This window comes from Mesorhizobium sp. WSM3626, assembly GCF_000513935.1.
Taxonomy (GTDB): Bacteria; Pseudomonadota; Alphaproteobacteria; order Rhizobiales; family Rhizobiaceae; genus Mesorhizobium; species Mesorhizobium salmacidum.
On sequence record NZ_AZUY01000008.1, the window covers coordinates 1 to 57344 of the forward strand.

At 60.3% G+C, this 57344-nt stretch carries 53 protein-coding genes and 1 tRNA gene (1 of these 54 running past the window's edge); 24 read left to right on the forward strand and 30 right to left on the reverse strand.

Annotated features, from left to right (window positions below; translation table 11 throughout):
- Positions 1 to 141: 141 nt before the first annotated feature.
- Positions 142 to 609 carry an Hsp20 family protein gene (locus tag M653_RS0108265; protein WP_027142918.1) on the reverse strand — a complete coding sequence of 156 codons (468 nt, stop codon included), beginning with the start codon at positions 607 to 609 and terminating at the stop codon, positions 142 to 144.
- 480 nt (positions 610 to 1089) lie between these two features.
- On the opposite strand from M653_RS0108265, the gene M653_RS0108270 reads away from it, so the two are divergent.
- A complete protein-coding gene (locus M653_RS0108270) occupies positions 1090 to 2067 on the forward strand; it encodes an alpha/beta hydrolase (protein ID WP_027142919.1) in 978 nt (325 codons plus the stop codon).
- Between the two features lie 94 nt (positions 2068 to 2161).
- Here M653_RS0108270 and hisN read toward each other — a convergent pair whose 3' ends face one another.
- Positions 2162 to 2935, reverse strand: a complete 774-nt coding sequence (hisN, locus tag M653_RS0108275; protein WP_027142920.1) for a histidinol-phosphatase — start codon at positions 2933 to 2935, stop codon at positions 2162 to 2164.
- A 406-nt stretch (positions 2936 to 3341) separates the two neighbouring features.
- Positions 3342 to 4283, reverse strand: coding sequence for an N-formylglutamate amidohydrolase (locus M653_RS0108280; RefSeq protein WP_027142921.1), 942 nt, complete (start codon positions 4281 to 4283; stop codon positions 3342 to 3344).
- Between the two features lie 162 nt (positions 4284 to 4445).
- Between M653_RS0108280 and M653_RS0108285 the strand changes: the two genes are divergently transcribed.
- Both M653_RS0108285 and M653_RS0108290 read left to right on the forward strand, forming a co-directional pair.
- Positions 4446 to 4808 carry a response regulator gene (locus M653_RS0108285; protein ID WP_006199474.1) on the forward strand — a complete coding sequence of 121 codons (363 nt, stop codon included), beginning with the start codon at positions 4446 to 4448 and terminating at the stop codon, positions 4806 to 4808.
- 116 nt (positions 4809 to 4924) lie between these two features.
- A tRNA-Val gene (locus M653_RS0108290) sits at positions 4925 to 4999 on the forward strand.
- Here M653_RS0108290 and M653_RS1000000135400 read toward each other — a convergent pair.
- Both M653_RS1000000135400 and M653_RS1000000137230 read right to left on the reverse strand, forming a co-directional pair.
- A complete protein-coding gene (locus M653_RS1000000135400) occupies positions 4978 to 6150 on the reverse strand; it encodes a site-specific integrase (RefSeq protein ID WP_027142922.1) in 1173 nt (390 codons plus the stop codon). The two genes, M653_RS0108290 and M653_RS1000000135400, sit on opposite strands and share 22 nt — an antisense overlap.
- Before the next feature lie 205 nt (positions 6151 to 6355).
- Positions 6356 to 6505 (reverse strand): Arc family DNA-binding protein, encoded by a 150-nt coding sequence (locus M653_RS1000000137230; protein WP_198028747.1) that lies wholly within the window; start codon positions 6503 to 6505, stop codon positions 6356 to 6358.
- Between the two features lie 112 nt (positions 6506 to 6617).
- Here M653_RS1000000137230 and M653_RS1000000135410 point away from each other — a divergent pair, with 112 nt between their 5' ends.
- Both M653_RS1000000135410 and M653_RS0108305 read left to right on the forward strand, forming a co-directional pair.
- Entirely contained in the window at positions 6618 to 6887 is a 270-nt protein-coding gene (locus tag M653_RS1000000135410; protein ID WP_245262086.1) for an Arc family DNA-binding protein, read from the forward strand.
- A gap of 46 nt (positions 6888 to 6933) precedes the next feature.
- Positions 6934 to 7383: a hypothetical protein gene (locus M653_RS0108305; RefSeq protein ID WP_027142923.1), complete on the forward strand. Its 450-nt coding sequence runs from the start codon at positions 6934 to 6936 to the stop codon at positions 7381 to 7383.
- Positions 7384 to 7463: 80 nt separating this feature from the next.
- Here the strand turns inward: M653_RS0108305 and M653_RS0108310 are convergent, their stop codons facing one another.
- Together M653_RS0108310 and M653_RS0108315 are read right to left on the reverse strand one after the other, a co-directional pair.
- Complete coding sequence (locus M653_RS0108310; RefSeq protein WP_051442621.1) at positions 7464 to 8306, reverse strand: hypothetical protein; 843 nt, start codon at positions 8304 to 8306, stop codon at positions 7464 to 7466.
- Positions 8307 to 8503: 197 nt separating this feature from the next.
- A complete protein-coding gene (locus M653_RS0108315) occupies positions 8504 to 9031 on the reverse strand; it encodes a hypothetical protein (protein WP_027142925.1) in 528 nt (175 codons plus the stop codon).
- A 156-nt stretch (positions 9032 to 9187) separates the two neighbouring features.
- On the opposite strand from M653_RS0108315, the gene M653_RS0108320 reads away from it, so the two are divergent.
- Positions 9188 to 9526 (forward strand): helix-turn-helix domain-containing protein, encoded by a 339-nt coding sequence (locus M653_RS0108320; protein ID WP_032935125.1) that lies wholly within the window; start codon positions 9188 to 9190, stop codon positions 9524 to 9526.
- A gap of 55 nt (positions 9527 to 9581) precedes the next feature.
- Here M653_RS0108320 and M653_RS0108325 read toward each other — a convergent pair whose 3' ends face one another.
- Genes M653_RS0108325 through M653_RS0108335 form a run of 3 tightly spaced genes read right to left on the reverse strand, consistent with a single transcriptional unit; the run spans position 9582 to position 14626 of the window.
- Positions 9582 to 10064 carry a hypothetical protein gene (locus M653_RS0108325; protein WP_156938161.1) on the reverse strand — a complete coding sequence of 161 codons (483 nt, stop codon included), beginning with the start codon at positions 10062 to 10064 and terminating at the stop codon, positions 9582 to 9584.
- Positions 10042 to 10947 carry an HNH endonuclease gene (locus M653_RS0108330; protein WP_245262079.1) on the reverse strand — a complete coding sequence of 302 codons (906 nt, stop codon included), beginning with the start codon at positions 10945 to 10947 and terminating at the stop codon, positions 10042 to 10044. Before M653_RS0108330 ends, M653_RS0108325 begins: the two co-directional genes overlap by 23 nt.
- A gap of 46 nt (positions 10948 to 10993) precedes the next feature.
- Positions 10994 to 14626, reverse strand: a complete 3633-nt coding sequence (locus tag M653_RS0108335; RefSeq protein WP_027142929.1) for a DNA methyltransferase — start codon at positions 14624 to 14626, stop codon at positions 10994 to 10996.
- Between the two features lie 162 nt (positions 14627 to 14788).
- On the opposite strand from M653_RS0108335, the gene M653_RS01000000132215 reads away from it, so the two are divergent.
- Positions 14789 to 16522 carry a DUF262 domain-containing protein gene (locus M653_RS01000000132215; protein ID WP_084636543.1) on the forward strand — a complete coding sequence of 578 codons (1734 nt, stop codon included), beginning with the start codon at positions 14789 to 14791 and terminating at the stop codon, positions 16520 to 16522.
- Positions 16523 to 16635: 113 nt separating this feature from the next.
- Here M653_RS01000000132215 and M653_RS0108345 read toward each other — a convergent pair whose 3' ends face one another.
- Entirely contained in the window at positions 16636 to 18069 is a 1434-nt protein-coding gene (locus tag M653_RS0108345; protein WP_027142930.1) for a hypothetical protein, read from the reverse strand.
- 481 nt (positions 18070 to 18550) lie between these two features.
- On the opposite strand from M653_RS0108345, the gene M653_RS01000000132220 reads away from it, so the two are divergent.
- Entirely contained in the window at positions 18551 to 19225 is a 675-nt protein-coding gene (locus M653_RS01000000132220) for a DUF2726 domain-containing protein (protein WP_051442626.1), read from the forward strand.
- A 325-nt stretch (positions 19226 to 19550) separates the two neighbouring features.
- Complete coding sequence (locus M653_RS0108355; protein ID WP_027142931.1) at positions 19551 to 20435, forward strand: hypothetical protein; 885 nt, start codon at positions 19551 to 19553, stop codon at positions 20433 to 20435.
- Positions 20436 to 20499: 64 nt separating this feature from the next.
- Here M653_RS0108355 and M653_RS1000000136620 read toward each other — a convergent pair whose 3' ends face one another.
- Together M653_RS1000000136620 and M653_RS1000000134920 are read right to left on the reverse strand one after the other, a co-directional pair.
- A complete protein-coding gene (locus M653_RS1000000136620) occupies positions 20500 to 21180 on the reverse strand; it encodes a hypothetical protein (RefSeq protein ID WP_156938162.1) in 681 nt (226 codons plus the stop codon).
- A gap of 22 nt (positions 21181 to 21202) precedes the next feature.
- Positions 21203 to 21976: a DUF6884 domain-containing protein gene (locus tag M653_RS1000000134920; RefSeq protein WP_156938163.1), complete on the reverse strand. Its 774-nt coding sequence runs from the start codon at positions 21974 to 21976 to the stop codon at positions 21203 to 21205.
- 424 nt (positions 21977 to 22400) lie between these two features.
- On the opposite strand from M653_RS1000000134920, the gene M653_RS0108365 reads away from it, so the two are divergent.
- Complete coding sequence (locus M653_RS0108365; protein ID WP_027142932.1) at positions 22401 to 22916, forward strand: hypothetical protein; 516 nt, start codon at positions 22401 to 22403, stop codon at positions 22914 to 22916.
- Positions 22917 to 22938: 22 nt separating this feature from the next.
- Here the strand turns inward: M653_RS0108365 and M653_RS0108370 are convergent, their stop codons facing one another.
- From M653_RS0108370 to M653_RS0108395, 7 genes are all read right to left on the reverse strand, one after another.
- Positions 22939 to 23892, reverse strand: coding sequence for a site-specific integrase (locus tag M653_RS0108370; protein ID WP_027142933.1), 954 nt, complete (start codon positions 23890 to 23892; stop codon positions 22939 to 22941).
- Complete coding sequence (locus M653_RS0108375) at positions 23879 to 24958, reverse strand: hypothetical protein (protein ID WP_156938164.1); 1080 nt, start codon at positions 24956 to 24958, stop codon at positions 23879 to 23881. Before M653_RS0108375 ends, M653_RS0108370 begins: the two co-directional genes overlap by 14 nt.
- Before the next feature lie 149 nt (positions 24959 to 25107).
- Positions 25108 to 25473 carry a DUF4440 domain-containing protein gene (locus M653_RS0108380; RefSeq protein WP_027142935.1) on the reverse strand — a complete coding sequence of 122 codons (366 nt, stop codon included), beginning with the start codon at positions 25471 to 25473 and terminating at the stop codon, positions 25108 to 25110.
- Between the two features lie 15 nt (positions 25474 to 25488).
- On the reverse strand, positions 25489 to 26517 hold the full coding sequence (locus M653_RS1000000134925) for a hypothetical protein (RefSeq protein ID WP_156938165.1): 1029 nt from the start codon (positions 26515 to 26517) through the stop codon (positions 25489 to 25491).
- A gap of 68 nt (positions 26518 to 26585) precedes the next feature.
- The gene (locus tag M653_RS1000000134930) at positions 26586 to 27224 is read right to left on the reverse strand and encodes an adenylate/guanylate cyclase domain-containing protein (protein ID WP_156938166.1); all 639 of its coding nucleotides are present in this window, start codon (positions 27222 to 27224) and stop codon (positions 26586 to 26588) included.
- A 517-nt stretch (positions 27225 to 27741) separates the two neighbouring features.
- Positions 27742 to 28830 carry a hypothetical protein gene (locus M653_RS0108390; RefSeq protein WP_156938167.1) on the reverse strand — a complete coding sequence of 363 codons (1089 nt, stop codon included), beginning with the start codon at positions 28828 to 28830 and terminating at the stop codon, positions 27742 to 27744.
- A gap of 472 nt (positions 28831 to 29302) precedes the next feature.
- Positions 29303 to 30457, reverse strand: a complete 1155-nt coding sequence (locus tag M653_RS0108395; protein WP_027142937.1) for a dihydrodipicolinate synthase family protein — start codon at positions 30455 to 30457, stop codon at positions 29303 to 29305.
- A gap of 242 nt (positions 30458 to 30699) precedes the next feature.
- Between M653_RS0108395 and M653_RS0108400 the strand changes: the two genes are divergently transcribed.
- The 14 genes from M653_RS0108400 to M653_RS0108465 all read left to right on the forward strand — a co-directional run bounded on the left by M653_RS0108400 (position 30700) and on the right by M653_RS0108465 (position 46729).
- Entirely contained in the window at positions 30700 to 31758 is a 1059-nt protein-coding gene (locus M653_RS0108400) for a LacI family DNA-binding transcriptional regulator (protein ID WP_027142938.1), read from the forward strand.
- Entirely contained in the window at positions 31755 to 32771 is a 1017-nt protein-coding gene (locus M653_RS0108405) for a Gfo/Idh/MocA family oxidoreductase (protein ID WP_027142939.1), read from the forward strand. The genes M653_RS0108400 and M653_RS0108405 overlap by 4 nt, the downstream gene beginning before the upstream one ends.
- On the forward strand, positions 32768 to 34369 hold the full coding sequence (locus tag M653_RS0108410) for an acyl CoA:acetate/3-ketoacid CoA transferase (RefSeq protein ID WP_027142940.1): 1602 nt from the start codon (positions 32768 to 32770) through the stop codon (positions 34367 to 34369). The genes M653_RS0108405 and M653_RS0108410 overlap by 4 nt, the downstream gene beginning before the upstream one ends.
- A complete protein-coding gene (locus tag M653_RS0108415; protein ID WP_027142941.1) occupies positions 34362 to 35138 on the forward strand; it encodes an enoyl-CoA hydratase/isomerase family protein in 777 nt (258 codons plus the stop codon). Before M653_RS0108410 ends, M653_RS0108415 begins: the two co-directional genes overlap by 8 nt.
- Before the next feature lie 17 nt (positions 35139 to 35155).
- On the forward strand, positions 35156 to 36667 hold the full coding sequence (locus M653_RS0108420; protein WP_032935127.1) for an aldehyde dehydrogenase family protein: 1512 nt from the start codon (positions 35156 to 35158) through the stop codon (positions 36665 to 36667).
- A 58-nt stretch (positions 36668 to 36725) separates the two neighbouring features.
- A complete protein-coding gene (locus M653_RS0108425; protein ID WP_027142943.1) occupies positions 36726 to 37979 on the forward strand; it encodes an ABC transporter substrate-binding protein in 1254 nt (417 codons plus the stop codon).
- A gap of 83 nt (positions 37980 to 38062) precedes the next feature.
- Positions 38063 to 39019, forward strand: coding sequence for a sugar ABC transporter permease (locus tag M653_RS0108430; RefSeq protein WP_027142944.1), 957 nt, complete (start codon positions 38063 to 38065; stop codon positions 39017 to 39019).
- Positions 39016 to 39960, forward strand: a complete 945-nt coding sequence (locus tag M653_RS0108435; RefSeq protein WP_027142945.1) for a carbohydrate ABC transporter permease — start codon at positions 39016 to 39018, stop codon at positions 39958 to 39960. The genes M653_RS0108430 and M653_RS0108435 overlap by 4 nt, the downstream gene beginning before the upstream one ends.
- Before the next feature lie 4 nt (positions 39961 to 39964).
- Positions 39965 to 41080, forward strand: a complete 1116-nt coding sequence (locus M653_RS0108440) for an ABC transporter ATP-binding protein (protein ID WP_027142946.1) — start codon at positions 39965 to 39967, stop codon at positions 41078 to 41080.
- A 107-nt stretch (positions 41081 to 41187) separates the two neighbouring features.
- A complete protein-coding gene (locus M653_RS0108445) occupies positions 41188 to 42693 on the forward strand; it encodes a GMC family oxidoreductase (RefSeq protein WP_027142947.1) in 1506 nt (501 codons plus the stop codon).
- Positions 42690 to 43451 carry a 3-ketoacyl-ACP reductase gene (locus M653_RS0108450; RefSeq protein ID WP_027142948.1) on the forward strand — a complete coding sequence of 254 codons (762 nt, stop codon included), beginning with the start codon at positions 42690 to 42692 and terminating at the stop codon, positions 43449 to 43451. Before M653_RS0108445 ends, M653_RS0108450 begins: the two co-directional genes overlap by 4 nt.
- A 12-nt stretch (positions 43452 to 43463) precedes the next feature.
- Positions 43464 to 45092, forward strand: a complete 1629-nt coding sequence (locus tag M653_RS0108455; RefSeq protein ID WP_027142949.1) for a choline dehydrogenase — start codon at positions 43464 to 43466, stop codon at positions 45090 to 45092.
- Between the two features lie 11 nt (positions 45093 to 45103).
- Positions 45104 to 45421, forward strand: a complete 318-nt coding sequence (locus M653_RS0108460; protein ID WP_027142950.1) for a Dabb family protein — start codon at positions 45104 to 45106, stop codon at positions 45419 to 45421.
- Between the two features lie 90 nt (positions 45422 to 45511).
- Entirely contained in the window at positions 45512 to 46729 is a 1218-nt protein-coding gene (locus M653_RS0108465) for an MFS transporter (protein WP_027142951.1), read from the forward strand.
- A gap of 4 nt (positions 46730 to 46733) precedes the next feature.
- Here M653_RS0108465 and M653_RS0108470 read toward each other — a convergent pair whose 3' ends face one another.
- From M653_RS0108470 to M653_RS0108515, 10 genes are all read right to left on the reverse strand, one after another.
- A complete protein-coding gene (locus M653_RS0108470) occupies positions 46734 to 47579 on the reverse strand; it encodes an EamA family transporter (protein WP_027142952.1) in 846 nt (281 codons plus the stop codon).
- Positions 47580 to 47586: 7 nt separating this feature from the next.
- Positions 47587 to 48495, reverse strand: coding sequence for an endonuclease/exonuclease/phosphatase family protein (locus M653_RS01000000132235; protein WP_032935129.1), 909 nt, complete (start codon positions 48493 to 48495; stop codon positions 47587 to 47589).
- Between the two features lie 116 nt (positions 48496 to 48611).
- Positions 48612 to 50165 carry a sodium:proton antiporter gene (locus tag M653_RS0108480; RefSeq protein ID WP_027142953.1) on the reverse strand — a complete coding sequence of 518 codons (1554 nt, stop codon included), beginning with the start codon at positions 50163 to 50165 and terminating at the stop codon, positions 48612 to 48614.
- Between the two features lie 156 nt (positions 50166 to 50321).
- On the reverse strand, positions 50322 to 51386 hold the full coding sequence (locus M653_RS0108485) for an ABC transporter ATP-binding protein (protein ID WP_027142954.1): 1065 nt from the start codon (positions 51384 to 51386) through the stop codon (positions 50322 to 50324).
- 15 nt (positions 51387 to 51401) lie between these two features.
- Entirely contained in the window at positions 51402 to 52193 is a 792-nt protein-coding gene (locus M653_RS0108490) for an ABC transporter permease (RefSeq protein WP_027142955.1), read from the reverse strand.
- Positions 52190 to 53104: an ABC transporter permease subunit gene (locus M653_RS0108495; RefSeq protein WP_027142956.1), complete on the reverse strand. Its 915-nt coding sequence runs from the start codon at positions 53102 to 53104 to the stop codon at positions 52190 to 52192. The genes M653_RS0108490 and M653_RS0108495 overlap by 4 nt, the downstream gene beginning before the upstream one ends.
- A gap of 62 nt (positions 53105 to 53166) precedes the next feature.
- Complete coding sequence (locus M653_RS0108500; RefSeq protein WP_027142957.1) at positions 53167 to 54273, reverse strand: ABC transporter substrate-binding protein; 1107 nt, start codon at positions 54271 to 54273, stop codon at positions 53167 to 53169.
- 244 nt (positions 54274 to 54517) lie between these two features.
- On the reverse strand, positions 54518 to 55690 hold the full coding sequence (locus M653_RS0108505) for an iron-containing alcohol dehydrogenase (protein WP_027142958.1): 1173 nt from the start codon (positions 55688 to 55690) through the stop codon (positions 54518 to 54520).
- Positions 55691 to 55707: 17 nt separating this feature from the next.
- A complete protein-coding gene (locus M653_RS0108510; RefSeq protein ID WP_027142959.1) occupies positions 55708 to 57096 on the reverse strand; it encodes an aldehyde dehydrogenase family protein in 1389 nt (462 codons plus the stop codon).
- Between the two features lie 83 nt (positions 57097 to 57179).
- On the reverse strand, positions 57180 to 57344 hold the 3' portion of the coding sequence (locus M653_RS0108515; RefSeq protein ID WP_027142960.1) for a glutamine synthetase family protein. It continues 1206 nt past the right edge of the window; 165 of the gene's 1371 nt are visible here — the last part of the coding sequence; the start codon falls outside the window, past its right edge — the gene reads right to left on this strand; it ends in the stop codon at positions 57180 to 57182.

The following is a 57344-nucleotide window of genomic DNA, read 5'->3' on the forward strand; positions in this document are numbered from 1 at the left end:
CGTCAAATTATCCTGACACCAAAATCGCAAATCCATTCAGTCCCATAAAACAAAACCCCGCCGAAATTCGACGGGGGTTTGTCAGCAGTCTGAGCGGCGCCTTTCGGCGCCGCTTTCCGTCTCGGGAGGGAGACTGAACCTTTAGGCTGCCGTCTTGGCCTCGATCTGCTTGGCCTTGGCCGGAGCTGAGGTGATCGCGATCTTGCGCGGCTTCAGCTCTTCGGGAATGTTGCGCTTGAGGTCGACGAAGAGCAGACCGTTCTTCAGCGCGGCGCCTACGACTTCAACGTGATCGGCAAGCTGGAAGCGGCGCTCGAAAGCCCTGGAGGCAATGCCGCGATAGAGCAGCTCGGAGCCTTCGCCGGTGCCCTCGTCCTTGCGCTCACCCTTCACGGTCAGCACGTTGCGGTGGGCCTCGATGGAGATCTCGTCATCCGAGAAGCCGGCAACCGCCATCGAGATGCGGTAGGAATCCTCGCCGGTGCGCTCGATGTTGTAGGGCGGATAGGTCTGCGCGCCATCGGGCTGCGCGAGCGAATCGAGCATGGTGAAGAGACGGTCGAAGCCGACGGTCGAACGATAAAGCGGGGAAAAATCAACGTGACGCATGAGGTGTTCTCCTGTTGAGCAACATGGTTTGCGTATGGCCGGTGCGAAACCCGTAAGCGGCGTTTCGGCTGGACCAGCGGCCCCGACATTGGCGGCCGCAACCCACATCTGGGGAGCGTTCGAAAGCATTTCAAGTTTCGTTTGACGGCAAAAAGAGTGAGGCCGCCGGCCTTTGATGAACGGCAGATGAACCGGCGCTTCGGCGCCCGTTCAGACAGCCGCCGCTAAAGTGGCTTTCAAGATCAAGGATTGGCGGCGCCGGACTTGCAGAGGTGCCGCATCGAGGCCGAACCGGGTGTTAACGTCCCTTCCTCCCGGATCGACAGGGGCCGGAAGCGCGCTCAAAGCCGCTTCCGGCCTTCCCCGTTGCAGGCCTCCGTAACCCGGATTTGCTTTGCTTTTGATGTGTGGGCGTCTATCACCTTGACGAGGCTGGCCGTGAAGGGCTGGCGCGCCAAGACGCCGAGCACAAAGCGCCGAATGACGGATCTTTTCCACGACACACCCCTTTTTCACGAAGTTGAAGGCAATCCGCGACCGGAAAACGCCACGGGCGGCTTTTTCACCACGCGCGACGGCAAGAAGATCCGGTATGGCCTGTTCGCGGCGGTGGCGCGTCCAGTGCGGGGCACCGTGGTGCTGCTCGGCGGCCGCAACGAGTACATCGAGAAATATTTCGAGACCATCCGCGACCTTGCCGCGCGGGGCTTCGGTGTCGCCACCCTCGACTGGCGCGGCCAGGGCGATTCCGACCGGCTGATCCGCGATCGCCAGCGCGGCTATGTCAGGTCGTTCCGCGACTATACGGCCGATCTGGAGCAGTTCTTCGAGGAGATCGTGCTGCCGGACTGCCGTGGACCCTATTACATCCTGGCCCATTCCGCCGGGGCGGTAATCACGCTGCTTGCCGCGCCGTCGATGGTGAACCGCGTGCGGCGCATGGTGCTGATCGCGCCATTCCTGACGTTGCCCGACCTGCCGGTCTCGATAGGGACGGTGCGCCGGGTCTGTTCGATTTTCTGCGCCCTGGGGCTCGGCAGGCTCTATGCCGCCTGGGGTCCACGCCCGAGACAGACGCTGCCCTTCGAGGTCAACAAGGTGACATCGGATCCGCAACGCTATCGCCGCAACACGCGCATCTATGAAGAATATCCGCAACTGGCACTTGGCGGCCCGACTGTCCGCTGGCTGCAGGCGGCGGCGAAGGCGTCGGAAGCCATAAGCGACCCCGACTTCATGGCCCGCATTCAGGTGCCTCTGCTGATCATCGCCGCCGGCGCCGACCAGGTCGTCTCGACCAAGGCGGTGGAAGCATATGCGAGAAATCTGAGACTCGGTTCGCTGTTGATGATCGACGGCGCCAAACACGAAATCCTGCAGGAAGCCGACTTCTACCGCGAACAATTCCTCGCCGCCTTCGACGCCTTCGTCCCCGGCTCGGATGATCCGACGGCCTGACCTCTCCCAGACGCAGGCGGCATTCCAGCAGGTCTACGGGCGCACCCCTGCGGAATTCCAGCGCTCGATAAGGCTGCACTGACCAGGGGCGATATCAGCCGCGCAGGGCGGCCATGGCGGCGGCATGAAGCTCCGGTGTCGCCGCCGCCAGAACATCGCCGCCATTCTCCGCCGGCCCGCCGTCGAAAGTGGTGACGACACCGCCGGCTTTCTCGATGATCGGGATCAGCGCCACGATGTCATAGGGCTTCAATCCAGGATCGGCGACGATGTCGACGCTTCCCGAGGCGATCATGGCGAAGGCATAGCAATCGGCGCCATAACGGGCGAGCTGGATTTGCCGCTCGAACGCGTCGTAGCGATTGCGCGCCTCGCCCTTGAACAGCGCCGGCGTTGTGGTGAACAACGTCGCCTCGGCCAGCTTCGTCGTCTTGCGGGTCGACAGTTTTCGCGGACCTCCCGGTCCCTCATAGTGCGAGCCGGAGCCATTGGCGTAGAACAGCTCGCCGGTGAAGGGCTGCGCCATCATGCCGGCGACCGCGTCACCATCGATCGTCAGCCCGACCAATGTCCCCCATACCGGCAGGCCGGAGATGAAGGCGCGCGTGCCGTCGATCGGATCGATCACCCAGACATGCCGGCTGGAAATGTTCTCGCTGCCATGCTCTTCGCCCAGGATACCGTGATCGGGATACTCGGCCGATATCAGCGCCCGGATGGCGCGCTCGGCCTCGCGGTCGGCCTCGGTGACCGGGTCGAAACTGCCCTTCTCCTTATTGGCGACCGCACCTTGGGCGCGAAAGCGCGGCAAGGTCTCCGCGGCCGCCGCTTGCGCGATGCGGCGCATGAAGTCGACGCTGATGTCCAACTGATTCTCCCGCATTACGGCATGCCCGGACTGTCGTTTGCCGCCACTTTCGTGCCAAAACAAGGGTGTTCGAGGATTATTCGCCAGCGACATCTGTTGCCCAAATGTCACGTTCCCGCCAACGAAACGCAATTTCCACATCACTCTGAATTAAAAAAGCCTAAACGTCGCTTGACATTTGTGCGCTGCACAATACCCTCAATCTCGGACAGGTTTTCCTGTCCATGCCCTCCTTGGGCGTTTCCTCCCTAGACTTCGACCGTATCGTGCAAACGATGCGGTCTTTTTTTCACCGCCGCTCCCGGAGCGTGCCGCCCAAAAACTGCAAAGGGTCCAAACACTGCAAAGGGTCCAAATACTGCAAAGTGTGTTGGGGCAGTGGCACGCATGAGACAAGGCGTGATCTTCACTCCGCGGCCAGCGGCAGGTCGATGAAATGATGGTTTGGCATTGCCATCAGGTCGGCTGAAAATCGCGTCAGATCGTCGGCCAGCGCGTCGAAGCCGGCGGCTTTCTCGAATGTCCGCTCATTCATGTAGAGCCCGCGATTGACCTCGATCTGCAGCGCATGCAGATGACGCGCCGGGCGGCCATAGTGTTCCGTGATGAAACCGCCGGCGTAAGGCTTGTTGTGAGCGACGGTATAGCCCATCGCGGTCAGCAGGCCGATCGCGGTTTCGGTCAGGGCCGCGGTGGCCGAGATGCCGAAACGGTCGCCGATGATGAAATCCGGCCGCAGCCCGTTGTCACCGACGCGTATGCTCGCCGGCATCGAGTGGCAGTCGATCAGCACGGCAAAGCCGAAACGGGCGTGGGTCCTGGTCAAAAGCCGCTTCAGCGTTTCGTGATAGGGCTTGTAGACGGCCTCGATGCGGGCAACCGCCTCGGCGAGCGGCAAGCGGCCCGCATAGATGTCGAGCCCCTCGCCCACCAGCTTCGGCACGGTGCCGAGCCCGCCGGCCACGCGCGCGGAGCGGATGTTGCAGAAGGACGGCACCGGCTCGGCGAACATGCGCGGGTCGAGTTCCCAGGGCTCACGGTTGACGTCGAGATAGGCACGCGGGAAGTTCGCCGCCAGCATCGGCGCGCCCAGCGCCACGGCGCCGCCGAACAGCTCGTCGACATAGCAATCCTCCGAGCGGCGGATGGCGTTGCGGTCGAGCCTTGCCATGGCAAGGAAGCGTTCGGGATAGTAGCGGCCGCTATGCGGTGAATTGAAGAGGAAGGGGACGCGCTGCTCGGCGCCCGAACGGATTTCGAAGGGTGGAAAGACCGAAAAATCCTCGGCTGCCGTCTTCAATTTGAACGAACCCGAAAACACCAGTGCATCATGGCATGAAACTGCCACCTTGCTGGCCGCATGTCCAGCATTTCGGCGGTCGTGCCGCTGGGCAAATGTGGGTCAAGCGCGTCCGCGTTCACTTGATGTTTACTCTCACCTCCTCATATACAGGATGGTTAACGGGCCTGCCCCACGGCAGTCTCGGGCGGGTGATTCGGACGGGATATCATGGCACGCATTCTTCTGGCGGAAGACGACGACGATATGCGTCGGTTCCTCGTCAAGGCGCTGGAGCGCGCCGGCTATCAGGTCAGCGATTTCGATAACGGCGCCAGCGCCTATGAGCGGCTGCGCGAGGAACCGTTTTCGCTGCTTCTGACCGACATTGTCATGCCGGAGATGGACGGCATCGAGCTGGCGCGTCGCGCGACCGAGATCGATCCGGACCTCAAGGTGATGTTCATCACCGGTTTTGCCGCCGTCGCGTTGAACCCGGATTCCAAGGCGCCGAAAGACGCCAAGGTGCTGTCCAAGCCCTTCCACCTGCGCGATCTCGTCAACGAGGTCGAGAAGATGCTGCAGGCGGCCTGAGCCGCCTCCCGCAAGCCGCCGGTCGTCAATCCACAGCCGCGGCGAGACGACATGGATTTCCTCTTTTCCCGCTATTGACGCGCCGGACCAAAAATGGTGTATGCGCGGCTTCGGATGGGCGTGTAGCTCAGCGGGAGAGCACTGCATTGACATTGCAGGGGTCACAGGTTCAATCCCTGTCACGCCCACCATCCAATCCCTTCACAACCTTGGCAAAGACGCCTTCTTTGGGCTCCTCCGTTTTTTGGGGCTGACACGCAGCTGACACGCGAAGCATTTCCGGCACTGGCAATGAAACGCCCAAATCTTTGAAATAGTTGTCTATCGCTTCCCTGCCCTTGGACAGATAGTCCGGCGAATATTCCGCGTAAGTTTCGGTGACCCCCGGTCGGCGGTGGCCAAGAAGTCCCTCTACTTCCCATGCGGGTACTGACCGCTTCCGAAGCTCTACCGCCATGGTATGGCGCAGGCTGTAAGGGCTGATCTCATCTGGCAAACCAGCCGCCCTAATCACAGTCTTGAAACCCTTTTTGATGCTATCAATCGGCGCGCCGTGCCAGTTGACGAACTTGGTCACGTCGCGTCGCTGTACGAACGGCAAAAGCGTATCTGTGATTGGCACGATTGGCCGATACTTCTTGGTCTGTTTTCTGCCCTTCGGGTTCAAATGGATATGGCGGTCATCAAGCCGAACCTGAGCGGGGGCAAGGTCAAGGATGGCTTCCGGCCTCGCCAGAGTGTTTAGGGCTATGATCGTGTAGGCGTAAAGGTGCGGCCAGCGCTGAATGGTTGCAAGAAACAACCGCATTTCCTCCTTGTCCAAGCGCCGATACTGCTTGGCATCGGACCTGTCCCGTTCATCTATGATGAATGGCACGGATGTGATCTCCCCGTGCTTCCACGCCATGCGAATGGCGGCACGTCCTACGGCCATGACCCGGCTCACGTAGCTGTTGCTGAAACCCTTAATTTTCAGCCACGCCATAAATTCCTTCTGGCGTGGAACGGTGAGGTCGGCAACTGTCGCATCGCCCCAAAACTCGGTCCACCGGCCAAGGCCGTAGTTCGCTGCTTCGTGTGAAGGCAGGTTCTTTGCGTGACAGTTCCAATAGCGAACTAAAATCGTCGCCAGTGCGATGTCTGCCGGGGCTTGGTTCTTGATGACTACGTTCTTGGTGACAAACTCGGCTAACCGGAATTTGGCTTCTTGAAGGTCTTCTGCGCCAAGGCTAATGCGCTTTGTTTGTCGGGCGTGACTGTCGTACCAAGTGGCTTTCCAGATTGGAGAGTTTTTGTGCCGGGATAGGTAGTAGTCCCCGATTTGAAATCGATCTTCGGACATGGTCTTGAACTCCTACTAGAGACATAGGACTGGAGGTTTTCCACCGTGTATTGGAAACGGTTGCCGACTTTGGCGAACCCTATCTCCCCGCGTTTCCTGATGCGCTGGAGTGTGGGGACAGAGACGCCCAGCCATCGGGCCGCATCTCCCTCTGACATACGGTCAGAAGCGAGCTTGGCGCGTTTGTTGATGAAATTGAGCACCATTAAGCGGCCTTCGGGTGTTTGGCACTCAGTGCTGTTTTCAGGATTTGAAGAACTTCGCCATTGATCGTCCGATCATTGCGGTTCGCACGATCCGTCAGCTTTTGTTTCAGTTCAGCAGGAACACGGATTTTCATATCCTTGATGTCCATACCGCTCCCTCCGATTGGGTTATCATTACCCCATAATGGGTACAGTAACCAAGGATTGAAGTCAAACCCGTGGCGGGGTAAGCAATGCCCCATGACAACGAACCCACCGGACATGAAGGTTCGCCTATCGGCTGAACTTCGGCGCAAGGTCGAAGAAGCGGCACGGCTGAACAACCGGACGCTAAACGCGGAAATCGTCTCGCGATTGGAATGGGGTTTTGCCACTGGGGGAATGAGCCTTCACCGCCCTCAGACATCGAGCAACGATGAAAGTCTGAGGGACGAAGTTGTAGAGCTAAAATCCCAGCTTCGCGCTCTTCGGAAAGATGTCGCTGAAATTGGCAGGCGTACGCAGCATATGCTGCCGAGAGTTAAGAAGTGAAATTGATTTCACGCTATGCTAGGCCGATAGGAAATAGGGGGAAAAAATGCAGGCAGGACCATTGGACGCTGGCAAGCAGGCCGAATTGGTTGGCAAGCCTTTGCTGGCCATCGCTATCGTCGTCATCTACGGCGTCTATCGCGTGGCGCAAGAAGGCGTGCTGCCTTTCGTATGGCCGAATGGAACCATTTTGGTTGTCGGCGGCACCCTGTCCGCCGTCTGTGTTTTTGTCTATGCCCGCACCATCGAAAGCGGAGCACAGCCCAGCGCTAGGAAAGCTGTCGCCGCGTTCAGCGGCCTCATCCCCTACGCATATTCCCTCTACGTCATCGGCTATGTGGGCATATGGTCGTTGATCCAGTTATTCACGGTCGCATTCACGATCTTTGGTTTGCTGCTCGGGCTTTTCGGTGTGTTGCTCGGATACCGCATCCTGAAGACCTTTTATGACATCACCGAAGTCGGAAACGCTCAGCTTGCTAGAAGCGGATCATAGACCGATAACTCTGTCGAGGTCGCCCGCGCTTAGACCGACAATCGGCTCACGGAAAGAGGAACGGGCGCAGCGTCAACGTCTCAGGCATTTTCGCCCTTTTGCTCATTGCTCCATGCGATCAGTTCTGCGGTGACGTGTACTGGACGATGGCGATAGAGTTCCGCCAGCTTCGACATGCGATCAAGAGTTGGTTGATCAGCCCTCGGCTCCAGCCTGAAATACTCTTTGAATTTTGAACAGGCGGAGTTGAATGCGTCGAGCGTGTCTTGCGCTAGGTTCCCATTCTTAGAAATCTCAAAAGCATCAACAATACGAAACTCCGTTTCGTTAAGTTGCCGAATTCGCTTGCCGTGCCCATCCGCGTCACTGATCGGGCTTCCGAATTCCTTGCTGATCATCTGTCGAACTTTTGCCCTTTCGTCCCACAATATCTTGGTGAGACGGTCGGTCGGAAGCTCGCAAAGGTCGAACAGAAAATAGTCGTCCATGGACTTCTTCAATGCGGAAAAGTCTATCTTCTGACCGAGCTGATCGTGCTGCTCTGCCAATTCGTCATACAGTGCCCAATGAGATTGCCACTTTGGCTTGCCACCCCAACGGCCTTCTGTGACCTTGCTCATGATAATCTCACGAGTGTAGATCGACACGACGTTCTTCAGCCGTTCAATCAAGTCGGCTGCTTCCTGCTGCTTGTCCTCCCATAGCTCGGCTTCAAATCCCAAACCCTTGAACCGCTTGAAACGGGCAACGTTCGCGTAAATAAAGCTGAGGAAGCCAAGCCCGAAGACAACAGCCGCTTCGGTTACCTTTTCGGCAAAAATCAAATAAAAACAGGTGCTAAGAAAGGCCAATCCGACAACGACGAATAACACCCGTTCCCAGTTGACCAAGAACCACTTTCCAAAACTCTTGGTGATTTCCATTGATGAGACCTCTCCGCGGCTGCATTGGATTTAGCTACGCTGGGAGAATTTCACAAATCATCTGAGAGACCCGGTCCACTTGATCGCTGTGAGAGCACGCTGAACACGCTCGGGCCAACGCTGCTCATGCGCTGAAGATGTTGGGCCAAAGACCTCCGGAACGCTCGCCTTCTGAATATTTTGCGTTTGCCCGATTATCAAAGGTCGCCGTTGATCGCAGCAGCATTTGCTTTTCTCATCGCGGGGTCTTCCGCGGTGGAAAAGTAGACAAGGCTCTGGCGCACTGTGCCCGCATATCGATGGAGCGTCACCGACGCTTCGTCATCTCCCCAATAGCTCTGTATTTGGTCAAACTGCGCACCACTGCCATTCTGGATAACAGACCGGTGGACCGTTGGGGCACCGAATTTTGCACTTAGCGCTTGTTCGACGTTGGCGTAGTCGTCGGAATTGAATTGAAGCAGGATACGAACGACGCGGCCAGTTTTTCCGATGACTAGGTTCATTGCGGCTGGAGCCTGTGCGATGGTCACGCCTCCGTTGCAAACCTGCACACCATTAGCGCCTGCTCCACAATCAGCTCCGAGCTTCCGTTTAATAAATTCAGGGGTTGCGACTTCCCCAAGGACCACACCCTTGAAGTCAAACCGGTTATCTTCCCCGGCGTGAGCGACGGAAACGGTCACGACCGTTGCGAAGGCGAATGCAAACATGACCTGTTTCATCGCGATAATCTCCCCATGTACGACTGCCGAAACGCCACAAAATAGTAGCCGACCTGCGGGTTTCCGCAAATAGGTTGCAAGTCTCATGAAAATCAAGGGTTCGTGCCCCTAAAGCGAATGCCGTCCCGCCTCTACACCTGATGTGTGGAGAAGCGAATGGAAGACCTGCGACGGCGTTTCGGTCGATTGGTGATGACACACCGCAAGCGCGCGGGCTACACCCAAGAGCAACTGGCCGAGCGAGCCGGGGTTAGTATCGACACGATTTCGAAGATCGAGGTGGGGGCAACGGGCGCCCGGTTCCCGATGATAGAAAAGATCGCGCTGGCCCTTCAGGTCGATCCCGCCGAGCTTTTCAGCCCAGAAATCCCATCCGGGGCATTGCGACGCGGCCCGCTCCTAGAATTGACGACACGTTTGGCTGCTCTATCCGAAAATGATCTGCAATGGCTCAAAGGCGTCATCGAAGCGGCTCTGAACAACGGACCTCGTTGACCAGTCGGACACCCACCGGATTTAGGGTTGCGACATTTCGCTAGGCGGCTTTCGATCAGAACTTTTTACCGTTGAACTTGGCGACCACCACCTCAAACAAATCGGTTCTTTCGTCGTCGAGTGAAGCGGGGTCACTGCAAAAATCGAAGCGAGGATTAAGCATCATAAACGTAGTTCCGAGAGTGCCTCGGTCGAGTATGCCAACCAGATAATGGCCCTGATATTCTCCACCTAGCTGATAGTACACAGAAACGGCTCCAAACGATGGTGTCGCTTCGGGCTTGCCACGTTCCACTACATAGTTATCTGCCGTCCTGAGAGCGTTATTGGCAATCCACTTCCAACCATCCTTCTCGTTTGCAGCATGTCCGGGAGGGCATTCCTTCGCATTAGCTTGGGCACCTGCAACCAGGGTAATGACAACTGCGGTGGACAGGGCGGCATTCGCGGTCCCCCAACTGCCCATCCGATGAGCGGCGAGGAAACGCGAAGCCCATCCAAAAATCCGGCGGCATCTAGCCGAGATATCTGCTCTCATTGTGCCACACTAGCGCCTCTGCCTCCGGCTTCGCATCTTGGATCACTGGCAATGTGATAGCTGAGCCATGCAGTTCGTAGTAGTGCCGCCCGTTTTCGAACTCTTCTCGGATGCGGCGGCTGACCTCAAAGCGGTGCTCGGGTGTGACGGTTACATAGCCTTGGTCAAAGAGGCTGTGAATGTCTCGCCGCATAAGGATGCCGTTGCTCGGGGAATGCTCCCCGCCGTCGGCGTAGGGTCGGATGTGAGCTGCTTCCAGTGCCGGTAAAGTGCGCTCTTTAGTGATTGCGCATCGTCTGCCATAGAGGTCGGTGACGACAAGACGGAAGGCTCCCTGTCCAAGGCGTGGCCGGATCAGGGCCGGTTCTCCATAGCGCGCCTGTGGTTTAGCGAACCCCGGTTCTGGTAAACGCGCGCCAATCGCATCCTGCACGGCATCCCACAACGCCCGACCTTCCGGTTCGTCGCTGCTGTAGCCGCGAAGAGAGACGATGTTCGGAGACCACGACGCGGGCGGAGGAAACCATCGGCCTTCCGGCAGAAAGAACGGCTGGGTAAGGATGCGGCACCCGATCTCCAGCGGCCCAATAGTAGCGGTGTCCACCTTCCGATAGCGTAGGATGCGGGACCGTATTTCGGCGAGGCTTTTGACGCCGTTCGCCATTCCGAACGCCTCCCATGCGAGCGACAGGGGCATGATCGTAGAGGATGCAAAGATGCCACCACCGACGATCATGTTGATCGGCGCGTGAAGCTTGAAAAGGAACAACTCGCCGGGTTGCAAGGCGCGGAACGACTTTGGCGAAGGCGACCAGAAGTTTACCTCCGCAAGATCGGGCTGGCGACGTAGCTGGTCGAACCAGCCGTCATCCGTAACTGCCACTACGATCCTAACGGCCACGCTGCTCCCCTTCGCTTCCCATTCGCCACTACCTCGGCAGGAAGTATCTTCGTTGCCCCTCATGTTCGCCTGTTCGGGCAAGCCCGGTCGCGACCAGCGTTTCCAGAACCTCCTCGATCCGGTCGCGACGTTTGGCGGAGTTCCTTCCATCGAACACCGTAGCAATGGCTTCGGGCGGCGTTGGGGCTGGAGCCTTGGCGAGAAGGTCGCGCACAAGCCTAATTTGCTCTAGACCGTCTGTAGGCCATTTCGGGCGGTCGGCCATATCTGGTAGTTCAATGTCGAGCGTGCCGACGTGCTCGCCTTCCAACTTCGGCGCTTTCATGCCCAGCTTCGGTATCTGGTAGTCGGGGCGTAGCCAGCGCACTACGCCGCGCTTTTCCTCCGCCGCCCGTTCCTGATTGAGCCAGACCAGCCGAACCAATAGTTCTTCTTCCGCCTGTTCCTGCGCTTCTGTCTTGTGGGGCGACGGCAGTGTTGCGCCGGGCCTACCAACCAGCGCTGGGAGAAGGTCTTCCCAGCCATAGGCGGCGAGCACTGCACGGTCGATGTCGTCATGGATTTCCTTCAACATTGAGATCAGCCCCGCCTGATGCACATCGCGCTCCGCGTCGGTCAACGGCGGTACCTCGCAGCCGTTCTCCAGCTCGCGCAGACGCTCCAGCGCGTTGTAGAGGCCGGTCATTGTGAGGAAGGGGTGCGCGGCCAAGCGCTGCTTGCGGAAGCCGTCGAGCCGTTCGCCGAGTTCACGTAGCCGCTCCTGCTGGGCGAACCGCGGATCATCGTGCGTCAACTTCGGATCGACCGCCAGTGGGAACGGGAAGGGATCGAATGTCCGCGACTTTGAGTATCGGGGATCGTTGCCCACGCCAAGCCAGCCGCCCGTCGCGATGGCCCATGCCACGTTCAACCGGGACGACAAAATAGCCAAGTGCTCCGCAGTGTCGAGACCGACGCAAACCAGCATATTATCCGGTCTGATGCTGGCGTCCAGAAACTGAAATGTTCGGTGCCGGGTGGTCTCGACGGTTACGATATAGCGCGGCAACCCTTCCAGTGCCGGACGCAAGTCCCGTCTCGGCTCACCGAAAATCCACCAGAGGTCTCGGTAGCTAGCTCGATTGTTGTGATCTCGCTCCGGTTTCACGTTCTCCATGACGTGCTGATAGACCGCTGGAAAACGTGCGCGGACTTCTTCCACTTTCAGCGGAAACAGGTCGATGACCATGACGCCGCGCGGGCGCTGCGCTACGTCCCGCCCATTTCGATAGGGAAGGATGTGCTTTTCCAGCCCCTCAACCGTCCCAAGTCCCAGCGCCTTTGCTTGTGTGGGAGTGATGATGAAGCCCGCACCAATGGTCTGGACACCACGATAGGCTAGCACCTCGTTGCCCGCGAGATGACGCGCCGATGACAGATCAGCCCCAACCGTCAAGTCGGCTCGCACCTTGCCCTCCCGGCTCTCGAGCTGAACCTGAGGCGTGTCGGTATTCAGCCTCGCCTCCGAGACGACTTCAGCCAGAACGCCCTCCCGCTCGCCTCTCTCCGCGACTGTCATCGCAATGCGTACGGCAGCCTTGTCCGCTGCCTTCATCCATGGATGGTTCGGGACGGCGAATACCAGCGAAAGAGGCTCCTTGGCGGCCATATGGCGCTCGATGACACGGCGGGAGAAGGTCTGGGTGATGGAGTTGGTGGTGATGAAGCCGAAACGCGTCAGCGGGTTCGTCTGGCCCTTCATCGGCTTGCGCAGAAGGCGGGTCGCTGCTTCATCCCAAAAGTGCATGACGAAATCCGCGCCGCCCGAAATGTGCGGGCGTGCCGCCCAACAGGCTTCCGCGTAGCCGTCGCCAAGCTCGGCTCGCATGTCTTTGCCCCCAATGAAAGGCGGATTGCCGACGATGAACTCGACCTCTGGCCACGGAGCACGCTTAGGATTGACATAGGAATACAGCGGCAGCTGCGCGTCCGCGTCGGGGATTTCCTCGCCCGTGATCGGGTGGAGCTTCTTCGTCACGCCGTCCCAGCGCGAGAGAGGCCGTCCGCTGGCGTCGCGCAATAGCTCCTGCCGATCAAAGGCGATAACCGCATCCTGCTCCTTGATGGTGCCATAGGCATGCAGGATCGGCTCGGTTATCGACGCGAGACCGGCGGTCTTGAGCTGCCATTTCAGGTAGCCGATCCACAGCACAAGGTCGGCGATGGGCACCGCGCGCCGGTTCAGCTCCAGCCCGTAGAACTGTCGCGGGTTGACAGTCTCACCCTCCATGGCGAACCGCGCTTGATCCTCGCCAAGATCGTCCAGCGCCTCCAGCACCTCGCCTTCGAGACGCTTCATCAATTCAAGGCTGACATAGAGGAAGTTGCCGGTGCCGCAGCCCGGGTCCAGCACCCGTGTCGTGCAGAGCTTGTGGTGGTACGCCTTGACCGCCGCTAAGGCCCCGACGTGGTCGCCCTTATCGCGCAGCTCCTTAACTTGCCCCTTAACTAGCTCCCAATCGGCGCGCAACGGTTCGATGATCGTGGGCACGACCAGACGCTCGACATAGGCGCGCGGCGTGTAATGCGCGCCTAGCTTCGACCGTTCGCGTGCATCGAGTGCACGTTCAAGAAGCGTGCCGAAGATGGCAGGCTCGACATCGGACCAGTCCTTGCCCGCAGCTATCCAGAGTTCGTTTATGTCGTCCTTGTCGAGGGGCAGTGCGGTGCGTTTCTTGAACAGCGAGCCCTTGAACTTCTTCAAGGTGGCGTTGAGGTGCGGCGCGTAGCCGCCGCCATCCATCACACCCCATAGGCTTTCCAGCGCGGCCACAAAGTGCTCGGGCGTATCCTTCATCTGACCCAGCAGCTTTTGAAAACCCTTCTCCGGGATGAGCTTCACGTCCTCCGCGAACATTGTGAATAGGCAGCGCATGAGGAACTCCGCGACATCCTTCGCGTCGTGCTTACCCTCAAGCCGCTTGGCGATCTTGGCCAACCGTTCCGCTATGTCGCGCGTGACCTCGGCTGATATGCGGGTGGGGTCGAGTGACAGCGGATCGGTCCAAATCGCTCGCAGCCGCGCCTGAACTTTCCAGTCGCGAAGATCGTCCATGCCGATGCGGAAAGTCTGACGGTCGGGAAAATGGGCATAGTTTTTCCCCTGACCGGAGAAGTCAGCGAAAACCTCGATTGTGTGACCGACATCTACCACCAACAGGAATGGCGGATAGCCATGCTCGATGGGCAGAGCGCGGGCATAGTCCTCGGCCTGCTTGCGGGCAGCCAGCATCACCACATCCCAGCCACGCGTGCCGCGTTTGGCCTGACCGGGCTTGCGCTGGGTTGCGTCTTCCGGGATCAGCAGAAGCTGGCTGGGATCGAACCTCGCACCCTGACGCTTGCCGGATTGCTTGGCTTCGAGAATGAAACATCCTCGTCGGTAGCAATCGATCCGCCCCGCTGAGCGCGTCCCATCGGGATGCTTGAAGTCCACCCGGCGCTCGAAGACGTAGTCGTTTAGTTGGTTCTGTTCCTGCGCCATGGCGGGGCGCGGCAGGTTAAGCGCTATGCATAGGCGCTCGATGAAAAGCTGATAATTGGCCAGCTCAGACCCACCAGAGGCACGCGCCTCAGCGATCAGAGCTTCAAGTTTTTCGGTGTCGATCTGAATTTCCCCCATGACGGCAAACTACCCGCCGCGATCTGTAAATGGCAATGCAAAAGACTGAACATGTCGAAATGCGGGGACTGGGGGCTGTGATTGGTTTCAGCGTCTGTTTCTGACCAAATCGACGTAACGAAAAATACTGTTGTGCTAACAAGATCGGCATGGCGTTGCTGTATGCTGAATGTTACCTCTCGGATGGCAGCAAGAGGGGTAAAGAATTTGGAAGCGCGAACAAAAACAATCGAAGGCTGGCTTTCGATGATCAATCAGGGGCAGTTGGCTCTGCCTCGGTTCCAGAGACACGGGGCTTGGAAGGCCGACCAAATTGAAGGCGTTCTAGAGAACATCGTGCGGGTGCCATCCCTTCCCATCGGCGCATTGCTGACGCTGGAGGTCGGAGATGAAGAACTGTTCCATTCCCGGCCCATCGTAGGCGCTCCCGCGCTGAACGGACGGCCACAGATGCACTTGCTTGACGGCCAGCAGCGCATGACATCCATCTGGCGGTCTTTGAATGACAGCTACGAAGACATGTCGATTTTCGTCGAGCTTGGCGAAGACGACAAGGCACCGGAGATAGAGATCAAGAAGCGTTGGGACCGCAACGCGGTTCGGTATCCCGTCTGGCTCGAAAGCCCAGAGCAGGTGTTCGCCGCCAAGCTCGTTCCGGTCCACATACTCTGCCCCGGCTCGGCTGGTGAGCAACGCATGAACGACTGGTGCGTGAAGGCCGGGGTCGAAACGGCGACGGTGATGCGGATCGCTAAGCTCCGCGCTCGGGTGGCATCTTACCCGATGCCTTTCCTATCCCTCCCAGTCGAGACGGAGCAAGAAACCGCGCTCGATGTCTTCATTCGGATGAACACTTCAGCTTCCCCACTGAAGGATTTCGACATCGTGGTGGCGCAGCTTGAGGGGGCCGTCGGCAACTCACTCCACACCATGATCGAGGAACTCCGACAGGCTGTGCCTGCGACGAAGGACTTCGGGCGAATGGAGGATTTGGCATTGGCTGTCGCTGCGCTGTTGCTTGGCAAGCCGCCTCTCAAGAAGACCTATCTGGAAAAAGACTTCGGCGAGGGCCTCGCGAGCGTCTGGCCAGCCGTCTGTGAGGGTATCGGGCGCGGCATAGGTTTCCTCCGTGACGAGGCAATCTTCGTGGAAAAACTGCTCCCAACAGAGGTCGCGGTCTATCTCGTATCCGCTCTCTGGGCGCGGGTGCCGCAGCACGGGCACGATGTCGAGGGGCGCGCCCGAACATTGATCCGCAAGGCGCTTTGGCGAGCAAGCTTCACCGACCGATACCTAAAGACCGCTGCAACTCGCGCGTATTCTGACTACATGAAGTTAGCTGCAATGATAGCCAATCGCGAGGCACCGGACGCGCCCGAACTATTTGATGAACTCGCCAATCCGCTGCCGTCGCCGGAAGAACTCGCACGTGCGGGCTGGCCGGGCCGTCGGGACCGACTTTCCCGCGCAATACTGTCGGTCTCCCTGCACAAGGGCGGATACGACTTCGCTGATGGTGCCAAGGCCAACGCCGACAATGTCGGGCGGCGGGAATACCATCATTTGTTTCCTGTCGGCGTGCTCGGGGTGGAACGGGATAGCCTCTACGCGAGCCGTGCATTGAACTGCGCCCTGATCACGTGGCGGACCAATCGCAAGATCGCCGCCAAGACACCGAGGGATTATCTTGCCGCACGTGCTGCCGATGCACTCTTGGGGGAAGCTGATGTCCGCAGCCGCCTTGAGAGCCACATGGTGCCTTACGATGCGCTGATTGCCGGGGACTATGATGCATTCATCGCGGCCCGAGCGGCACGGGTTCATGATGCCATGACGCGTCTATGTCGAGGGGAAACGTTAAGCCAGTCACATGGCACACTCGGCGCTGTAGCCTGACTAGGTTAGGCTGGGGACAAAAGTTCCGGCGCGGCTGGGAATTTTGTATCTTGGGTCAGGTGCCATTTCGCCTCTGCGTCGAAAATCCGCCCGTGATTTGGCGGCGCGATTGTCTACCCCCTCTTGCTAGCTGAAACTTTTTTGCTAGCGTCGATCACGACAATTTCAGAAGCTGGCTCTCCGCGTGCCAAGCGCTCATTGCGGATATTTTGAATGGTTTCGAGCTTCTTGCCGAGACCTCCATAATCAAGCACGACAAAAAAGCCGTGATTGGTGCGGGAGGCATCCTTATAAATTTCCAACTGCTTTTCATAGCCATGAACGACTGTCCCCGACGAACGCTTCATCTCGACAAGGACGCGTGCGTGGTATCCCTTGGAGTATTTGAAGTCGATGGGGCCGCCGCCCATATTCGCTTCCGGCGATATGTCGATGTCGTTGGCTTCGCAGAAGCAGTCTGACATCGCAAAATAGATCAGCTGTGCAGCTCTTTCCTTCTTAGGCTTGTCACCGATCCAAAGCGCTTCCCATAAATTGCCCTTCTCAACGTGATGAGCGAAGCGTTCTATGGTATCTCGGACAACCTTCTTAATTTCATCAACGCCGTTGGCAACATCGTATTTCTGATCACTTTTGAAGGTATCTGGCTTGCTCTGAAGTATCTCCTTAAGTCTGTAGTACCCGAGTGCGTCGATATTGGGATCATAAAAGGTCGCGTTCTCTTTTACGGCGGCGATGAAAGCTTCAAAGACATCCTTCGACTGCATCGCTGCTCTGCGAAGAGCTTCCTTGCGATCTGTCACCGTTGGCTGTGCGATGCTCGCCAGCAAGGCATTTACGCGCTGTCGGATCAATGCGTTCGCGTTGATTGCGGCTTCGATGTCGTCCCAGCTTCTTGCGATTGGTAACTCCCGAACAACGTCCGAAGGCACAAGTACAATCGCTCGCTCGTTTCCGCTCGCGTTGGTGTAGTGAGGCAAGGCGATGTCCGGGGTGGCAGCCGAAGTCTTCATAGCGACGCCTAGCGGACCGCAGAACTGGTTTGTAAGTTCAGCGAGTTGCGGCTGGACTACGCGGGATGTTAGGTCGCTTATTGTGTCGGGTCCAACGTCTTCCTCGAAGAACCCCATAAGCGAAATCATTTCCGGGTCTTCCGTCCCGAGGTCCACAATCTCCTTTGCGGTGCGGAGAATTGCGTCGCGCAGTTCTTCGGGCCGCGAATTTCCCGGACGGTCGCTCGTGCCGTAGCCGAGACCGTTTGCGGGTGCTTCCCGCAAGCTCATCTGTCGCTGGGCCGCCCTCCAAGCAGGATCGCCTTCCCTTTTGCATATCACCAACAAGCGTACGACCTGCTGAAAATGAGCGCGAAAGGTTTGGTATGCGTCCTCTCGGATCAGTTTATTGCCGGATTTATCCAAAAGGATCGGATCGATGAACAGCTGCGTGTCAACGGTCAGGAATGGATCGATTAGACCCGCCTTTACCAAAGCCGCAGGATCAATGTTGAAGTGCTGTGAGAACAGCAAAGGATTTGAGAATGTGGTCATTTACAAGGCCCCTCATGACCTTTGGTCACTCTGTGAGATATTTGGCGTTACGGCAACAGGCTACACAAGAGAACTGCCTTTGGTCCATGAACTATCCGCTCTATCGTTCCAACCTCGTGCATCCTGAATGTTGCTGCCTGTGCTGTAAGAGCTTTGGCGTCGCCAGTTTTCTGGACAAGCTTCCGGGAAGCAGAGCATGGACGAAATATGTGGCCTTGCCGGGCTGCCCGCCGTTGGAGTGGTGAAGGCACAGTGAAAGGCTTCAAAAGTCCGCCAAATTACTGATTGGCGCGCCACTTACGGATGTTTTTAATCTCGGATGTTGAGGCTTCTGGAGGATAGAAAGTTGCGGCCTCCTCGCATATCGGTCGCCCAACGGCCATGGCTTTAATCGAAGCAGAATGCCGAAATTGGCATTTGCTGACGGTCGCCACCCTTTGCTGCTATGGTGGAGGTCCGTGCCAATGAGGTACCTACCTGCATGCCACCCTACTTTAGTGAGCAAGCGCAGCAAATCATTCCGCTGTTTGGCATTCTGCTGGCTGGCGTCCTCGCTGGCATGGCCTTGGAGCGTTTACTATCGAGGAGGCGGAGGCAGGCGTGGAGGGAAAGGAACCGCTTGCGTTGGGCGAGAGAGCGCAATGAGGGCGACATCCTTAGCGGCCTGTGGGCCGCCCCGAAGCCTGTTTCCGCGCCACCGAAACCAACTGATCCTGCTGACCAGTTGCGGATTGTCATGGGTGCGAACTTCACTATTCAACCGCTCCTTAACACGAGCGAGGTGCGCGTCTTCAAGGAGCTTGATCGAATGGTGATCGACTGCAATCCGGGATGGCAGGTGATGGCCCAAGTATCACTGGGCGAAATTCTGCGTTGCGCCAACGCCGACGCCTACAGTTGCATCAACTCCAAACGTGTAGACCTGCTTCTTGTAGACGAGAACTGTCTGCCTCGACATGTGCTCGAATACCAAGGCCATGCGCATCACCAAGGCACAGCAGCGGCGCGTGATGCCGTAAAGAAAGAAGCTCTGCGACGGGCAGGCATCAGTTATCATGAGATCGTCGGAGGTCACACGACACCTTCCGAACTTAGGCGACTGGTCGAGAAACTCGTGCGAGGCCCGTTGCCGCCTGCGAGCGCACCAACCGCCTAAGGCGATCTGTGAAATTGATTTCACAGCCCGAGTTGCCTTGGCGGGCAGACTGCTTAGGTCAGCAATTCGCGGGCTGTAGCTGCAACTTCGCGCGAAAGACAAATTGTGACTATTGGTTCCAGCTACTCACCACGGTGCCTATGAGAGCATCGCGACACGCCTCAAAATCCGCCAATCACTGGACCGCCTGACCGCGCAGACGGTGAACGCCTTGTCTGCACAAGAAGCCTGTCCCAGTGAAGCGGACCTAAGCGTAGGGCACTAGATGTTACCTCAAGTTCCTTGGTAGAACTGCCCTTGCGGACGCCAAAGAGTTGGGGGGCGTATGCTCAAATATGTAAAAGGGGAAAACATCTTGCTGAAAGCCCACCCGGATTTTGGGGAGAAATGGGTACAGGCAAGGATTGCGGATGATCCATCCATTCTGGGTCTCGGAAACCTTATCCTCCGGGACCGAGAACGGCGGCAGCCAAGGGCAGGACGGTTGGACTTACTCTTGCAAGACCCTGACACCGCTAGGCGCTATGAGCTTGAGTTGCAGTTGGGCGCGACTGACGAGACACACATTATCCGCACCATTGAGTATTGGGATATCGAGAGGAGGCGGTACCCCCAGTACGAGCACTGCGCCGTCATTGTTGCCGAGGACATTACGTCTCGATTTTTGAACGTGCTTGCGTTGTTCAATGGCACCGTTCCGCTCATAGCGATCAAGATGCAGGCCGTGAAGGTCGAGAATGACATCTTGCTGCTATTCACTACCGTGCTCAACGAGCTGAAACGCGGCTTGATAGACGAGGACGAAGACGCCGCCTCAGTTCCTGCCGACCGCGCTTATTGGGAAAACGGGTTCGGGTCGAGGGAGACTGTCGCTATGGCGGACGATATCTTGAAGATCGTCCACGAGTTTCAGCCGGGCTTGCAGCTGAAATACAACAAGTTCTACATTGGTCTTGCTGAGAATGACCGACCTAATAATTTTATATATATGAAACCGAGAAAGAGGGGGAACCTTGTACTCGGCATACGACTGCCCTCTTCCACGGATGTCGAAAAATTGATTGAGGATGCGGGTCTAGACGCAAGGGGATATGACCCCGGTGACGGCGGCGGTACGTATCGAATACGGCTGACAAAAGAGGACATAGACAAGCATTATGAGCTATTGCGGCTCTTGCTCGACTGGGCTCATGACAACCGGAACGAATAGGACGGTAAAGGATGTGCCGAGGCGTGTCCCTGCATTCCCCGATTTCTGAACCGGAAAGCCTGCGCTATCTTCGGGCTTGCTGATCAATCAGGTGAGATAACGCACCTAGAAATGCAGGATTGTGTTCCTCGGACACGTGCCGCTGGTTCCACAAGCCCGATGCCGCGACCAATGGACGGTCGGAGAAATGGCCAAGCCAGTTTACTGTTGATGGATCGAGTGCCGGACGCTCGAAATTGCTCAAAAGGGCTATTGAATGGCGTTCGATCATGCTCCGCAGCGAGTTGGGACTGGGTTCGTCATCTACTGCTAGGAAGGCGAACGAGAGGCGCAACAAGTAGTTCGATACTGCGGCCTCAATTGGTGCCTCCAAGGCCAAGAGATCGGCACGTGCCTTCCCCAAAGCAAGACCTGCCTTCGCGAGATCGCCTTTAACTCCCCATGATGCGCACGATGGCCCGCCGCTGACGATAAGTGCTTGACCGAGTAATAGGCGAAAAATAGACCCCCTGTGATTGCCGCCGCCGTTGAGCTTGCCGCGATGTTGGGTGAGCCGTTGACGCAAGGTCGAACTGGAGCCAGCCGTTAGGGCGTGGGTTCCGACCCTGACAAGACGAGGACCATACCCGCTGTCAGTTCTAGGCTCGGTTTCATCGAAGAAGAAATAGACGCCACGCCGTGGCATTGAAGGGCCGAGGTTCGCCAATCGCTGGGGTCCGCTTTGCAGGCGGATCAGACTGTCCATCAGACCATAGAACTGCCGAAGATCACCGAGCCGCGCCATAGTTCCCCGCGAGCCAAGCCAGTTGCTCCCCTTGACGGAGATGGGCCATCGGTACGTCTACATTGAGACCATGGTGGAGCAGTTTCGGGACAAGGAACTCGCGGTAACGCTGACCTGCTAGAATGATGACGTTCAAGAGACCCGGCTCGGCTTGCATTAGCGCGTCGAACGTCTCTTGTGCCCATGCACGACGCTGTTCTATCGGCAGCATTTTCAAAGTACGATCATAAGGGTTGATGATCGCATCGGGTTCGACCAGTCCATATAGCGCTGAGAGTACGTACCAGCGCCCACCCGTTACCTCAGCGAAGCGCCTTGCGCCTCGGAACTGGGCGGAGGTGTACAGCTCCTTTGCAGTCGCCTTGTGAGGCAGTTTCGACTTCACGCATGACACTAGGGTCACTGTGAACGATGCGGTGGGGACCGACTGCCGAGATATTTTTTCCTTGCTTCTACGGTTAGGGCTGGTAGGCGATTTTGCCTGCTCTGTGATTGTTGCCCTTTCGCTTGTCAACCGAAACCGGAAGTAAGCGTTCGCTCCATTTAGCGGTCCCGTCCGATCAATTATTCTTACGTCGGCATGTTGTTCAAACTTGCTGCCGCCGAGGGCACTGCAGATGGCAGGCAATGCATTTGTCAGGCTCATGGCACGATGAACGTCGCCAGCGCGAACCTCAATCTCATTAAGATCGCCTGCCAGGGCAGGTCTGACGTAGGCGTCCGTGACAAACTCACGGATGCGGTCTGCTTGGTTCATCCATCCTGCCCGCTTGGAGTGGTGCTGTTCTATCATGAAGGCTGCCGCGAATGTAGCGGGTGAGCATGGTTGGCGTTCATTCAAGCTATCGCGGTCTGTAGCTGCCCCTTGGCTAAGGACAAAAAATCCAAAAAATTCCCGGCTACCCGCCAAGGCATGTACCGCCGCTTCGTCTGGGACTTCCAAAATCCGCCAAGCTTGCCGCGATGACGACGCAGCGGCAGGGGCATTTCTGAGCTACTAAATATAAAGTGTTTCGGAGGTCAGAGCTATCTGCCTATCCGCCGTTCCGGCATTCTATAGAGGCTGCTGATCCGATACAAAACAGCACGCCTTCTAGCTGGCCGAACTGGAAGCAGCATGTCGGGCCGTTTGGCACGTGCTATTATAAACGCAGTGGAAGGGGTTCTTTAGAGGGGTAGCGATGAATGAGAGCGAACAGAAGCTGCGCGAAATTTATTATCGCTGGGCGCGAGAGACTTGGTTGCTCTCCAAATTTGCAGTTCGCCAGTTCGTCAGAACGAAGCCGGGGATAGTTGTCTTTATATGTACTTTTATCCTGCTCCCGGCAATTGGTACGGCTGCATATTTCGGAGCGGGTGCCGCTCTCACTCGATGGAACGACTGTCACGAAAGCAGGGTCATGGCGCTGCGCTGGCAAGCCGAGTTGGATCGGCTAAAGGCGGAAAGCGATGAACAAGACAAGCGGCTGCATCAGTTTTGCATCAGCTACTATGACGCAAACGCATTGGCTGCCAATGGCAGCGTCGGGGGGCAGCGGTATGCCAACTGCCGGGAGGCAGAAATGTACAGGGAAGACCCCGCAACCGCTCGTGTTCCTGACGTATGCGAGCAGAAAGTAGGACTACAAAACGCCGACGCATTCGCTCAATGTATGTTTGAAGAGGGAATTAAGGTCACTTTCAACCCTAAGCCATAGCTGCATCTGCGCTGGGGAGGGGTCAAAGAACCGCTCCCGCCGCATTGCTCGTGAACATATCGCCATCACGGATGTAGCGGGCCAGCATAGCATCCGAAGCATGCCCCGTCTGCGCTCTGATCTTCCATGCGCTCGCGCCCGCCATCGCGGCGCTAGTGGCGAGACCTGCACGCAGGGAATGACCCGAGTAGCCGCCCGGATCGAACCCGGCGGCCTCAGCTCTCTGCTTAACGATGATGCAGACGGCCTCACCAGAAAGGCGCTGCTCTGCGACGTAGCCGTGGCGATTGACGCCCCGGAACAGAGGACCAGTTTCAATCTTGGCTTGGTCGAGCCACTCGGTCAGGTGCTTCACCGGGCACCATTTCGACCTGCCGAATGGAATGCCGATCTTACGGCCAGCGCCGATCTGGTCGGTCTTGGACCGACGTAGGGTGACTACAATGCCCTGCCTGACGTGCTCGATGTCGGCAATGTCGAGGCCAACAAGCTCAGACCTACGAAAAGCACCTGCGAAGCCGAGAAGTAGGAGCGCCTTATCCCGAATGTCCTTAGCGCCGTCGCCCATGCGCTCCAACATCTGGAACAGGTCTTCCCGCAGCACCGGCTTGGCCTCCTTGGTTGCCGTGCCGAGCGTGCGTTTGATACCCCGCATAGTGGCTCGAACGATCTCGGATTTGGTCGGGTTGGGCGCGCCGATAGCATCGTGCGCTTTCGATAGTGCCGTGACGCGGCGGACTATGGTGGCGGTTCTATAAGTGGCTGATAGCTCAGCAAGATAGGCGGCAACGGTTTCGGGGGGAGCAGGAACTATTCCGCCCCAGTCCTCGAAATGAGCAATGTCATTCTGGTAGCCGCGCTTCGTCCCATCGGACAGCGAAGCGCTGATAAGGCGCTGCACATCGGCGGACATGCCCGGCAGGCCGCCTTGGCTCGTGAGGATCATGGTTTCGGCGAGGCGTTCAACGGGGAGCATTGACACGCTCCCCCTCCAGCTCGGGAAGGTCGGCTCGGATCATGTCGAGCAAGGCGGCGGGGTACGATAGGTTCATCTGATGAAACCCTGCGTCAGCAAGCCGCCTCAGTGTGGCAGCACATGGCCACTGAACGCGCTGGCGGACCAGCCCACCCTCGACCCGGAAAACAGCCCCATGCAAAACCGCTACACGGCGCTCCGCGGGGACGTGTTTGCGAAGCCAGTGCCCGGTGTGCGTATCCCGTTTCAGGAACCGAGCAAGGGCCGCCCGGCCCTCATAGCTGAACCCGTCAAGGCAATAAGTTGGCAGACCGTTGCGCCCGATTACGATTGCCGGGAACTCGTCGTCTTGGACAGGAAGCTCCCCGGTTGGTAGGGGGAGGGCCAGTAGCGGCAATAGGACCGGAAGCGCTTCCCGCGTTCTGCGGAAACCTTGCTCGGCAAGGCTCACAATCTCGCCCTCGATCTCGGCAGATCGCATCGCGGCGAATACCGCCTTAGGGTCGGTGGCCTTTCCCGCGACCTGTCCATCCCAACGGGTGCCGGACGCGTGTAGAACCGCGAGGGAAGCTCCTAGGAGGGCACCCCGCTCCCGGATGTGGGAAAGATGCTGCCGAACTTCCTCGCAGGCCAGAGTGCCCCGCAGCGCTGTGAGTTCGGGGTGATGGCTGATTGCGATGAACAGGTCGTCTGCGGCTCTGCATTTGTTCGCCTTACACATGCGAGCCACGACCAGACCGGCTACTCGGTTCTCCCCGCCGAAGTCGCGACGGAAAGCCTTGCCAGCCGTTGCGGCCATAACTAGCTTGACGCATTCGAGATCGGCAAGCCCCACGTCCTCGAACACTATGCCTGCAATGCGTCTCCACAGCTTCGCCGGATCGCTTTTCAGTAGGGTCGCGGCAGCACGGGTGGCCAGATCGACATCGCCCCGGCGAATGCCTTTTTGAAGCGCGCTCATTGCTACCCATGATGAGGTGTGCAGAGGCTCAACGGTCGCGATTTCGCGGTCGGAGGCAAGCACTCTAAAAGTCGGGTCGGCCTGATCGAAGAGAGGATGGAACATGTTTCGGTCTCCCTGTTTCAAGGGAGGCCAAAACCAATGCCCCGCTATCAAGCCATAGGGGACCATGGCCAAGCATACGAACTAAATCCGCAACGATTTGCCGCTTTTCGAATTATTGGAAAATTAGGGGCTAGAGGGCCGTAAAGAGATCATTCAGTCGTGACGTGCGACTGGTTTAGACTGCAAATGCGGATAAGCCATCCGCCATCGGCTTGGCGTTGAAAGACATTCAGTGAGGTGCCCGCCTCCATCGTATCCGAGTAGGCGGTTAAACACCAAGCGAGGTCACCCGAAAAGCCCGCGTCCAGAACGCTCAATTCCTTGTTGTCGCCGCTGATGTTTACCCATTCGGAGTGAAGGGCCTCGATGGCGGCTCGGCCCTTCGCCGGTGGCGCATAAGGCGAGAATACTTCGCCATCATCGGTGAACACAGCCGCGCAACCAACAGGGTGTTTGTTTCGATAGGAAGTGGCGTAAGCCTCATAGACGCTTTGCAGCTCTTCGTGGATCGACATCTGGTAATCTCGCTATCAAGTGGGGGATGAACTGGGCTGCTGCAGACCGTTAAGGGGTACCCCTACCAGCCGGTAGCCTTCAAGAACGAACGCCTTATCCTCATCAAGAGCACACATCTCCGCGCAGATGCGCGCGTGAACAGTCGTGTCAAAACCCTCCGGTGCTCCTTGACCTATCCGCCTTGCTTCATCAACTCGCCCTAGCTGAGCTAGGCAGCATGCCTCATTGAGTTTGAAGAAGTAGGGCGCATCGATCAGCGTTCTGTAGGCCGCAAGAGCGGCATCCAGCTCGCGCGCAAGATAGTAGCAGTCTCCGAGACTGGATACGAAAGCAGGTGGCAAAAGGGGTTCTAGTTTGCATGCTCGTTTGGCGAGCTCCAATCCTTCTCGGTGCCGTCCCGCAAATGACATGATCCAGCCCCGAGCGAGCAGAACATTGACATCCCGGGGGCTCATCGTCATCGCCATTTCGGAGTAGCGCATTGCCTCGGCGATCTGCGCGGACATCGCGAAGCATGCTGCAACACTTGTGAGCACGTACGGATTGTTCTTATCGGCTGCTATTGCTTGCCTCGCAAATTGCTGCGCTTGTTGGTCACGCTGAGCATCGGTCGATAAGCTAGGTTCGCTGAACCGCCAATAGGCATACAGCAAGGCGAGAGCGGCCAGCGCGGGCGCGTAATTGGGATCGATGCGGATCGCCTCCTGCATGTGCTGGCGGGCGAGCTGCTCATCGCCGTTGCGCCAAGCTGCATGAGACTTGAGCCATGATGTATACGCCGACACGCTCGTCGTGGGACTTTTATCGCGTTTGGCCCCGGCTGCATCTCGCAAACTGAAAAATAGCCGACCTGTGATGCACTCTACGATTTCGTCTTGCACCGCGAATATGTCGGTCACCTCACGATCAAACTTTTCCGCAAAGACATGTGCGCCGGTTTGGGCATCGACCAGCTGGACCGTGGCACGTATGCGGGAACCGGCCAGCCGGATACTTCCCTCGACGACGAAATCCGCTCCCCACTTGCGACCTATTTCGGCCACGTCAACGAAACTGCCCTTATATGTTGACGCCGTATTCCGAGCTACAACGGCTAGGTCCTTGAACCGGCTCAATTCGTTATGATGTCCTCTGTGATGCCGTCGGCGAAGTAATCTTGATCCGAATTACCCGACATGTTGGTGAAGGGCATAATTGCAATCGATGTGACCTCCCTGCTGCCTACCGGCGTTGCCGCAGGCGACGCTCCGGCTTGAGCTACTGCGAAGGCCCTGACAGGTGCGTCTATGTTCTTAAGTTGCAAATGGCCGAGGTCTTCAGCTGTGACTGCGATCTTGCCTCGAACCTCGTTGTAAACCTTTTCCGACATGCATATGCCACCGGGACGGGCTTGGCTCTCCAGCCTTGCCGCGATGTTGACGCCGTCGCCAAAGATGTCCGAACCTTCCCCGATTACGTCGCCCAGATTGATCCCGACCCTGAGAACTATCCGTTGCGCCTCAGGCAAGCCTGTATTCGCCTCTGCCATTTTCTGCTGAAGCTCAATCGAGCCTGCCACCGCGTTCACGGCGCTCGCGAACTCGATGAGAACGCCGTCACCCATCAGCTTGACAACGCGTCCCCTGTGAGACCGGATCACCGGCTCAAGCACGCTCTTTCGTCGATCCTTGAGGGCTTTGAGAGTACCGACTTCGTCCGCTTCCATCATTCGGGAATAGCCGACTACGTCAGCGACGACGATGGCTGCCAATCTGCGTTGCACTGATCCATCACTCACGTTAGCATCCCCTTGGAGAACACTACGTTATTCTTGGATGGCGAGTTTGGTCCCACGAGCCGTAGCTTGTGGTTGGCTGCGGTGTCCAGCGGCTACCCCGCAATGAAGCGCAAATCGAGCCTTCGGGCAACCATCGCTCAGCATGCGAGCTAATTCGACCTATAACGGGAGCTTCCCCTACAGGGACATCGGATGGCTTGTGCCGGGACACACTTGCCGCTGAAACTTGTCTTTTTCCGACAATGCCCTTGCGTGATCTGCTCAAAGACATGCGATTTTTCGAGGCAGTTGAGATAGCCAACCGTCCAACATGCATAAGCTTTTTGCCGGTTTGGGCATGTCGAGCGAACGCCTGTCGATTAGGTCTCTACTCCGGGATGACCATGTCTCGCTACATCCCCGTCGCGTTGGTCAATATGACCTGAGTGAAATCGATTTTAACAGAGGGTCATCCGCCGCGCGACTATAGGCATAGCACAACATCTGCTCGCTAAAGTTGATGCTTCAACGAGCCGATATCCTTCGCCGTGGCTTCGTCCTGTACCGCCAGTGTGCGGAACCGTTGCTCCATGTTTTCTATCCATTCGGGAGCTTGATCCCTGAGTACTTCCAGATGGTGCTCGAGGAAGTTCGGGAAATAAAGATGCGGGTTCCGGGTGATCAGTTTCACAAAATGCCGCTCCACTCCATCGTCTACCAGACCTGCTAGAATAAAGCCGTCGCCGTCCTCCGATAGGCACTGGATCAACTCTTTCTTGGTGCCCGGGATGTACTCGCCGTCGCCATACTGTCGGTACCACTGGTGGCTTCGGGCTTCATTGGAGAAGCGGTAGTCGCTCATGGTAGGATGACAAATGCGGTGGCGTTGATGGGCGTTGTACAGACCCGCTGGGAAATCGAGCCGGGCATAGCCCCACAGCGGCCCGACCGAAAATGCGACGAAGTCCGCTTGGACGTTTTTCTGCGACGCGGGGGTGTAGCCCTGAAACTTCGGCTTGGGAGCTACAGAGCCGGGCGAAAACCTGTATCCCGCGATTATCTCGTCATCCGTCCAGTTACGTTTTCTGCGCTTCCGTATTGTGTCCAAACCCACACCTTGTCGCTGCGCCAGTTCGGACGTGGTGACCGTGTTGCCCGTTGTCGAGCATGTGTACGTGCCGGTGTCTGACTTGTTGTTGTTCTGGACCTTCTTCGTCGCCCAGCGCACCTTGTTCCACGCATATTGTGGATCATCGTTGTTGATACGGTCGAGCGTCATCCCCGGCTGGGGCATCGGCCCCACGTAAAGCAGGAAATCGCGGAGGTCGCTTAGCTCGGGGGAGAAGTTGGCCTTCGCTTTGTTCTTTCTGTTGCGATGGGAGTTGGCTTCGGGGTTGTAGCGTGAGCGAAGTTCCATCATTGGAGCTGAGAGGATGAAATTGATTTCATCGTCGGTGAGGAGTGGGTGCAACGGCAGGCCATACTGGCCACCGTGCTTCGCGTGGGGGATTTTCTTGGCGGACGGACAAGGATTTTCGGGGTTGCTCCCGAGGCCGACATTCATTCCTGTCAGTTGAGAAAATAGAGCAGCTTTCGGCATAGCGCATTCGATCCTTTCGAGTTGTGATCGGATGCGAACTGCGGTACTATTTTACCGCTCTGACAAAGCATCCAATTTGTTGACCGCTGCCCTCTGCCGAGGGTGGCGGTTTTTGTATTCTGGGGGCCGTGTGGCCACGGCAGGAATTTGACGCCCGCCAGCGGAGCGTTCTGTGGTCCGATGCCCCGGCCCCTTCTTCACTTGAACCGAGACGCTCCGGGTGACACACAAGTGACACGCGCGCCCATGCTAAACTCTGAAAATCGTTGGATTTACATGACCACGTGTGGGAGCGTTTGGCAGAGTTTTCCCTTGATTTTGTTGGATTGCTCCGCCGTTGACATTGCAGGGGTCACAGGTTCAATCCCTGTCACGCCCACCATCCAACCCGGACAATCGGACCTTGCATCGCGGAGCGCCCGTCTTGGCGCCGACGGGGATGGACGACGGCTGACCCGATCGCGAAACTCGTTTAGATGCCTGCGACGGCGCAGAGGCTCTTCATCCTGGCAACCGCCATCTCCGGATCGGCCAGCAGGCCAGCCTGGTCGGCAAGGCGGAAGACATCGGCATAATGGCGGATGCCGCGCGCCGACTGCATGCCGCCGACCATCGCGAAATGATCCTGGTGACCGTTCAGCCAGGCCATGAAGACGATGCCGGCTTTATAATATTCGGTCGGCGCCTCGAAGATTTTTCGTGACAGCGGCACGGTCGGCGCCATCAGCGCGCCGTAGCCGGCACGATCGCCGTCAGCCAGCTTTGCCAGCGCGGCATTGGCAACCGGTGCGATCGCGTCGAAAATGCCGAGCAATGCGTGCGAGTGCCGCTTGCCGTCTCCGGCGATCAGTTCGGGATAATTGAAGTCGTCGCCGGTGAACATCAACACGCCGTCCGGCAGCCGTTTCCTGAGCGCCACCTCCTTGCCGGCGTCGAGCAGCGATATCTTGATGCCTTCGACCTTGCCGGCGTGGCGCTCGATGATGGCGACCACCGTATCGAGCGCGGCCTCGAAATCGTCGCTGCCCCAATAGCCCCTCAAGGCCGGATCAAACATGTCGCCCAGCCAGTGCAGGATGACCTTGCCTGAGGCTTGGCCCAATATGCGATCGTAAACCAGGGCGTAATCGTCCGGCCCCTTCGCCACGGCCGCCAGCGCGCGGCTGGCCATCATGATCGCCTTGCCGCCCTGCCCTTCGATGAAAGCGAACTGCTCCTCATAGGCGGCGATCACATCGTCCAGTGTCCTGGCCGACGCCGGCGCCAGATGGTCGGTTCCGGCACCCGACGCGAGATCGGCGCCAGCGACGGTTCGCGCCTCCGCGATTGAACGGCGGATCAATTCCTGCGCATGTATCCAATCGAAGCCCATGCCGCGCTGCGACGTGTCCATGGCCTCTGCGATGCGGAAGCCGAGGCGCCACAGATGATGACGAAACGCCATCGTCCTGTTCCAGTCGACCACGGGCCGCGACCACGGATCAGTCATCTTGAGGGGATCGGCAACGACATGCGCGGCGGCATAGGCGATGCGCGGGAACCGTGCGCCGATCACCGGCTGGACCGGCTGTCCGACAAGCGCGTAACGTGTGCTGCGGCCACTCTCGCCCGGCAAGGCAATATCCATCGATCTCTCCCTTTTCGGCGCCTATTAAATGGAACGTTCCAATAAATCAAGAACCTCTAAGATTCGAAATGGCCGGCCGGCCAATGCTGCGTTGCAGCACAAAGGGCCCTTGGATGGCATATTGCTTGACCACATATGATCGCTTCCTTCTGATTGAGAAAAAATCCCGATTGACTTGCCTACGAAGCAGAGATTAGAACGTTCCAATAAAAGTCGATTTAGAAAACCGGGAGGATACCAGGATGGCCAGTCGGGCCAAGGCGACGATCTTCGACATTGCCCGCGAGGCGGGCGTGTCCAAATCGACCGTGTCGCTCGTGCTCCAGGGCAGCGGCCTGATCCGCCCCGAAACCGCGGTCAAGGTGCGCAAGGCGATCGAGGATGTCGGCTATGTCTACAACCGCGGCGCCGCCAATCTGCGCAAGGCCCACTCCAACGTCATCGGCATGGTCATCAACGATCTCACCAATCCGTTCTTCGCGGAACTGGCAGTGGGCATGGAGCGTGTTTTCCAATCGGCCGGCATCGTGCCCTTCATCGCCAACACGGCCGAAAATCCGGTGCGCCAGGAAGAAGTGCTGAAGTCTCTGATGGAACAAGGCGTCGCCGGGCTTATCGTTTCCCCGGCGCGCGGCACCACGCCAGGGGCGTTCCGGCGGCTGGAAATAGCCGGTCTGCCGATTGCCTTCGCCATGCGCCGGCTGCCTGAAAGCCGCATTCCGGTGATTGCTCCCGACAATCATCGGGGCGCCTATCTCGCCACCGCTCATCTCGTCGGCAAGGGACATCGACGCCTGGCCTTCTTCGGCGGCTCGTCTGATCTGGTGGTCTACCATGAGCGGCTGGGCGGCTTTCGCGAGGCCTGCGAGACGCTCGGCATCGACGCTCGCGACGCGCTCATCATCGAGGGCGAGACCAACCGCAAGGGCGGCATGGCCTGCCTGGAAACGTCACTCGCAATGGCGGAGCCGCCAACCGCGGCGCTCTGCTTCAACGATGCCGTTGCCTTCGGCGTCATGCTGGCGCTGCGCAAGCGCGGACTTGAGCCGGGCCCGGATTTCGCCGTCGTCGGCTTCGACGATGTGGTCGAGGCCGAACATTATATGCCGCCGCTGACCAGCGTCGCGGTGGACTCCGCCGGTCTCGGCGAACGCGCGGCCCACGTCATGATCAAGATGATCCAGTCGCGCACCACGCGCGCCGAGGACCATATCGGCGCCGTCAATCTCGTGGTCAGGGAAAGCTGCGGCCCAGATCGCCGCACGCAAAAAAGGCCCGCGCCTACGGGAGCCGCGACATGAGCGTCAAATGGGGGCTGATCGGCGCCAGCACGATCGCCCGGCAATTCATGATCGACGCCATTCGCGCGCAAGCCGATGGCGCGATAGCAGCGGTAATGAGTTCCAACCCCGAACGCGCTGCGGCCTACGCAAGGGAAAATGGTATTCCAGCCGCCGTATCAAATCTCGATGCCTTGCTCGGATCCGACATCGACGCCGTCTACATCTCGACCACCAACGAATTGCACCTCGAACAGGCGCTGGCCGCGATCAAGGCGGGAAAGCATGTGCTGTGTGAAAAGCCGCTGGCGCTGACCAGCGACGACGCGCGCAGAATGGTCGTTGCGGCCAAGGCCGCAGGCATCGTGCTCGGAACCAATCATCATCTGCGCAACGCCGGCGCGCACCGTGCCATGCGCGAGGCGATTGCCGCCGGTCGCATAGGCCAGCCGATCGCCGCGCGGGTCTTCCACGCCGTCTACCTGCCCGAAAACCTGCAGGGTTGGCGCATCGCCAGGCCTGAGGCGGGCGGCGGCGTGGTGCTCGACATCACCGTGCACGATGCCGACACGCTGCGCTTCGTGCTTGGCGACGATCCGGTCGAGGTTTCCGCCTTCACGCAATCTGCCGGTATGGCCGCCAGCGGGCTGGAAGACGGCGCCATGTGCATCTGGCGCTTCGAGTCGGGCCTCATCGCGCAATCGCATGAAGGCTTCACCACCAGATTTGCCGACACCGGCTTCGAGGTGCACGGCTCCCAAGGCTCGCTGATCGCCCGTAACGTGATGACGCAGAAACCGGTCGGCTCTGTCCTTCTGCGCACCGCCAGCGGCGAAGAAGAATTGAGCTCCGACCGCGAGAATCTCTATGTCAGGTCGGTGCGCCGGTTCCATGCCGCGATCCGTGGCGAGGGCCAGCCTTCCGCCACCGGCGAGGACGGCATCTGGTCGCTCGCCGCGGCCGAGGCGGCATTGCAATCGGCCAATTCCGGCAGAGCCGTCAAGATCGACCCGAAACTCGGGAGCATGAATTGAGCAAGGTCGTTTCGTCGGCGCAGGCAGCCAGCCTGATCAAGGATGGTATGGTCGTCTCGGTGTCCTCGTCGAGCGGCCTCGGCTGCCCGGACGCCGTGCTCGCCGCCATCGGTGAACGCTTTGACAGCGAGGGCCATCCGAAGGACATCACCACGCTGCACCCGATCGCCGCCGGCGACATGTATGGCATCAAGGGCATCGATCATCTGGCCAAGCCGGGCCTGTTGAAGCGTACGCTGTGCGGCTCCTATCCGTCGGGTCCCTCCTCCGCCGAGCCGCCGCGGATATGGAAGATGATCGGCGACAATTCAGTCGCCGCCTATAACGTGCCGTCCGGCATCCTGTTCGACATGCACCGCGAGGCCGCGGCCAAGCGGCCGGGCGTGCTAACCAAGGTCGGCCTCGACACTTTCGCCGACCCGCGCCACCAGGGCTGCGCGATGAACGCCGCCGCCGGCGAGCCGATCGTGTCGGTGCAGCAATTCGACGGCGAGGAATGGCTCTATTTCCGCGCCATCGTGCCCCAGGTTTCGATCATCCGCGCCACCACCGCGGATGAGCGCGGCAACCTGACCTATGAGCATGAGGGCGCCTATCTCGGCGGCCTGGAACAGGCGCTCGCCGCCCGCAACAATGGCGGCATCGTCATCGCGCAGGTCAAGCGCGTCGTCGAGAACGGCACGCTGAAACCGCATGATGTGCGCGTGCCGGGCGTGCTGGTCGATCATATCGTCGTCGCGCCCGACCAGTTGCAGACGACGCTGACGCCTTACGATCCGGCGATTTCGGGTGAAATCTTCCGGCCGCTGTCGAGCTTCCGCACGCCGGAAATGAACGTTCACAAGGTGATCGCGCGCCGCGTCGCCATGGAGCTTCGCGACGGCATGGCCGTCAATATCGGCTTCGGCATCTCGGCCAACGTGCCGCGCATCCTTCTGGAAGAAGGCCAGCACGGCAAGGTCACCTGGGTGATCGAACAGGGTGCTGTCGGCGGCGTGCCGCTGCTCGACTTCAAGTTCGGCTGCGCCTCCAATGCCGAGGCGATCATGCCCTCGCCGCACCAGTTCATCTATTTCCAGGCCGGCGGCTTCGACGCTTCGCTGCTCTCCTTCCTGCAGATCGACCGCCACGGCTCGGTCAACGTCTCGAAGCTTTCGGCACGGCCGCATGTCACGGCCGGCGCCGGCGGCTTTGTCGACATCACGTCGCGGGCGAAGAAGATCGTCTTTTCCGGCTTCTTCAATGCCGGAGCCAAGCTGTCGCTCGCCGATGGCGGCATCCGCATCGACGCGGAAGGCAAGGTCAAGAAAGTCGTCGAGGCGGTCGAGCACATCTCCTTCTCCGGCAAGCGCGCCGTCGCGCAGGGACAGGATATCACCTATGTGACCGAGCGTTGCGTGATGAAGCTGACATCAGATGGGCTGATGGTGACGGAACTGGCGCCGGGCATCGACCTCGAGCGTGATGTGCTTGGTCAAGCCGAGATCCCGCTCAACGTAGCCAACGACCTCAAGGTGACGCCGGCCGCGCTCTACCAGGATCGGCCGATCGGCCTGTCGCTCAATGGCAGCACCTCGCTCGGAGGCGCGCATGGCTGAGCGCCTCGTCACCTTCGAGCAGGATGGTGCGATCGGCATCGTCACCTTGCGCCGGCCCGAAAAATTCAACGCGCTCGACATCCCGATGCTGCGCGCGCTGGAAGCAGCGCTCGACGAGGCGGAAAGCGCCGAAGGTGTGCGCGTGGTGCTCATATGCGGCGAAGGCAAGGGGTTTTGCGCCGGCGGCGATGTCGAGGCCTGGGGCGGCATGAGCGCCGCCGATTTCCAGGTGCAATGGGTGCGCTACGGCCACCGTGTCTTCGACCGGCTGGCACGGCTGCGGCAGCCGACCATCGCCGTTCTGTCCGGCCATGCGCTCGGCGGTGGACTCGAATTGGCTGTCGCTTGCGATTTTCGCGTCGCGGAAACGCAGGTGAAACTCGGCTTTCCCGAAACCTCGATCGGCGTCGTCCCCGGCTGGTCCGGCACGCAACGCGCGGTGCGCCGCCTCGGCGCTCAGACGGTGCGCCGTATGGCTGTCGGTGGCGAGATTTTTCTGGCGGCGGAAGCGCTTGCGCTGGGTATCGTCGACCGCGTCGTCGAAACCGGCAAAGCGTCGGATGAAGCCAAGACATGGGCTGAAAAAATCGCCGAACGCGGGCCGCTGGCAACCGAAGCCGCCAAGCTGATGATCGCGGTGGCGGAAGGCGAAGAAAGCGCTGCCGCGACCGAAGCCTTGGCCAGCGGCTTCATAGCGCTCACCGGTGATCTCAAGGCCGGCGTCGGCTTCTTCAAGACCAAGCAAAAGCCAGTGTTTTCGCGTTCCTAGGACAGAGTGGAAATCACATGAATGCACCTCTCAAGATTTCCATGCCTGCCGAGGCCTCCGCGGCTCCCAAGGCATACAGGCTTCTGATCGACGGCAAGCATGTCGATGCCCGCGACGGCCGCATGCTGGAACGCAAGAGCCCCGGTCACGGCTTCACCGTTTCACACTACGCCCAGGCAGGTGCCGCCGAAGTGGAAGCCGCGATGCAGGCCGCGCACAGGGCGTTCGAGACCGGTCCCTGGCCGCGCATGAAAGCGGCCGAGCGCGCCGCGATCCTGCTCAAGGCCGCCGACCTGATCGAGGCGCGGCTGGAAGACATCGCCCGGCTCGATGCGCTGGAATCCGGCAAGCCGATCGCCCAGGCGCGCGGCGAGATCGGCGGCGCCGTCGACATCTGGCGCTATGCCGCTTCGCTGGCCCGCACGTTGCACGGTGAAAGCTACGCCAATCTCGGCGACGCCATGCTGGGCATTGTGCTGCGCGAGCCGATCGGTGTCGTCTCGATCATCACGCCGTGGAATTTTCCGTTCCTCATCGTCAGCCAGAAACTGCCTTTCGCGCTCGCCGCCGGCTGCACGGCGGTGGTCAAGCCGAGCGAGATGACCTCGGCCTCGACCTTCGTGCTTGGCGACATCCTGCTCGAAGCCGGCGTGCCCGCCGGCGTCGTCAATGTCCTCGCCGGTCTCGGCGCCGATGTTGGCACGCCGATGGTCAGCCATCCCCTGGTCGAGATGATTTCGTTCACCGGTTCCACCCGCGTCGGCAAGATGACCATGGCGGCGGCCTCGAACTCCCTGAAGAAGGTGTCGATGGAGCTCGGCGGCAAGAACGGCCAGATCGTCTTTCCTGATGCCGATCTCGAGGCGGCCGCCGACGCAGCGGTATTCGGCGGCTTCTTCAATGCCGGCGAATGCTGCAATGCCGGCAGCCGGCTGATCGTGCACGAGGCGATCGCCGATGATTTCCTGGCCGCGGTGAAGGCGTTGACCGCCAGGGTGACGGTGGGCGATCCGCTCGATGACAGGACCAAGGTCGGAGCGATGATTTCGTCCGACCATCTGGCCAAGGTGACGGATTACGTGGCGGCGGCCGCGAGTGACGGCGGCAGCATCTACAGCGGCGGCGGGCAACTCCCCTCCAATGCCGGCCAATATCTCGACCCGACGATCTTACGCGACGTCACCGAAAACATGGCCGTCGCCCGCGAGGAAGTGTTCGGGCCGGTGCTATCGGTGCTGACTTTTGAATCGATTGAAAGGGCGTTGCACATCGCCAACAACACGCCCTATGGTCTGTCGGCGGGTGTGTGGAGCGCCAGCATCGACACCTGCATGTCGGTGGCGCGGGGCGTGCGTTCGGGGACGGTCTGGGTGAACACGTTCATGGAAGGTTATCCAGAACTGCCGTTCGGCGGCTACAAGCAGTCGGGCCTGGGCCGCGAACTCGGCAAGCGCGCAGTCGAGGACTATACCGAGGAAAAGACAATCCAGTTTCATCGCGGCCAGCGCACCGGTTGGTGGGTCGGCTGAGTTGGGAAGAACCCGGTGGGCTGCCACCGGTCGTGTAATGCAACAAGGGAGGAAGTACATGTTGCGCAAACTGCTTATCGGAACGGCGCTCGCTTCGGGCCTGGCTTTCGCGGCCCATGCCGAGGATGTCAAGGAAGTGCAGATGCTGCATTGGTGGACGTCGGGCGGCGAAGCGGCTGCTCTCAACGTGCTCAAGGGCGATCTGGCCAAGGAAGGCTATGCCTGGAAGGACGTTCCCGTGGCTGGCGGCGGCGGCGATGCCGCCATGACCGCGCTGAAGGCGATGGTCGCGGCCGGCAACTATCCGACCGCCTCGCAGATGCTCGGCTACACCGTGCTCGACTATGCCGCTGCCGGCGTCATGGGCGATCTCACCGAGACGGCGAAGAAGGAAGGCTGGGACAAGTCGGTTCCGGCCGCCCTGCAGAAATTCGCCGTCTATGACGGCAAGTGGGTTGCCGCTCCGGTCAACGTCCACTCGGTCAATTGGCTGTGGATCAACAAGGCGGTGATGGACAAGATCGGCGGCACCGAGCCGAAGACCTTCGACGACTTCGTGGCATTGCTCGACAAGGCCAAGGCGGCCGGCGTCACCCCGCTCGCGCTTGGTGGTCAGAACTGGCAGGAAGCCACCATGTTCGATTCCGTCGTGCTGTCGACCGGCGGGCCGGAGTTCTACAAGAAGGCGATGAACGACCTCGACGACGCTTCGCTCAAGTCCGACACGATGAAGAAGTCGTTCGACAATCTCGCCAAGCTCGTCACCTATGTCGACCCGAACTTCTCGGGCCGCGACTGGAACCTCGCCACCGCCATGGTCATCAAGGGCGATGCGCTGGTGCAGGTCATGGGCGACTGGGCCAAGGGCGAATTCCACGCCGCCAACAAGAGCCCGGGCACCGACTTCCTCTGCTATCGCTTCCCCGGCACCGACGGCTCGGTGATCTACAACTCCGACATGTTCGGCATGTTCAACGTCCCGGACGACCGCAAGGCCGCCCAGGTTGCACTCGCCACCGCCACTTTGTCGAAGAGCTTCCAGTCGGCCTTCAACGTCGTCAAGGGTTCGGTTCCGGCCCGCACCGACGTGCCTGATACCGACTTCGACGCTTGCGGCAAGAAGGGTATTGCCGACCTGAAGAAGGCCAATGAAGGCGGCACGCTGTTCGGCTCGCTCGCCCAGGGCTATGGCGCGCCCCCGGCTGTCGCCAATGCCTACAAGGACGTCATCTCCAAATTCGTCCATGGTCAGATCAAGACCTCGGACGAGGCCGTGACCGAACTGGTCAAGGCAATCGACGACGCCAAGTAAGCGTTACGCACGAGAACACCTTCCCCGCTCCGGCGGGGAAGGTCCCCTGAGGCCGGTCGGCCGGACGCCGACGGGAGGAACCCATGAGCACAGTTGCGACAAGCCAGATCAAGCTGACGCCGGAGCATGCCCGCCCGCGCACGTCTGTGCGGTCGCGCCTGCAGGACGCCTTGCCGAAAATCGTGCTGGCGCCGAGCTTCGCCATCACTATCGTTTTCGTCTACGGCTTCATCCTGTGGACGATCTACCTATCCTTCACCAACTCCAAGACCTTCCCGTCCTACGCCATAACGGGCGGGCGCGCCTATCAGCGACTCTGGGGCTGGACTTTCGACACCGACCCGCCATCGAGCTGGTACACGTCGATCACCAATATGGGCATTTTCGGCTTTCTCTACATCTTGATCTGCCTGGCGCTCGGCCTGTTCCTGGCCATCCTGCTCGACCAGAAGATCCGCGGTGAAGGCGTGCTGCGTCCGATTTATCTCTACCCGATGGCGCTCTCCTTCATCGTCACCGGCGTTGCCTGGAAATGGTTCCTCGACCCTGGCCTCGGTCTCGAGCAGACGCTGCATCAATGGGGCTGGACGAGCTTCCATTTCGACTGGATCAAGAACAAGGATTTCGTCATCTACACCGTGGTCATCGCCGGTGTCTGGCAGGCCTCCGGCTTTATCATGGCGATGTTCCTGGCCGGCCTGCGCGGCATTGACGGCGAGATCATGAAAGCGGCGCAGATCGACGGCGCCACCACCTTCCAGCTCTATCGCCGCATCGTCATTCCGCTCTTGCGGCCGATCTTCCTGTCAGCCTTCATCGTGCTCGCGCACCTTGCCATCAAATCTTACGATCTGGTTGTGGCGCTGACCAGCGGCGGCCCCGGCGGCTCGGCCTGGCTGCCGTCCAACTTCATGTATGAATACACCTTCAAGCGCAACGAAATGGCCGTCGGTTCGGCAAGTGCCGTGATCATGCTGATGACCATCGTCGCCATCATCGTGCCCTATCTCTATTCGGAACTCAGGGAGAAGTCGCGATGAGCGCGGTGACCACTCCCACCCGCCAGGCCAGCGGCGGCATGAACGCCAAGATCGTCAACCGCATCGTCATCTACGGGCTTCTGGCGCTGTTCGCGCTGTTCTACCTGATGCCGCTGTTCGTCATGCTGGTGACCTCGTTCAAGACCATGGACGAGATCCAGAATGGCAACATGCTGGCGCTGCCCAAGGCGCCGACCTTCGAGCCCTGGCTGAAGGCCTGGGGCGAGACCTGCGTTGGCCTCACCTGCGCCGGCATCAAGGGCTATTTCTGGAACTCCATCAAGATGGTGGTTCCCGCCGTGCTGATCTCGACCATGCTCGGCGCGCTCAATGGCTACGTGCTGACCAAATGGCGTTTCCGCGGCGCGACACTGGTGTTCGGGCTGATGCTGTTTGCCTGCTTCATCCCGTTCCAGTCGGTGCTCTTGCCGATGGCGACGATCCTGGGCAGCCTCGGACGCTTCGGCGTGACGCTGCAGAACACGGTCGGAACCAGCTTCGGCCTTGGCAACCCGACGGTCAACCTGGTGTTCGTCCACGTCGTCTACGGCATCGGCTTCACCACGCTGTTCTTCCGTAACTACTATGAGGCGTTCCCGACCGAACTGGTGAAGGCCGCGCAGGTGGACGGCGCTTCCTTCTTCCAGATCTTCCGGCGCATCATGCTGCCGAACTCGATGCCGATCTTCGTCGTCACCGTCATCTACCAGTTCACCAACATCTGGAACGACTTCCTGTTCGCCTCCGCCTATGCCGGCACAGGTGACGCGATGCCGATGACGGTGGCGCTCAACAATGTCGTCAACACCTCGACCGGCGTCGTCGAATACAACGTCAACATGGCGGCCGCGATGATCGCCGCGCTGCCCACCCTTCTCGTCTATGTGCTCGCCGGCCGCTATTTCGTGCGTGGCCTGATGGCCGGCGCGGTCAAAGGATAACGCAATGGCTTTTCTGGAAATTGATGGTCTGAGGAAGCGTTTCGGCCAGGTCGAGATCCTGAAAGGGATTAACCTCGAGCTGGAAAAGGGCGGCTTCCTGGTGCTGGTCGGTCCGTCCGGCTGCGGCAAGTCCACGCTGCTCAACACCATTGCCGGACTGGAGACGATCACCTCTGGCGATATCCGCGTCGACGGCCGCACCATCACCGATCTGCACCCGTCCAAGCGCGACATCGCCATGGTGTTCCAGAGCTATGCGCTCTACCCCAACATGACGGTGGCCGGGAACATCTCCTTCGGCATGGAGATGCGCGGCGTGCCAGCCGAGGAACGCCAGAAGGCGATCGACAAGGTGGCCAAGGTCCTGCAGATCGGCCATCTGCTGCAGCGCAAGCCGAGCCAGCTCTCCGGCGGCCAGCGCCAGCGCGTCGCCATGGGCCGGGCATTGGTGCGCGACCCCAAGCTGTTCCTGTTCGACGAGCCGCTCTCCAACCTCGACGCCAAGCTGCGCGTCGACATGCGCATCGAGATCAAACGCCTGCATGCCACCACGGGCACAACCATCGTCTACGTCACCCACGACCAGATCGAGGCGATGACGCTGGCGACCAAGATCGCGGTCATGCGTGACGGCGAGGTGCAGCAATTCGGCACGCCGGCGGAAATCTACAATAACCCGAGCAATATCTTCGTCGCCGACTTCATGGGGTCGCCGGCAATGAACCTGATCCCGGCGACCATCGGCGGCAATGGCGGCGATCTGGCCGTCGTGCTTGATCGCGAGGCACGCCAGCCGATCACCTTGCCGATGGCCAACGCGCCGGCCGGACTGTCGGCATTCATGGGCAAGCCGATCATCTTCGGCGTCCGCCCGGAGGCGCTCACCGATCCGGAAGGCGCGGAACGCAACGCCTCGCAAATCGCCACCGCCGATTGCCATATCGAGGTGGTGGAACCGGCCGGTTCCGACACTTTCGCCGTCACCAATCTCGGTGGCAAGGGCGTGGTGGCGCGGCTGCGCGCCGATGCCAACATCCAGCCGGGCACCAATACGCCGCTGGCCTTCAACCTGACCAAGGCGGTGTTCTTTGATCCGGCGACCGAGAGCCGTATTCGCTGATGCGTGTCGCCCAAAAGTGGATCCGGTTTTGGGGCAACGACATGCGTCAAAACAAAAGACCTGAAGCGGGTCGCATGTGTCAATTCAAACGCGGCGCGCTTTAGGCGATGGCAAACCCCGATATCGTCATCATCGGTTCCGGCATCGGCGGCGCCACGATCGCCGCCGGTCTGGCCGGCTGCGGCGCCTCAATCCTGATGCTGGAGCGCGGCGAGCCGTTGCCGGCAACGCCGCATGCGCGCGACACGCGCGCCATCTTCGTTGACGGCCATTACCGGCCGAAGGAGATGTGGCGCGAAGCTGGCGGTACCGCGTTCAACCCAGGTAATTACTACTATGTCGGCGGCAATTCGAAATTCTTCGGCGCGGTGCTGATCCGCTACCGCAAGGAAGACTTTTCCGCCATGGAACACTTTGGCGGCGTCTCGCCGGCATGGCCGTTTTCCTATGACGAATTCGAGCCTTGGTATTCCAGGGCAGAGCAGCTGTTCCGCGTGCGCGGCGCGCTGGGCGAGGATCCAACCGAGCCATTTCATTCGGTTCCCTATGCCCTCAAGCCGGTGCCCGACGAGGCGCCGATCGCGCGCGCCCGTGCCGAACTCAAGGGGCTGGGGCTGCATCCGGCCTCCCTGCCGCTCGGCGTCGACATCGACACCTGGCTGAAGGAGGGCAGGACCGGCTGGGACGCTTTTCCCAATACCGGCCAGGGCAAGGTCGACGCGCAGACCGGACCGCTGACGGCGGCCCTGACCGACCAGAACATTAAGCTCGAGACCGGCGCCTATGTCGAATATCTCGAGACAGCCCCGGACGGCAAAACCATCTCGGCCGTTCACTACCGCCAGAACGGCGAGCCGAGGAAAGTCGCGCCGAAGCTGGTGATCCTGTCGGCCGGCGCGGTCAATTCAGCGGTGATCCTGCTGCGCTCGCCCTCACCCGGTAATGGCAAGGGCCTGGCCAACCGCTCCGACCAGGTCGGCCGCAACTTCATGAATCACAATTCGAGCGCCATGCTGGCGATCGATCCGCGCCGCAGGAACGATGCCGTCTACCAGAAGACGCTGATGCTGAACGACTATTATCTCACGGGCGGCAAGGGCGGCAAACCGCTCGGCAATGTCCAGCTTCTCGGCAAGATCGACGGCAACATGCTCAAGGCCAATGTGAAACGGCTGCCGAAATTCGCGCTCGACTTCATGGCCGGCCATGCCATCGACTGGTATCTGATGTGCGAAGACCTGCCCGATCCGGAAAGCCGCATCATGGTCGACGGCAAGGACATCGTCATGCAATGGCGACGCTCAAACATGCAGTCGCTCGACGGGCTGACCAAGGTGATGCGTGCGAATTTCCGCGCCTGCGGTTATCCCATCGTGCTGTCGCGCCCGTTCGACAAGCGCACGCCCTCGCACCAGTGCGGCACGGTCAAAATGGGCGACGATCCGGCGACGTCGCCGCTCGATCCGTTCTGCCGCGCCTTCGATCACCGGAACCTCTTCGTCGTCGACGCCAGTTTCCTGCCGAACTCGGCCGCCGTGAACCCGGCGCTGTCGATCGCCGCACAGGCGCTGCGGGTAGCGGATCACATCCGCAAGACAGAGTTGGCCGCATGACCCGCCCGGCAGCCATCGTCACCGGCGGCGCGCGCGGCATCGGCCTTGCCTGCGCCGAAGCGCTGGCCGACGCCGGATTCGACATTCTCGTCGCTGACCTTGCCAAAACAGCCGCAGGCGAGCTCGCCGCAAACATCACCGCGCGCGGCGCGAAGTTTGCCTATGTCGGCTGCGACATCGCCGATCTTTCCGCTCATGCCGCCCTCGTCGACGCCGCCATGCAAGCCTTCGGTCGCATTGATTGCCTGGTCAACAATGCTGGCGTCGGCGCCGTGGTGCGTGGCGACCTTCTCGACCTCAAACCCGATAATTTCGACCGCGCGCTCGGCGTCAACCTGCGTGGCACCGTCTTTCTCAGCCAGGCCGTCGCCAAGGCGATGCTGGCCAAGCCNGGCGATCATGCCAAGTCGATCATCACCATCACCTCGGTCAGCGCCGAGATGGCCTCTCCGGAACGCTCCGAATATTGCGTGTCGAAGGCAGCGCTTTCCATGTGGGTGAAGAACCTGGCGCTCAGGCTCGCCCCGGAAAACATCGGCGTGTTCGAGCTGCGGCCGGGCATCATCCGCACCGACATGACGGCAGGCGTGAGTGCCAAATACGACGCGTTGATCGACGGCGGCCTGGTGCCGGCGAAACGCTGGGGCGAAGCCTCCGATATTGGTGCCATGGTGGCGGCGCTCGCGGCCGGCAGACTGGGTTTTTCGACCGGCTCGATCATCAATGTCGACGGCGCGCTCTCCGTGCCCCGGCTGTGAACGGATGAGACAATGACCGACTACATCATCGTGGGCGCCGGTCCGGCCGGCTGCGTGCTGGCCAACCGGCTAAGCGAGGATCCCTCCAATTCCGTGCTGCTGCTCGAAGCCGGCGGCAAGGACTGGCACCCCTATATCCACATGCCGGCGGGTTTCGCCAAGATGACCAAGGGCATCGCCTCCTGGGGCTGGTCGACCGTGCCGCAGAAACACATGAAGGACCGCGTCTTCTGGTACACGCAGGCCAAGGTGGTCGGCGGCGGTTCTTCCATCAACGCCCAGATTTACACGCGCGGCAATGCCCACGACTACGACGCGTGGGAGAAGGAAGAAGGGCTGGCCGGCTGGGGCTATCGCGACGTGCTGCCCTATTTCAAGCGCGCCGAGAACAATCAGCGTTACGCCAACGATTTTCACGGCGACCAGGGCCCGCTCGGCGTCTCCAACCCGATCTCGCCGCTGCCGATCTGCGAGGCCTATTTCCGCGCCGGCCAGGAGATGGGCATTCCTTTCAACCCGGATTTCAACGGCGCCAGCCAGGAAGGCGTCGGCTACTACCAGCTCACCCAGAAGGACGCCCGGCGCTCGTCCGCTTCGGTTGCCTATCTCAAGCCGATCCGCGACCGGAAGAATCTCATTGTCCGGACCGATGTGCTGGTCACCCGCATCGTCGTCGAGAACGGCCGTGCCATCGGCGTCGAGGTGGTCGACAAGCCGGGCGGCCAGACAACAATCCTGCATGCCGACCGCGAGGTGATCGTCTCGTCCGGCGCCGTCGGTTCGCCGAAGCTTCTGATGCAGTCGGGCATCGGCCCGGCCGACCACCTGAAATCGGTCGGCATCACGCCGGTACACGATCTGCCGGGCGTCGGCTCCAACATGCAGGATCATCTCGACCTGTTCGTCATCGCCGAATGCACAGGCGATCACACCTACGACAATTACGCCAAGCTGCACCGCACGGCCTGGGCCGGCCTGCAATATCTGCTCTTGAAGAAGGGACCGGTGGCTTCCAGCCTGTTCGAGACCGGCGGCTTCTGGTACGCGGATCCGACCGCCGCCTCGCCCGACATCCAGTTCCATCTGGGTCTCGGCTCCGGCATCGAGGCCGGCGTCGAGAAGCTGAAAAATCCCGGTGTCACCTTGAACTCGGCTTTCCTGCGGCCGCGCTCGCGCGGAACGGTGCGGCTGAAAAGCGCCGATCCAGCCGACCATCCGCTGATCGATCCGAACTATTGGTCCGATCCCTATGACCGCGCCATGTCGCTGAAGGGGCTGCGGCTGGCGCGAGAGATCATGCGGCAGAAGGCACTTGCCCCCTACGTGCTGCGCGAGGTAATGCCCGGTCCGTCGCTCGCCAGCGATGACGAGTTGATCGACTATGCCTGCCGCACGTCCAAGACCGACCACCATCCCGTCGGCACCTGCCGCATGGGCCATGACGAGATGGCGGTGGTGACGCCGGATCTCATGCTGCGCGGTATAGAAGGCTTGCGCGTCTGCGACGCATCGGTGATGCCGCGTGTGCCTTCTTCCAACACCAACGCGCCGACCATCATGGTTGGCGAAAAGGGCGCTGATCTGATCCTTGGCCGCGAGCCGCTGGCGCCGGCGGTGTTTTCCGGCAATCGTGCTGCTTAGGGAGTGGTAAAATGATCAGGCACTGTGTTTTCGCAAGATTTCGTAGTGATGTGTCCCCGGCCGAGCGCACGGCTATCCACGCCGACCTCGAAGCGTTGCGGCAGGTGATCGAAGGCATGGAAACGGTTCATTTCAGCGCCAATGTCAGTCCGGAGCCCTTCGCGCGGGGTTTCAGCCATGGCTTCACCATCGATTTCCGCGATGTAGCGGCGCGCAACGCCTATCTCGTCCATGAGGCGCATCAGCATGCCGGCGCCCGGCTGGTCGCGGCCCTCGAAGGCGGCACCGACGGATTGATGGTCTTCGACCTCGATCTTACGAAAAAGTGAACCGCCGGCCTTTCGAAAGCCGGCTGATCGCTGTTCTCTTTTGCCGACAAGGCGACATATCGTTCCTTTGGGGGTACAAAGGAGGACGCCTTGAACCTCACCGCCGAGCAGAAGAAAACCGTTCTGGCGTCATTTCTGGGCTGGACGCTCGATGCTTTTGATTTCTTCCTTCTGACCTTTCTGCTCACCGATATTGCGGCTGAGTTCCAGACTGATGTCCCCGCGGTGTCGAAGGCTCTGTTCCTGACCTTGGCGACCCGCTTCATCGGCGCGTTCTTCTTTGGCATGCTTGCCGACAAATACGGTCGCAAGCCGATCTTGATGCTCAACATCGTCAGCTACTCGGTGATCGGGGCGCTGGCTGCTTTCTCTCCCAATCTCGGCATCTTCCTGGCGCTACGCGCCCTGTTCGGCATCGCCATGGGCGGCGAATGGGGCCTCGGCTCCTCGCTTGCCATGGAATCCATACCGCCGCGGGCACGCGGCATGGTCTCGGGTATCTTGCAATGCGGTTATCCCGCCGGTTACCTCCTGGCGGCGGTGGTCTATGGGCTGCTCTACGGACAGAAGGTCGGCGACTTCGTCCTCGGCTGGCGCTTCATGTTCCTGCTGAGCTTCATACCGGCGCTGATGGTGCTGTTCATCCGCTCGCACGTGCCGGAATCGCCCCCCTTCGTCGAGGCACGAAAGCAGGTCAGACCGGGGTTGCTGGAAACGCTGCGGAAGCACTGGCGCGTCGCGCTCTATGCCGTGGTGCTGATGATGTTCTTCAACTTCTTCAGCCATGGCACGCAGGACCTCTACCCGACCTTCCTGAAGAAGCAGCATGGCTTTGATCCGCATACGGTGAGCTGGATCACCATCGTCGCCAATATCGGCGCCATTGTCGGCGGCCTGGCGTTTGGCGCGCTGTCGGAGAAGATCGGCCGCATCAACGCCATTACCATCGCATGCATCATCGCCCTGCCGGCGATCCCGCTATGGGCCTACAGCTCCACGCCCTTCATGCTGGCAATCGGCGCCTTCATCATGCAGGTCGCGGTCCAGGGTGCCTGGGGTGTCATCCCGGTTCACCTCAATGAGCTTTCGCCCGGCGCGGTGCGCGCCACCTTGCCCGGCTTCATATACCAGGCCGGCAATCTCGCTGCCTCCTACGGCGGTCCGTATCAAGCGGGGATCGCAGAGGCACCCGGCGGCAGTTATGGCCATGCGCTGGCGCTATTTGCCGGCGTGGTCGCCGTCTGCATCATCGTGGTCATCCGCTTCAGTCCGGAGCGGCGCGGTCAGGTAATGACGGTGCTGGGTTGAAACGTCAGCCCATCCTCAGGGCGATGACGCCTGCGACGATGCTGAGCGCGGCGGCACCGCGCCAGCCCGTCATCTTCTCGCCGAGCGCGTAGACCGAAATCATCATGGCGAACAGGATCGAGGTCTCGCGCAGTGACGCCACCGAGGCGATCGGCGCCTTGGTCATCGCCCACATCACGATCCAGTAGGCGGCGCCGGAAAGTACGCCGGTGAACAGCCCGGTCTTCCAGTCGCGCGCCAACACCGGAAGCGCCTTGGGTCCTCGGAAAACCAGGCAGAGCACCAGCGCCCCAAGCGCATCGCAGATGAACAACCAGGCGGCATAGCTTTGCGCGGTTGCGGCCAGCCGCGCGCCGCTGCCGTCGGACAGCGTGTAGCTGGCAATGAAGATCGACGTGCCTAGCGCAAATGCGACCGCGCGCAGGTTCAGCTTCTCCAGATGCGCCCCGCCGCGAAACGACATTACCAGCGTTCCGGCCGATAGAAGCAGGATGCCCACGATGGCGAGCGGCGCCGGCACCTCGGCGACGACGAACATCCCGCCAATCGCGGCCAGCAGAGGTGCCGTTCCGCGTGCCAACGGATAGGTCTGGGCGAAATCGCCGGCCTGGTAGGCGCCGATCAGGAAGGTGCGGTAGCCCATGTGGAAGATCACCGAAGCGGCGATATAGGGCCAGACTTCCACCTTGGGCACCTCGACGAAAGGCAGCACCACGAGGCCAGCGACCCCCATGCCGAACGTCATCAAAGTAATCGACAGGAAGCGGTCGAGATGTACCTTGACCAGCGCGTTCCAGATCGCGTGCATGGCGGCCGCGGCAAGCACCGCGAGGAAGACGAAAAGCGTCATATGGAGCTCATCGACCTCCGGAGCCGAAGGGCGTTTCGAGATCGATGTCGACCTGGACGGGGAAGTGATCGGAAGCAAGCTCGCCTATATCGGCGCTGACCGAGCGCACACGCCCGGCCAACATGCCGCCGACAAAGCAATGGTCAAGACGGCGCTTTGCCAGTCTGCCGTCGATGATCTTCTCATGCGTATGGAAATCACCAGCCGGTTCAACCGCCACGGCGGCGGCATCGACGAAGCCGTCGAGATAGGCTGCTCCACGATGATATGGCGTGCTGCCGACGATGCGACGGTATTCGACGCTGTCCGGCTCCATGTTGAAATCGCCCAGCCAGATCGCCGCCGGCGGATTTTCCGGCTCGACTTCCCCATGTGTCCAGTTGCGCGAAGGTTCGTCGTCCACGCCGCTCCACGGTCCGCCTTCCCCCGGCGTCCGGCGATGCTGCGCCAAGAGATAGTCGATCTGGTCCAGCCGCTCTTCCGCGGCGATGTGCGCGAGATGCAGCGAAAGCACCCTGACCGACCCGGCCGGCGTGCGGATCATGCATTCGAGCGCGGCGTTGCGGGTGTTGAGCGGACGCAGCGTACGGCGCATCGGCAGCGCGTGCAGCCGCGACCAGACGATCGGCAGTTTTGACAGGACCATGGTGCCGAATTGCCGGCGGCGGTTGACCAGACGGCCGTCCCGCCATTCGCTGGCATCCATGTCGAAGGCCGGGCCATACACCCAGTGATGATCAGGCAGAAGCCGTGAAAGCAGCTCCGGCTGGTCGTCGAAATTGCTGCGCTGCCAGTGCCGCTCGACCTCCTGCAAGGCGATGATGTCGGCGCCGGCAATCATGCGCGCGGCGCGCGAAAGATCGTAGCGCCCGTCGCTGCCGAACCCGTACTGGATGTTGTAGCTGACCAGCTTCATTGCTTATCCGGCTCACTTCCCGGTGTTGGCAGTAACGGTTCGGTCGATCGCTTGCAATGTGCAGGAGGACGGACGGGGCTTGGGCCAGCAGGGCGGCGGTCGAGACGCGGCATCTGCTAGTCGGTGGTCAACGGCTGAAACCGGCCTGCCGGCGACGCCGCCAGTTCCGCCCAATCGATCTCTTCCTCCAGCCGGTGATAGGCTTCATCGCCGATCGTGCCGTTGCTGCGCAGTTCCTCCAGCGTGTCGCGCTGGCGGTTGATGGCGTAGAGCCGCAGCCGGTCGTATTCGGTTGCCGCCTGCGCATCCTCCGGATTTTCCGCGATCTGCCGCTGAGCCTCGTACTGCTCGCGCACGACGGCCGCCGCGGCCGACGTCTTGCGGCTCAACACGTCAAGCGCGGCCTGCATGACGGCAACACGCGCCTGAGCCACTTCGCGATCGACACTCGTGTCCCGTTCGAAGTTGAGTATCCGCAGCAAGGGCTTCAAGGTCATGCCTTGCAACACCAGCGTGCCCAGAACCACCGCGAAGGCGGCAAGCACGATCGGGTCGCGGCCGGGAAAGCCGGCCGGCAGCGCAATGGCCACCACCAGCGTCACCAGCCCCCGCATGCCGCACCAGCCGACCAGCACGGCGCCGCGAAATGTCGGCGCTTCTCGCCTTCTGTCTTCGGCGCCGAAGCGGGCGAACCATCTTATGATCGCAACGTAACTCGCCACCCAGACGAGACGTGCCAGAATGACGACAACCAGCACCGTCGCGGCAAAGAGAAAGGCTCCGCCCTGCCCGTCGCCGGAGAGCCGACCGACGATAGAGCGTGCCTGCAGCCCCATCAGCACGAAAGCCAGCACGTTCAGCACGAACACCGCCGATTCCCAGACCGAATAGGTGCTGACGCGGCGTCTCGCCGACATGCGGCGCGGCGCGCTGCGTGCAATGGTGATGGCATAGACGACGATGGTGATGATGGCGGAAAGACCGAGCCTGTCGGCCAGGATCCACACCCCGAATGTCCCGGCGAACTGCACCACGGTGCTGCTTGCGGCGTCGTCGATCCGGCTAAGTGTCAGCAGCGAGACACGGCCAAGCACATAACCCGCGGCCAAACTGCCAATCGTCGACAGCAAGACCACCGGAATGGCGTTGCTCAGCAGGATCGAACCGAGCGCAGCCGAAACCGCCAACCGGTAGATCAGCAGCGCGGTGGCATCGTTGAGCAGGCTCTCGCCTTGCAGGATGGCGGTGAGGCGGTACGGCACCTTGAACTGGCCGAGCACGGCGCTCGCCGCCACCGCATCCGGCGGCGCGACGATGGCGCCAAGCGCGACCGCCGCCGCGATCGGCAGCCCGGCCATTTTCCAGCCGACGAAGGCAACGACTAGGGTGGTGAAGACCACGGCGCCGAGCGCCAGCAGCACCAGAGACAGCCTGTAGCGCTTCAGGTCGCGCAGCGACGTGTCATAGGCGGCATCGAGAAGCACCGGCGCGATGAACAGGGCAAGCGCGAGTTCCGGATCGATCTCGATCACTGGCGCACCGGGTACGAAAGCAATCGCGACGCCGGCCAGGGCCAGAAGGGACGGATAGGGAATCTCCAGCCGACGCGACAGCGCCGTCAGCGCGACGGCGGTCAAAAGCAGGATAAGCGTCAGTTCGAAAAGAGCCATGCGCTATCGTAGCGGCCGAATGAAACGATTGGCAGTGCCAAAGTCATGGCCGTGAAACAACGGGGTGACACCTCCGGTACCGGTTGTGTCGCCGCGGGCACGAGGAATCCGGATCGCTGGAGCACCCGTTCGGGAGCGCCTCCGACCGTGGACTACCTAGTGCAACACCAGCATATCGCTCGACGAGAACGAAATCTCGGCCTTTTCACCGACCGCGGGCGGCGGCGTCGCCGGGCTGTTGAACGTGTCGAGCGACACCGTGTTGCCGCCGATGCCGACGCGAACACGGATCACCGAGCCGAGGAAGTGTACTTCGGAAATCTCGCCCGAAAGACTGGAATCACGGCCGGGCTGGCGACCAAGCGAAATTGCCTCGGGCCGCAGCGCCAGCGACAGCATGTCGCCGGACTTCGAGCCGTTGAGCTTGCCCTTGAGCGAGACTTCCTGCGTGTTGACCTGCACCGTGCCGGATGCGGCGTCGGTGACCTTGCCTTCGAGCACGTTCAGCGTGCCAACGAAATTGGCGACGAATTTGGTTGCCGGCCGGTTGTAGATCTCGAACGGTGTGCCGACCTGCTCGGCCTTGCCGCCATACATGACGGCGATGCGGTCGGAGATGGACAGCGCCTCTTCTTGGTCATGCGTGACGAAGATAGTGGTGATGCCGAGCTTCTTCTGGATCGAGCGGATTTCCTCGCGCAGCGACACACGCACCTTGGCGTCGAGCGCCGACAGCGGCTCGTCGAGGAGCAACAGCTTCGGTTTCGGCGCGATCGCACGCGCCAGCGCAATGCGCTGCTGCTGGCCGCCGGAAAGCTGGTAGGGGTAGTGGTCCGCCATCTGCGGCAGCTTGATCATGTCGAGCATCTCGGCGACGCGGGCATCGATATCCGCCCTGGGCATGCCGGCGACCCTCAGGCCGAAGCCGATGTTCTGCGCCACGGTCAGGTTCGGGAACAGCGCATAGGCCTGGAACACCATGCCGACATTGCGCTGGTTGGGCTTCAACCGGGTGATGTCCTTGCCGGCTACGACGATCTTGCCGGCTGATGGCTCCTCGAAGCCGGCGACCATGCGCAGCACAGTGGTTTTACCACAGCCGGACGGCCCAAGAAACGAGACGAATTCACCCGGCTCGACGTCGAGATTGAAGTCCTCCACCACCGTGGTGGCGCCGAAGGATTTTCGGACGTGCTGGATGGAGAGGAATGGCTCGGCCATGGTTCTTTCTTTCAATCAATTCGGGCGGTTGGCGGACTTCGGCGCAAACCGCGACAGGACCTGGATCAGCGACATGCAACCCCAGGTGATTACGAAAGCAATAATGGACAGCGCTGCCGGTTCATAGGCTCGGTTGGCAACCAGGTTCTGCAAATAAGGACCGAAAGCGGGCCGATTGAGCAGACTTGCCATGGTGAACTCGCCGATGACGATCGCGAACGTGAGGAAGGCCCCGGAGAGCACGGCGATCAACACGTTGGGAAGGATCACGCGGGTGACGATCGTACCCCAGCCGGCGCCGAGGATCTGGGCCGCTTCCGTCAGCGTCCGAACGTCGATGGTACGAAGGCCGGTGTCGACTGCTCTGTACATATAGGGCAGCGCCAGCGCCGCGTAGCCGATGACCAGCAGAGCATTTGTGGCTGTATTGTTAGACAGGAACGGCAGGGGCGAATTCGAGCCGTACATCCTGATATAGCCGAAAACGATGACGATGGCCGGGATGACCAGCGGCAACAAGGTGATGAACTCGACCACCGGGCGAAGCTGGGGCAGACGCAGCCGGATCCAATAGGCGGTGGGCACAACGATTAGCACACCAAGAAGGATGGTGAAGACCGCCACGATCACCGAATACATGAAAGTTGTCTGGAACTGGCTATCGCCGAGCACGACCTTGTAGGCGTCGAAGGAATAGACGCCGCGACGCATGCGCAGCGAAAACTCGATCGTCGCGATGAGCGGTATGAAGAAATAGGCCGCGCCGAGGATGAAGACGATCCAGGCCCAGAATTTGCCAGCCTTCATTTGAGCCACCTCTCGGAACGGGTCCGGAACCAGATGTAGAAGATGTTGGCCAGCCCGGTGATGAAGATCATGCCGAACGCAATCGCATAGCCGAGGTGGGCATTGTGCAGCACATCGCCGCGTATCTGCGCGTAGAGCAGGATGGGCACGATGTTGAGCGAAGAGCCCGTTAGCGCATAGGCGGTGGCGATGGCGCCGAAGGCGTTGGCGAAAAGCAAGATCACGGTGCCCAGGAAACTCGGCCATAGCACGGGTATCACAACCATCCGCCAGTACTGCGACTGTGTCGCGCCGAGCGTCGCTGCGGCCTCACCCCATTCCTTCTTCAGCCCGTCGATCGCCGGCACGATGATGACCACCATGAGCGGGATCTGGAAGTAGACATAGGTGAGCGTCAGCCCCCAGAACGACAGCAGGTTGAAACCATGCGCATAGAGATTCAGCCCGACCAGTGTATTGAGCAGAACGGTAACCAGCCCAAGGCGGCCAAGCGTGGCGATGAAAGCAAACGCAAGCGGCACGCCGGCGAAATTGGAAGCCACCCCGGAAAAGGTCAGCGTTGCCGACCGTATCCAGTTCGGCAGACCGCCTCGTACGATGGCAATCGCAATGGCCAAGCCTGCAAAGGCGCCGATCAGCGACGAGGCCAGGCTTACCTTGATCGATATCCAATAGGCGGCAACGATGTGCGCCTGCGACAACGCGAAGATGTTATCCAGCGTGAATTCGCCTGCATCGTTCTGGAATGCGCCGAGCATCAGGTAGAGCGTCGGCAAAATCAGAAACATGATGGCGAAAATGAAGAACGGCGTCACCCCGAGCCACTGCGTCGGAAACCGCAAGGCGCGCGCTTCTCCTGGGGGCGCGGTCTTTCCCGCAATGGCCTGACTGGAAAGCGTAAGATCGGTCATGCGCCGGCTACCGTCTTCGAGGAAAGACCGGGCGGCCACGTGGCCGCCCGGTGGATTTCAAGTTACTTGACGTTGGCGCCGACGACAGCGTCCCAGTTCTTGGTGATGGCTTCCTTGGCTTTGCCCTGTTCGTCGAGCGTCGGGAACGCGGCGGCGGCATAGGATTCCGCCGGCGGCAGCTTGGCCAGCACGTCAGCCGGGACCTTGCCGTTCTTGGCAAGATCGTTGAAGCGGATCGGGTGGCAATAGCCCTTCAGCCAGCCGATCTGCCCCTCGTCCGAATAGAGGTATTCCATCCACAGCTTGGCTGCATTCGGATGCGGCGCGAAAGCGCTGATCGCCTGCACGTAGACACCGGCGACAACGCCGGTCTTCGGCACGATGACGTCGACGGGCGGGTTGCCCTTCAGCGTGTCGCGGCCCGAAAGCGCGTTGTAGTCCCAGGTGACGAGGATCGGCGTCTGGCCCTGGGCGAGCGTCGCCGTCTTGCCGATGACCGGCACGAAATTGCCGGCGGCGTTGAGCTTCTTGAAGAAGTCGAGGCCAGCGGTGCCGGCGGCTTCACCAGCTGCCGCACCACCGGAAAGGCCGGCGGCGTAGACGGCCTGGATGGCCTGGTTCGAAGCGCGCGGATCACCGGCAAGCGCGACCGAGTTGGCGAATTCCGGCTTCAGCAGGTCGGCCCAGTCGGTTGGAGCTTCCTTGACCAGATCCTTGTTCACTTCGAAGGCGAGCACACCGTAATAATCGCCATACCAGGCGCCATCGGCATCCTTGGCGCTGTCCGGGATCGAGTCCCAGGTCGACACCTTGTAGGGCATCAACAGGCCGTCGGCCTTGGCGGTCGGGCCGAAGGACAGGCCGACGTCGATGACATCAGGAGCCTGCGGGCCCTTGTTGTCCTTGTTGGCCTTGATCGCCTCGACTTCATCGCCGGAACCGGCGTCGGGGTTGAGTTCGTTGACGGTGATTTCCGGATATTTCGCCTTGAAGCCGGCAATGACGTCACCGTAGCCGCACCAGTCATGCGGCAAGGCGATCGTGGTGAGCTGGCCTTCGGCTTTGGCGGCCTTGATGAGATCGTCCATCGAAGCGGCGGACGAAATCACCGACGACACCATGAGGGTCGCGGCCGAAAGGGAAAGTACTTTCCCCGTGAATTTGAACATGTGTTCTCTCCATTGAACTGACGCCGTTGGACGTCTGCGATGCGGTAGCGTTTCCGTGTGACAGCCAAATGAAAGCTTTGTGAAACCAGCGCCTCGCAGCGTGAAAAGTTAACTCTTTTTAACGGACTGTAGCAATTAGCCATCACTTAACTTTCCGGCTAATCATTAATCCGCCGCTATATCGCCCCTTCCCCTTTCCTTTCCCCTCGTTTCTCGATCAACTTCCGCACCCCGGAAACCGGCCTCAGACCGTCCCGGCGATCGCGTTTTCGAGCAGTGTCAGCGCCGCCTTCTTGGTCAGCTTGACTGGGTTGCCGCCGGCCGTTGGATCGACCACCGCCATGTCGGCGATCAGCGCCTTGCGCTTCTTGTCCATGTCGAGCCCCTTGATCAGACCCGGCAGCGCGTGCGGCACCTTCAATTCCTTGCGCAGCTTGATGATTGCCTTGGCGAAGCCGTCGAAGCCGCCCTTGATGCCGCAATAGGCGGCAAGCCGGGCAATGCGCTCCTCGATGGAGTCCCGGTTGAAGGCCAGCACGTAAGGCATGAACACGGCATTGGTCATGCCGTGATGAGTGTCGTAGAGCGCGCCGATCGGATGCGACAGCGAGTGGATGGCGCCCAGCCCCTTCTGGAAGGCGGCAGCACCCATGGCGGCCGCGCTCATCATATGGGCGCGGGCGACGAGGTCCCCACCGTTGGCATAAGCCTTCGGCAGGTTCTCGAAGACCAGGCGCACGCCTTCCACGGCAATGCCATCGGCCATGGGATGATAGCCCGGCGCGCAATAGGCTTCGAGGCAATGGGCAAGCGCGTCCATGCCGGTGCCGGCGGTGATGAAGCCCGGCATGCCGACCGACAGTTCCGGATCGGCAATGACGATCGCCGGCAAAAGTTTCGGGTGGAAGATGACCTTCTTGGTATGGGTCGCCTCATTGGTGATGACACCGGCGCGACCGACCTCCGAGCCGGTGCCTGCCGTGGTCGGCACGGCGATGATCGGGGCGATCGCATCGGAGTCGGCGCGCGTCCACCAATCACCGACATCCTCGAAATCCCAGACCGGCCGCGTCTGGCCGGCCTGAAAAGCGATCAGCTTGCCGAGGTCGAGCGCCGAGCCGCCGCCGAAAGCGATGACACCGTCATGCTTGCCCTTCTTGAACACCGCGATGCCGGCGGTGAGGTTGGAGTCCACCGGGTTCGGCTTCACCTCGGAGAACACGCCATAGGGCACCTTGGCCTCATCGAGAATCCTGAGCGTCGAGGCGACGACCGGCAGTTTCGCCAGGCCCGGATCAGTCACGAAAAGCGGCCGCTTGATGCCGGTGGCCGCGAGCACCTCCGGCAATTCCTTGATGCGCCCGGCGCCGAAGCGGACGGTGGTGGGGTAGTTCCATTTGGAGATGAGCTTGGACATTGCTTGTCTTTCAAAAATCAGATGGCTTCGCGCAGGTGGAATGACTTCGGCCTCGTTAGATTGTCGTAGCCGATGGCCGACAGCCCGGCGCCCTTGCCGGTGTCCTTGACACCGGTCCAGACCAGCGCCGGATCGAGATAGTCGCAGCGGTTCATGAACACCGTGCCGGTCTCGACCCTGTCGCCGATCGCCACCGCATGCTCGGTGTCGCGCGTCCAGATCGAGGCGGTCAGCCCATAGGCGCTGTCGTTCATCAAAGCGATCGCCTCTTCGTCGTTGCGCACCTTCATGATGCCGACGATCGGGCCAAAACTTTCCTCGCGCATGACGCTCATCTGGTGGTCGACTCCGGTCAACACCTCCGGCGCCAGGTAGGGCGAGCCGGGCTCGTCGTTAGCCACCTTCATATTGATATGGGCCTTAGCGCCCTTGCGAAGCGCTTCGGCCTTCTGCTCGCGGATCAGGTCGGCGAAACGCGCCTGCGCCATCGGCCCCATCGTCGTCACCTGCTCCACAGGATTGCCGACGACATAATTCTTCGTCTCGGCGATGAAGCCTTCGACGAACTCGTCATAGACCTTCTCGTGCACATAGACGCGCTCGATGCCGCAGCAGCACTGGCCGGAATTGAAGAAAGCGCCGTCGACCAGATTGGCGACCGCATGGTCCATCTTGGCATCGGGCAGCACATAGGCCGGATCCTTGCCACCAAGCTCGAGGCCAAGCGTCATGAAGGTGCCTGCCGCCGCCTTTTCGATGGCGCGGCCGCCGCCGACCGAGCCGGTGAAATTGACATGGTCGATCTTGCCCGAACCCAGCAGTTTTTCGGTCTGGGCGTGGTTGAGAACCCCGTTCTGGAACACGCCCTTGGGTAGGCCAGCCTTGTCGAAGGCCTGCTGGAAGCGCTCCCCGACCAGCAATGTCTGCGCCGCATGTTTCAGGATAACGGCGTTGCCGGCCATCAGCGCCGGTACGATGGTGTTGACGGCGGTGAGATAAGGATAGTTCCACGGCGCGATCACCATGACCACGCCGAGCGGATCCTTCTTCACATAGCGGCGGAAGCCGTTCTTCGGGTTGGAGGCCGGCACCGACTTGAGCGCCTGCTCGGCGATCTCGACCATATAGTTGGTGCGTTCCTTGACGCCGCCGAACTCGCCGCCATAGCGAACCGGCCGCCCCATTTGCCAGGCTATCTCCGGCACGATCTCGTCGGTCATCGCGACCAGCGCTTCGAGCATCGCCAGCATGTATTTGCCGCGCTCGACGATCGGCGTCTCAGCCCACTTCTCCTGCGCCGCCTTGGCGCGCTCGACCGCGGCGTTGATCGCCTGACCCGTCGCGATCGGACGCTCGGCGTAGATCGAGCCGTCGATGGGAGATTTTAACTTGACCGTTTCGGTCATTCGTTCAGTCCTCGCACTTCATGAATCTTGATTTGCGCCGCCGCCATTCCAGCGATGGGCGGAGAGGGCAGCGGCGGCTTGGTTTAATATCGTTCGAACCCTCTGTGCAGTTCCCAATCCGTGATCCGGCGATCGTATTCGAACTGTTCCCACTTCGCTGTGTGGACATAGTGCTCGAGCACATCCTCCCCGAGCGCCTGCTTCAGCATCTTCGACTTGGCCAGCGTCTCCGTGGCATCGCGCAACGT

What these genes read in the sequence shown, in the direction of transcription:
- M653_RS0108365 (WP_027142932.1), top strand. Translation starts at nt 22,401, where the DNA reads ATGAATGAGAGCGAACAGAAGCTGCGCGAAATTTATTATCGCTGGGCG.
- M653_RS0108440 (WP_027142946.1), top strand. Translation starts at nt 39,965, where the DNA reads ATGGCTTTTCTGGAAATTGATGGTCTGAGGAAGCGTTTCGGCCAGGTC.
- M653_RS01000000132220 (WP_051442626.1), top strand. Translation starts at nt 18,551, where the DNA reads ATGCCACCCTACTTTAGTGAGCAAGCGCAGCAAATCATTCCGCTGTTT.
- M653_RS0108400 (WP_027142938.1), top strand. Translation starts at nt 30,700, where the DNA reads ATGGCCAGTCGGGCCAAGGCGACGATCTTCGACATTGCCCGCGAGGCG.
- M653_RS0108510 (WP_027142959.1), bottom strand. Translation starts at nt 57,096, where the DNA reads ATGACCGAAACGGTCAAGTTAAAATCTCCCATCGACGGCTCGATCTAC.
- M653_RS1000000135400 (WP_027142922.1), bottom strand. Translation starts at nt 6,150, where the DNA reads ATGTCCGAAGATCGATTTCAAATCGGGGACTACTACCTATCCCGGCAC.
- M653_RS0108390 (WP_156938167.1), bottom strand. Translation starts at nt 28,830, where the DNA reads ATGCCGAAAGCTGCTCTATTTTCTCAACTGACAGGAATGAATGTCGGC.
- M653_RS0108480 (WP_027142953.1), bottom strand. Translation starts at nt 50,165, where the DNA reads ATGGCTCTTTTCGAACTGACGCTTATCCTGCTTTTGACCGCCGTCGCG.
- M653_RS0108375 (WP_156938164.1), bottom strand. Translation starts at nt 24,958, where the DNA reads ATGTTCCATCCTCTCTTCGATCAGGCCGACCCGACTTTTAGAGTGCTT.
- M653_RS0108305 (WP_027142923.1), top strand. Translation starts at nt 6,934, where the DNA reads ATGCAGGCAGGACCATTGGACGCTGGCAAGCAGGCCGAATTGGTTGGC.
- M653_RS0108285 (WP_006199474.1), top strand. Translation starts at nt 4,446, where the DNA reads ATGGCACGCATTCTTCTGGCGGAAGACGACGACGATATGCGTCGGTTC.
- M653_RS0108460 (WP_027142950.1), top strand. Translation starts at nt 45,104, where the DNA reads ATGATCAGGCACTGTGTTTTCGCAAGATTTCGTAGTGATGTGTCCCCG.
- M653_RS0108310 (WP_051442621.1), bottom strand. Translation starts at nt 8,306, where the DNA reads ATGGAAATCACCAAGAGTTTTGGAAAGTGGTTCTTGGTCAACTGGGAA.
- M653_RS0108380 (WP_027142935.1), bottom strand. Translation starts at nt 25,473, where the DNA reads ATGTCGATCCACGAAGAGCTGCAAAGCGTCTATGAGGCTTACGCCACT.
- M653_RS0108495 (WP_027142956.1), bottom strand. Translation starts at nt 53,104, where the DNA reads ATGACCGATCTTACGCTTTCCAGTCAGGCCATTGCGGGAAAGACCGCG.
- M653_RS0108505 (WP_027142958.1), bottom strand. Translation starts at nt 55,690, where the DNA reads ATGTCCAAGCTCATCTCCAAATGGAACTACCCCACCACCGTCCGCTTC.
- M653_RS1000000135410 (WP_245262086.1), top strand. Translation starts at nt 6,618, where the DNA reads ATGAAGGTTCGCCTATCGGCTGAACTTCGGCGCAAGGTCGAAGAAGCG.
- M653_RS0108485 (WP_027142954.1), bottom strand. Translation starts at nt 51,386, where the DNA reads ATGGCCGAGCCATTCCTCTCCATCCAGCACGTCCGAAAATCCTTCGGC.
- M653_RS0108470 (WP_027142952.1), bottom strand. Translation starts at nt 47,579, where the DNA reads ATGACGCTTTTCGTCTTCCTCGCGGTGCTTGCCGCGGCCGCCATGCAC.
- M653_RS0108455 (WP_027142949.1), top strand. Translation starts at nt 43,464, where the DNA reads ATGACCGACTACATCATCGTGGGCGCCGGTCCGGCCGGCTGCGTGCTG.
- M653_RS0108405 (WP_027142939.1), top strand. Translation starts at nt 31,755, where the DNA reads ATGAGCGTCAAATGGGGGCTGATCGGCGCCAGCACGATCGCCCGGCAA.
- M653_RS0108420 (WP_032935127.1), top strand. Translation starts at nt 35,156, where the DNA reads ATGAATGCACCTCTCAAGATTTCCATGCCTGCCGAGGCCTCCGCGGCT.
- M653_RS0108500 (WP_027142957.1), bottom strand. Translation starts at nt 54,273, where the DNA reads ATGTTCAAATTCACGGGGAAAGTACTTTCCCTTTCGGCCGCGACCCTC.
- M653_RS0108355 (WP_027142931.1), top strand. Translation starts at nt 19,551, where the DNA reads ATGCTCAAATATGTAAAAGGGGAAAACATCTTGCTGAAAGCCCACCCG.
- M653_RS0108315 (WP_027142925.1), bottom strand. Translation starts at nt 9,031, where the DNA reads ATGAAACAGGTCATGTTTGCATTCGCCTTCGCAACGGTCGTGACCGTT.
- M653_RS01000000132235 (WP_032935129.1), bottom strand. Translation starts at nt 48,495, where the DNA reads ATGAAGCTGGTCAGCTACAACATCCAGTACGGGTTCGGCAGCGACGGG.
- M653_RS0108415 (WP_027142941.1), top strand. Translation starts at nt 34,362, where the DNA reads ATGGCTGAGCGCCTCGTCACCTTCGAGCAGGATGGTGCGATCGGCATC.
- M653_RS0108430 (WP_027142944.1), top strand. Translation starts at nt 38,063, where the DNA reads ATGAGCACAGTTGCGACAAGCCAGATCAAGCTGACGCCGGAGCATGCC.
- M653_RS0108345 (WP_027142930.1), bottom strand. Translation starts at nt 18,069, where the DNA reads ATGACCACATTCTCAAATCCTTTGCTGTTCTCACAGCACTTCAACATT.
- M653_RS0108425 (WP_027142943.1), top strand. Translation starts at nt 36,726, where the DNA reads ATGTTGCGCAAACTGCTTATCGGAACGGCGCTCGCTTCGGGCCTGGCT.
- M653_RS0108395 (WP_027142937.1), bottom strand. Translation starts at nt 30,457, where the DNA reads ATGGATATTGCCTTGCCGGGCGAGAGTGGCCGCAGCACACGTTACGCG.
- M653_RS0108270 (WP_027142919.1), top strand. Translation starts at nt 1,090, where the DNA reads ATGACGGATCTTTTCCACGACACACCCCTTTTTCACGAAGTTGAAGGC.
- M653_RS1000000137230 (WP_198028747.1), bottom strand. Translation starts at nt 6,505, where the DNA reads ATGGACATCAAGGATATGAAAATCCGTGTTCCTGCTGAACTGAAACAA.
- M653_RS01000000132215 (WP_084636543.1), top strand. Translation starts at nt 14,789, where the DNA reads ATGCTGAATGTTACCTCTCGGATGGCAGCAAGAGGGGTAAAGAATTTG.
- M653_RS1000000136620 (WP_156938162.1), bottom strand. Translation starts at nt 21,180, where the DNA reads ATGGACAGTCTGATCCGCCTGCAAAGCGGACCCCAGCGATTGGCGAAC.
- M653_RS0108325 (WP_156938161.1), bottom strand. Translation starts at nt 10,064, where the DNA reads ATGAGAGCAGATATCTCGGCTAGATGCCGCCGGATTTTTGGATGGGCT.
- M653_RS0108320 (WP_032935125.1), top strand. Translation starts at nt 9,188, where the DNA reads ATGGAAGACCTGCGACGGCGTTTCGGTCGATTGGTGATGACACACCGC.
- M653_RS0108435 (WP_027142945.1), top strand. Translation starts at nt 39,016, where the DNA reads ATGAGCGCGGTGACCACTCCCACCCGCCAGGCCAGCGGCGGCATGAAC.
- M653_RS0108490 (WP_027142955.1), bottom strand. Translation starts at nt 52,193, where the DNA reads ATGAAGGCTGGCAAATTCTGGGCCTGGATCGTCTTCATCCTCGGCGCG.
- M653_RS0108335 (WP_027142929.1), bottom strand. Translation starts at nt 14,626, where the DNA reads ATGGGGGAAATTCAGATCGACACCGAAAAACTTGAAGCTCTGATCGCT.
- M653_RS0108445 (WP_027142947.1), top strand. Translation starts at nt 41,188, where the DNA reads ATGGCAAACCCCGATATCGTCATCATCGGTTCCGGCATCGGCGGCGCC.
- M653_RS1000000134920 (WP_156938163.1), bottom strand. Translation starts at nt 21,976, where the DNA reads ATGAACCAAGCAGACCGCATCCGTGAGTTTGTCACGGACGCCTACGTC.
- M653_RS0108370 (WP_027142933.1), bottom strand. Translation starts at nt 23,892, where the DNA reads ATGCTCCCCGTTGAACGCCTCGCCGAAACCATGATCCTCACGAGCCAA.
- M653_RS0108265 (WP_027142918.1), bottom strand. Translation starts at nt 609, where the DNA reads ATGCGTCACGTTGATTTTTCCCCGCTTTATCGTTCGACCGTCGGCTTC.